This window comes from Aquamicrobium terrae (assembly GCF_040545735.1).
Lineage (GTDB): Bacteria > Pseudomonadota > Alphaproteobacteria > Rhizobiales > Rhizobiaceae > Mesorhizobium > Mesorhizobium terrae_A.
Genome location: NZ_JBEPML010000009.1, coordinates 113,051 through 169,003 on the forward strand (window position 1 = coordinate 113,051; position 55,953 = coordinate 169,003).

The 55,953-nt window shown below is 64.0% G+C and carries 57 protein-coding genes, 1 tRNA gene and 1 pseudogene (2 of these 59 only partly in view); 20 read left to right on the forward strand and 39 right to left on the reverse strand.

From position 1 onward, the window contains the following. The 5 genes from ABID37_RS14185 to ABID37_RS14205 form a co-directional block, all read right to left on the reverse strand. A protein-coding gene (locus tag ABID37_RS14185) for a glycosyltransferase family 2 protein (protein ID WP_354195813.1) crosses the window boundary here: on the reverse strand, positions 1-285 show its 5' end (the start). Its footprint begins 1,254 nt before the window's first position; 285 of the gene's 1,539 nt are visible here — the first part of the coding sequence; it begins with the start codon at positions 283-285; its stop codon lies beyond the left edge, outside the window. A 185-nt stretch (positions 286-470) separates the two neighbouring features. Then, the gene (locus ABID37_RS14190) at positions 471-1,973 is read right to left on the reverse strand and encodes an alanine/glycine:cation symporter family protein (RefSeq protein WP_354195815.1); all 1,503 of its coding nucleotides are present in this window, start codon (positions 1,971-1,973) and stop codon (positions 471-473) included. 281 nt (positions 1,974-2,254) lie between these two features. Beyond that, positions 2,255-2,944, reverse strand: coding sequence for a DnaA regulatory inactivator HdaA (gene hdaA / locus ABID37_RS14195; RefSeq protein ID WP_354195817.1), 690 nt, complete (start codon positions 2,942-2,944; stop codon positions 2,255-2,257). A gap of 20 nt (positions 2,945-2,964) precedes the next feature. Further along, positions 2,965-4,131 carry an AI-2E family transporter gene (locus ABID37_RS14200; RefSeq protein WP_354195819.1) on the reverse strand — a complete coding sequence of 389 codons (1,167 nt, stop codon included), beginning with the start codon at positions 4,129-4,131 and terminating at the stop codon, positions 2,965-2,967. Then, entirely contained in the window at positions 4,106-4,660 is a 555-nt protein-coding gene (locus ABID37_RS14205; RefSeq protein ID WP_354195821.1) for a CDP-alcohol phosphatidyltransferase family protein, read from the reverse strand. Before ABID37_RS14205 ends, ABID37_RS14200 begins: the two co-directional genes overlap by 26 nt. A gap of 179 nt (positions 4,661-4,839) precedes the next feature. Between ABID37_RS14205 and purM the strand changes: the two genes are divergently transcribed. The 3 genes from purM to ABID37_RS14220 are packed head-to-tail and all read left to right on the forward strand — an operon-like array spanning position 4,840 to position 7,149. Beyond that, on the forward strand, positions 4,840-5,904 hold the full coding sequence (purM, locus tag ABID37_RS14210) for a phosphoribosylformylglycinamidine cyclo-ligase (RefSeq protein WP_354195823.1): 1,065 nt from the start codon (positions 4,840-4,842) through the stop codon (positions 5,902-5,904). Further along, entirely contained in the window at positions 5,901-6,614 is a 714-nt protein-coding gene (gene purN, locus ABID37_RS14215) for a phosphoribosylglycinamide formyltransferase (protein ID WP_354195825.1), read from the forward strand. Before purM ends, purN begins: the two co-directional genes overlap by 4 nt. A gap of 16 nt (positions 6,615-6,630) precedes the next feature. Then, on the forward strand, positions 6,631-7,149 hold the full coding sequence (locus ABID37_RS14220; protein WP_354195827.1) for a SixA phosphatase family protein: 519 nt from the start codon (positions 6,631-6,633) through the stop codon (positions 7,147-7,149). Positions 7,150-7,153: 4 nt separating this feature from the next. On the opposite strand, the gene ABID37_RS14225 is transcribed toward ABID37_RS14220, so the two are convergent. Both ABID37_RS14225 and ABID37_RS14230 read right to left on the reverse strand, forming a co-directional pair. Further along, positions 7,154-9,031, reverse strand: a complete 1,878-nt coding sequence (locus tag ABID37_RS14225; protein WP_354195829.1) for an ABC-F family ATP-binding cassette domain-containing protein — start codon at positions 9,029-9,031, stop codon at positions 7,154-7,156. Between the two features lie 60 nt (positions 9,032-9,091). Continuing rightward, positions 9,092-9,604: a DinB family protein gene (locus ABID37_RS14230; RefSeq protein WP_354195831.1), complete on the reverse strand. Its 513-nt coding sequence runs from the start codon at positions 9,602-9,604 to the stop codon at positions 9,092-9,094. A 145-nt stretch (positions 9,605-9,749) separates the two neighbouring features. Here ABID37_RS14230 and ndk point away from each other — a divergent pair, with 145 nt between their 5' ends. Further along, positions 9,750-10,172, forward strand: a complete 423-nt coding sequence (gene ndk, locus ABID37_RS14235; protein WP_354195833.1) for a nucleoside-diphosphate kinase — start codon at positions 9,750-9,752, stop codon at positions 10,170-10,172. 75 nt (positions 10,173-10,247) lie between these two features. Here the strand turns inward: ndk and ABID37_RS14240 are convergent, their stop codons facing one another. The 6 genes from ABID37_RS14240 to ABID37_RS14265 form a co-directional block, all read right to left on the reverse strand. Beyond that, positions 10,248-11,153: a YbaY family lipoprotein gene (locus ABID37_RS14240; RefSeq protein WP_354195835.1), complete on the reverse strand. Its 906-nt coding sequence runs from the start codon at positions 11,151-11,153 to the stop codon at positions 10,248-10,250. Next, positions 11,074-11,541 (reverse strand): molybdenum cofactor biosynthesis protein MoaE, encoded by a 468-nt coding sequence (locus tag ABID37_RS14245; RefSeq protein ID WP_354195836.1) that lies wholly within the window; start codon positions 11,539-11,541, stop codon positions 11,074-11,076. The genes ABID37_RS14240 and ABID37_RS14245 overlap by 80 nt, the downstream gene beginning before the upstream one ends. 5 nt (positions 11,542-11,546) lie before the next feature. Further along, positions 11,547-11,798: a molybdopterin converting factor subunit 1 gene (moaD, locus tag ABID37_RS14250; RefSeq protein ID WP_354195838.1), complete on the reverse strand. Its 252-nt coding sequence runs from the start codon at positions 11,796-11,798 to the stop codon at positions 11,547-11,549. Positions 11,799-11,802: 4 nt separating this feature from the next. Continuing rightward, positions 11,803-12,399, reverse strand: coding sequence for a CDP-diacylglycerol--glycerol-3-phosphate 3-phosphatidyltransferase (gene pgsA, locus ABID37_RS14255; RefSeq protein WP_354195840.1), 597 nt, complete (start codon positions 12,397-12,399; stop codon positions 11,803-11,805). Between the two features lie 126 nt (positions 12,400-12,525). Continuing rightward, complete coding sequence (gene uvrC / locus ABID37_RS14260) at positions 12,526-14,553, reverse strand: excinuclease ABC subunit UvrC (protein WP_354195842.1); 2,028 nt, start codon at positions 14,551-14,553, stop codon at positions 12,526-12,528. After that, a complete protein-coding gene (locus tag ABID37_RS14265; RefSeq protein WP_354195844.1) occupies positions 14,550-15,314 on the reverse strand; it encodes an SDR family oxidoreductase in 765 nt (254 codons plus the stop codon). Before ABID37_RS14265 ends, uvrC begins: the two co-directional genes overlap by 4 nt. Positions 15,315-15,732: 418 nt before the next feature. On the opposite strand from ABID37_RS14265, the gene ABID37_RS14270 reads away from it, so the two are divergent. Next, positions 15,733-16,404, forward strand: a complete 672-nt coding sequence (locus ABID37_RS14270) for an outer membrane protein (RefSeq protein ID WP_354195846.1) — start codon at positions 15,733-15,735, stop codon at positions 16,402-16,404. Positions 16,405-16,503: 99 nt separating this feature from the next. Here ABID37_RS14270 and ABID37_RS14275 read toward each other — a convergent pair whose 3' ends face one another. The 6 genes from ABID37_RS14275 to ABID37_RS14300 form a co-directional block, all read right to left on the reverse strand. Then, positions 16,504-17,100: a glutathione S-transferase gene (locus ABID37_RS14275; RefSeq protein ID WP_354195848.1), complete on the reverse strand. Its 597-nt coding sequence runs from the start codon at positions 17,098-17,100 to the stop codon at positions 16,504-16,506. Positions 17,101-17,191: 91 nt separating this feature from the next. Beyond that, positions 17,192-17,635, reverse strand: a complete 444-nt coding sequence (locus tag ABID37_RS14280) for a hypothetical protein (RefSeq protein WP_354195850.1) — start codon at positions 17,633-17,635, stop codon at positions 17,192-17,194. Positions 17,636-17,687: 52 nt separating this feature from the next. Beyond that, complete coding sequence (locus ABID37_RS14285) at positions 17,688-18,548, reverse strand: 23S rRNA (adenine(2030)-N(6))-methyltransferase RlmJ (protein ID WP_354195852.1); 861 nt, start codon at positions 18,546-18,548, stop codon at positions 17,688-17,690. Then, complete coding sequence (locus tag ABID37_RS14290) at positions 18,545-19,150, reverse strand: hypothetical protein (protein ID WP_354195854.1); 606 nt, start codon at positions 19,148-19,150, stop codon at positions 18,545-18,547. Before ABID37_RS14290 ends, ABID37_RS14285 begins: the two co-directional genes overlap by 4 nt. A 22-nt stretch (positions 19,151-19,172) precedes the next feature. Next, positions 19,173-19,622 (reverse strand): DNA polymerase III subunit chi, encoded by a 450-nt coding sequence (locus ABID37_RS14295; protein WP_354195856.1) that lies wholly within the window; start codon positions 19,620-19,622, stop codon positions 19,173-19,175. Between the two features lie 38 nt (positions 19,623-19,660). Next, positions 19,661-21,169, reverse strand: a complete 1,509-nt coding sequence (locus tag ABID37_RS14300) for a leucyl aminopeptidase (RefSeq protein WP_354195858.1) — start codon at positions 21,167-21,169, stop codon at positions 19,661-19,663. Positions 21,170-21,489: 320 nt separating this feature from the next. Between ABID37_RS14300 and lptF the strand changes: the two genes are divergently transcribed. The 6 genes from lptF (at position 21,490) to rsmA (ending at position 29,062) form a co-directional block, all read left to right on the forward strand. Beyond that, positions 21,490-22,689 (forward strand): LPS export ABC transporter permease LptF, encoded by a 1,200-nt coding sequence (gene lptF / locus ABID37_RS14305; protein ID WP_354195860.1) that lies wholly within the window; start codon positions 21,490-21,492, stop codon positions 22,687-22,689. Next, the gene (gene lptG, locus ABID37_RS14310) at positions 22,686-23,774 is read left to right on the forward strand and encodes an LPS export ABC transporter permease LptG (protein WP_354196023.1); all 1,089 of its coding nucleotides are present in this window, start codon (positions 22,686-22,688) and stop codon (positions 23,772-23,774) included. Before lptF ends, lptG begins: the two co-directional genes overlap by 4 nt. Further along, on the forward strand, positions 23,774-26,185 hold the full coding sequence (locus ABID37_RS14315) for an LPS-assembly protein LptD (protein WP_435521567.1): 2,412 nt from the start codon (positions 23,774-23,776) through the stop codon (positions 26,183-26,185). Before lptG ends, ABID37_RS14315 begins: the two co-directional genes overlap by 1 nt. Positions 26,186-26,272: 87 nt before the next feature. After that, the gene (locus tag ABID37_RS14320; RefSeq protein WP_354195862.1) at positions 26,273-27,208 is read left to right on the forward strand and encodes a peptidylprolyl isomerase; all 936 of its coding nucleotides are present in this window, start codon (positions 26,273-26,275) and stop codon (positions 27,206-27,208) included. A gap of 1 nt (position 27,209) precedes the next feature. Then, entirely contained in the window at positions 27,210-28,238 is a 1,029-nt protein-coding gene (gene pdxA / locus ABID37_RS14325; protein ID WP_354195865.1) for a 4-hydroxythreonine-4-phosphate dehydrogenase PdxA, read from the forward strand. Further along, on the forward strand, positions 28,235-29,062 hold the full coding sequence (rsmA, locus tag ABID37_RS14330) for a 16S rRNA (adenine(1518)-N(6)/adenine(1519)-N(6))-dimethyltransferase RsmA (RefSeq protein WP_354195867.1): 828 nt from the start codon (positions 28,235-28,237) through the stop codon (positions 29,060-29,062). Before pdxA ends, rsmA begins: the two co-directional genes overlap by 4 nt. An 8-nt stretch (positions 29,063-29,070) precedes the next feature. On the opposite strand, the gene gmk is transcribed toward rsmA, so the two are convergent. The 10 genes from gmk to ABID37_RS14380 all read right to left on the reverse strand — a co-directional run bounded on the left by gmk (position 29,071) and on the right by ABID37_RS14380 (position 39,127). Beyond that, positions 29,071-29,727, reverse strand: coding sequence for a guanylate kinase (gmk, locus tag ABID37_RS14335; RefSeq protein ID WP_354195869.1), 657 nt, complete (start codon positions 29,725-29,727; stop codon positions 29,071-29,073). 3 nt (positions 29,728-29,730) lie between these two features. After that, positions 29,731-30,621, reverse strand: a complete 891-nt coding sequence (locus tag ABID37_RS14340; protein ID WP_354195871.1) for a YicC/YloC family endoribonuclease — start codon at positions 30,619-30,621, stop codon at positions 29,731-29,733. A 75-nt stretch (positions 30,622-30,696) separates the two neighbouring features. Beyond that, positions 30,697-31,908 (reverse strand): endolytic transglycosylase MltG, encoded by a 1,212-nt coding sequence (mltG, locus tag ABID37_RS14345; protein WP_354195873.1) that lies wholly within the window; start codon positions 31,906-31,908, stop codon positions 30,697-30,699. A 105-nt stretch (positions 31,909-32,013) separates the two neighbouring features. Continuing rightward, on the reverse strand, positions 32,014-33,276 hold the full coding sequence (gene fabF, locus ABID37_RS14350; RefSeq protein WP_354195875.1) for a beta-ketoacyl-ACP synthase II: 1,263 nt from the start codon (positions 33,274-33,276) through the stop codon (positions 32,014-32,016). Positions 33,277-33,303: 27 nt separating this feature from the next. Next, positions 33,304-33,540, reverse strand: a complete 237-nt coding sequence (locus ABID37_RS14355) for an acyl carrier protein (RefSeq protein ID WP_035033204.1) — start codon at positions 33,538-33,540, stop codon at positions 33,304-33,306. A 195-nt stretch (positions 33,541-33,735) separates the two neighbouring features. Next, the gene (gene fabG, locus ABID37_RS14360; RefSeq protein WP_354195877.1) at positions 33,736-34,473 is read right to left on the reverse strand and encodes a 3-oxoacyl-[acyl-carrier-protein] reductase; all 738 of its coding nucleotides are present in this window, start codon (positions 34,471-34,473) and stop codon (positions 33,736-33,738) included. Positions 34,474-34,514: 41 nt separating this feature from the next. Continuing rightward, the gene (fabD, locus tag ABID37_RS14365) at positions 34,515-35,456 is read right to left on the reverse strand and encodes an ACP S-malonyltransferase (RefSeq protein WP_354195880.1); all 942 of its coding nucleotides are present in this window, start codon (positions 35,454-35,456) and stop codon (positions 34,515-34,517) included. Between the two features lie 261 nt (positions 35,457-35,717). After that, entirely contained in the window at positions 35,718-38,174 is a 2,457-nt protein-coding gene (clpA, locus tag ABID37_RS14370) for an ATP-dependent Clp protease ATP-binding subunit ClpA (RefSeq protein ID WP_354195882.1), read from the reverse strand. A gap of 6 nt (positions 38,175-38,180) precedes the next feature. Further along, positions 38,181-38,507 carry an ATP-dependent Clp protease adapter ClpS gene (clpS, locus tag ABID37_RS14375; protein WP_354196027.1) on the reverse strand — a complete coding sequence of 109 codons (327 nt, stop codon included), beginning with the start codon at positions 38,505-38,507 and terminating at the stop codon, positions 38,181-38,183. Positions 38,508-38,794: 287 nt separating this feature from the next. Beyond that, positions 38,795-39,127 carry a phasin family protein gene (locus tag ABID37_RS14380; RefSeq protein ID WP_354195884.1) on the reverse strand — a complete coding sequence of 111 codons (333 nt, stop codon included), beginning with the start codon at positions 39,125-39,127 and terminating at the stop codon, positions 38,795-38,797. Between the two features lie 282 nt (positions 39,128-39,409). Here ABID37_RS14380 and ABID37_RS14385 point away from each other — a divergent pair, with 282 nt between their 5' ends. Beyond that, positions 39,410-40,804 (forward strand): SPOR domain-containing protein, encoded by a 1,395-nt coding sequence (locus tag ABID37_RS14385; RefSeq protein WP_354195886.1) that lies wholly within the window; start codon positions 39,410-39,412, stop codon positions 40,802-40,804. Positions 40,805-40,855: 51 nt separating this feature from the next. Next, a complete protein-coding gene (locus ABID37_RS14390; protein ID WP_354195888.1) occupies positions 40,856-41,134 on the forward strand; it encodes a hypothetical protein in 279 nt (92 codons plus the stop codon). A gap of 8 nt (positions 41,135-41,142) precedes the next feature. Here the strand turns inward: ABID37_RS14390 and ABID37_RS14395 are convergent, their stop codons facing one another. Next, positions 41,143-41,580, reverse strand: coding sequence for a DUF1489 family protein (locus ABID37_RS14395; RefSeq protein ID WP_354195890.1), 438 nt, complete (start codon positions 41,578-41,580; stop codon positions 41,143-41,145). Positions 41,581-41,667: 87 nt separating this feature from the next. Then, the gene (locus tag ABID37_RS14400) at positions 41,668-43,071 is read right to left on the reverse strand and encodes an L-serine ammonia-lyase (RefSeq protein WP_354195892.1); all 1,404 of its coding nucleotides are present in this window, start codon (positions 43,069-43,071) and stop codon (positions 41,668-41,670) included. Between the two features lie 164 nt (positions 43,072-43,235). On the opposite strand from ABID37_RS14400, the gene ABID37_RS14405 reads away from it, so the two are divergent. Continuing rightward, entirely contained in the window at positions 43,236-43,997 is a 762-nt protein-coding gene (locus ABID37_RS14405) for a DUF599 domain-containing protein (RefSeq protein ID WP_354195894.1), read from the forward strand. Here the strand turns inward: ABID37_RS14405 and ABID37_RS14410 are convergent. The 4 genes from ABID37_RS14410 to ABID37_RS14425 all read right to left on the reverse strand — a co-directional run bounded on the left by ABID37_RS14410 (position 43,946) and on the right by ABID37_RS14425 (position 47,385). After that, on the reverse strand, positions 43,946-44,746 hold the full coding sequence (locus tag ABID37_RS14410; protein WP_354195896.1) for a YdcF family protein: 801 nt from the start codon (positions 44,744-44,746) through the stop codon (positions 43,946-43,948). The two genes, ABID37_RS14405 and ABID37_RS14410, sit on opposite strands and share 52 nt — an antisense overlap. Positions 44,747-44,769: 23 nt before the next feature. Then, positions 44,770-46,251, reverse strand: coding sequence for an Asp-tRNA(Asn)/Glu-tRNA(Gln) amidotransferase subunit GatA (gene gatA / locus ABID37_RS14415; protein WP_354195898.1), 1,482 nt, complete (start codon positions 46,249-46,251; stop codon positions 44,770-44,772). 57 nt (positions 46,252-46,308) lie between these two features. After that, positions 46,309-46,596, reverse strand: a complete 288-nt coding sequence (gene gatC / locus ABID37_RS14420) for an Asp-tRNA(Asn)/Glu-tRNA(Gln) amidotransferase subunit GatC (protein ID WP_354195900.1) — start codon at positions 46,594-46,596, stop codon at positions 46,309-46,311. A gap of 81 nt (positions 46,597-46,677) precedes the next feature. Next, a complete protein-coding gene (locus tag ABID37_RS14425; protein WP_354195901.1) occupies positions 46,678-47,385 on the reverse strand; it encodes a metal-dependent hydrolase in 708 nt (235 codons plus the stop codon). Between the two features lie 172 nt (positions 47,386-47,557). Between ABID37_RS14425 and ruvX the strand changes: the two genes are divergently transcribed. Further along, a complete protein-coding gene (gene ruvX / locus ABID37_RS14430; RefSeq protein WP_354195902.1) occupies positions 47,558-48,034 on the forward strand; it encodes a Holliday junction resolvase RuvX in 477 nt (158 codons plus the stop codon). Positions 48,035-48,052: 18 nt separating this feature from the next. Here the strand turns inward: ruvX and ABID37_RS14435 are convergent. Further along, positions 48,053-48,322: pseudogene (locus ABID37_RS14435) on the reverse strand (DUF6105 family protein); the annotation flags it as partial. 199 nt (positions 48,323-48,521) lie between these two features. Further along, entirely contained in the window at positions 48,522-50,153 is a 1,632-nt protein-coding gene (locus tag ABID37_RS14440) for a DNA alkylation response protein (protein WP_354195904.1), read from the reverse strand. Between the two features lie 192 nt (positions 50,154-50,345). On the opposite strand from ABID37_RS14440, the gene ABID37_RS14445 reads away from it, so the two are divergent. From ABID37_RS14445 to dprA, 4 genes are read left to right on the forward strand one after another with little or no spacing between them, the layout of a single operon-like run. Continuing rightward, on the forward strand, positions 50,346-51,314 hold the full coding sequence (locus ABID37_RS14445; protein ID WP_354195905.1) for an aspartate carbamoyltransferase catalytic subunit: 969 nt from the start codon (positions 50,346-50,348) through the stop codon (positions 51,312-51,314). After that, the gene (locus ABID37_RS14450; RefSeq protein WP_354195907.1) at positions 51,311-52,597 is read left to right on the forward strand and encodes a dihydroorotase; all 1,287 of its coding nucleotides are present in this window, start codon (positions 51,311-51,313) and stop codon (positions 52,595-52,597) included. The genes ABID37_RS14445 and ABID37_RS14450 overlap by 4 nt, the downstream gene beginning before the upstream one ends. Positions 52,598-52,657: 60 nt before the next feature. Then, the gene (plsY, locus tag ABID37_RS14455) at positions 52,658-53,245 is read left to right on the forward strand and encodes a glycerol-3-phosphate 1-O-acyltransferase PlsY (protein ID WP_354195909.1); all 588 of its coding nucleotides are present in this window, start codon (positions 52,658-52,660) and stop codon (positions 53,243-53,245) included. After that, a complete protein-coding gene (gene dprA, locus ABID37_RS14460) occupies positions 53,242-54,366 on the forward strand; it encodes a DNA-processing protein DprA (RefSeq protein WP_354195911.1) in 1,125 nt (374 codons plus the stop codon). Before plsY ends, dprA begins: the two co-directional genes overlap by 4 nt. 52 nt (positions 54,367-54,418) lie before the next feature. Here dprA and ABID37_RS14465 read toward each other — a convergent pair. Continuing rightward, positions 54,419-54,493: transfer RNA gene (locus tag ABID37_RS14465), tRNA-Lys, on the reverse strand. Between the two features lie 318 nt (positions 54,494-54,811). Between ABID37_RS14465 and ABID37_RS14470 the strand changes: the two genes are divergently transcribed. Then, positions 54,812-55,360, forward strand: a complete 549-nt coding sequence (locus ABID37_RS14470) for a BA14K family protein (RefSeq protein WP_354195913.1) — start codon at positions 54,812-54,814, stop codon at positions 55,358-55,360. Between the two features lie 96 nt (positions 55,361-55,456). Here ABID37_RS14470 and glpK read toward each other — a convergent pair whose 3' ends face one another. Next, on the reverse strand, positions 55,457-55,953 hold the final stretch of the coding sequence (gene glpK / locus ABID37_RS14475) for a glycerol kinase GlpK (protein ID WP_354195915.1). The gene runs 1,015 nt beyond the window's last position; 497 of the gene's 1,512 nt are visible here — the last part of the coding sequence; its start codon lies beyond the right edge, outside the window — the gene reads right to left on this strand; its stop codon occupies positions 55,457-55,459.

Sequence of the window (55,953 nt, forward strand, 5' to 3'; positions counted from 1 at the left end):
AAGGAGCGCTTCAGGCTCGCCGGTTTCCAGACACTCTTTTGCAAATCGCCGATAGCGTTGAGCTTCGGAAGGCTCCGCCTGACCCGCTCGTGAATCATCGACGGCAAGACCGTAAGCATAATCGGCGTTACCAGCATGGCGCCGTTCACCGAACCGACGAATATAATACTCGTCGTATGTGGCAAAGTTCGCAACGGTGCTGTGATTGAAGCTTTTCCGAAGCGAGTAGGACAGGCGTGGTGGCAGATTGGCGTTGATTCGCTGCAAGAGGGATAGCTTCGTCACTTGATGCCCTTTCATTCCACCCGCGTGTTTAGAATAGCCGTTGGTCAGGTTTCAAGACGAGCCGACACATAAACTCGCTCAATCTTCGGCTTTGTCGCCTCGGGGTGCCCGTCTCCTCCCGCCATACAAGCGAAACGGGGTCTCGATCGAGGCCCCGTTTCTAGTTTCGAGCATGTCAGCCAGTGCTATCCGACCCGGACCGCAGCCGGCGGCGTTTCGCCGGAGGGTGCGCTTTCGCTGGCTTTCCATTCGGCCCAGCCGGGCTCACCCTTCATGAAAGCCTCGATTTCGGCACGGCTGGCTTCAAGCTTGGGATCGTGCTTCAGGTAATACCTGGTCTCGCGCACGATCAGTCCCGAGAGGATCAGCAGGCCGATCAGATTGGGGATCGCCATCAGGCCGTTCATGACGTCCGAGAAGTTCCAGACCACGCCGAGCTGCACCGTGCAGCCGAAGAACACGACCAGCGAGAACAGCACGCGGAACGGCATCACGCCGCCACGGCCGACAAGGCGCTCGACATTGCGTTCACCATAGTAGGCCCAGCCCAGAATGGTCGAATAGGCGAACAGCACCAGGCCGATGGTCACGATCCAGTGGCCCCACTGGCCAGGCAGGCCATGGCTGAAGGCCTGGCCGGTCATGATGGCCGCCGAGATCTGCTTGCCGGTTTCGGGATCGACCGAATTCCACACACCGGTGGTGATGATGACCAGGCCGGTGCAGGAAACCACGATGATGGTATCGATGAAGGTCTGCGTCATCGACACCAGCCCCTGCCGGACCGGATGGGTGGTCTGCGCCGAGGCAGCGGCGATGGCCGCCGAACCCATGCCGGATTCGTTGGAGAAGATGCCGCGAGCCACGCCATATTGAACGGCGATCATGATGGTCGAGCCGACAAAGCCGCCCACCGCCGACGAACCGCTGAAAGCCGAGGTGAAAATCTCGACAAAGGCGGCCGGAACCGAGGCGATGTTGACCATAAGGATATACAGCGCGCCCAGCACGTAGAACAGGATCATCACCGGCACCAGCCCGGCGGTGACCTTGCCGATCGACTTGATGCCGCCAACCAGCACGAGCATCGTCATTGCCGCAAGCACCGCCCCCGTCGTCCAGGTGGGAACATGGAAGCTGCGCTCCAGATTGGAGGCGATGGAGTTGCCCTGGGTCATGTTGCCGATGCCGAAGCAGGCGCAGACGGTGAAGATCGCGAAAGCCAGGGCGAGGAACTTGCCGAAACCGTTGGGGATGCCCCGCTCCAGATAATATTGCGGGCCGCCAGACTTCTCGCCGGCTGCGTCGGTCGCCCGGAAGCGAACGCCAAGGAAGGCTTCCGAATATTTCGAGGCCATGCCCAGCAGCGCCGTCACCCACATCCAGAACAGCGCGCCCGGGCCGCCGATGCCGATGGCGGTCGCCACGCCGACGATGTTGCCGGTGCCAACCGTGGCAGCCATGGCGGTGGTCAATGCCTGGAACTGGGAAATGTCGCCCTCGGCATCATCGTCCTTGCGCTTGATCAGCCCAAGTCGCAACGCAGCTCCCAGCCGCAGGAGCTGGATGCCCCTCAGGCGCACGGTCAGATAAAGACCGGTACCGAGCAGCAGCGGTATCAGCAGGTACGGCCCCCAGACAATGCTGCCTATATCTCCCAGAAACTGTTCGAGCCCATCCAAATTCATATGCAGAATCCTCCGCCTACATTCCAATTTGCGGGATGGGTCAGCAAGTTTGCCCGGCAATGTCAAGCAGCCGGAGATTGGGCCAGAACGGATTTCCACTTTCTTCACTGCCCGGAATTCGACTTTTGTACTATAGAAAAATTTCCGCGTTGGCGGTAGCGGCCCCTCCCCTTCAGGTTGTATTTCCCATAGAACTTCAAACAGCAAACAAGCCTGTCGAGGCTTCCGCTTCATATTCCTGAATGTCCGGGAAAGGCTGCCGACCGGCAGTCGCGAAAGGGTCAGAAGCCCAGTTCGCCCTGACCTTCATCCATGGCGCTGACGGCCTCGGCCGCGAGCGCACGGGTGATGCGGCTGTGCTCTTCCAGCGCCATACGGTCGAGCTTTTCGACGACACGAATGGCGGTCGCCAGCGAGCGCTCGATACGGCGTACCAGATATTGCACGACCGCAAGGTCCACTTCGATCTGGCGGTCGGCGAACAGCTTGGTGATGACGCCGGCCAGCAGCATGTCGTCCGGCTCGTGAATCTCCACGGTCGGGGCGGCCGTCAGGCGCGAAACGAGATCAGGCAGCCGCACGCCCCAGGCCGAGGGAAAGCGCCGGGCCGTCATCAGCAGATGGCTGCCATTGGCGCGCACGTGGTTGATGAGATGGAACAGGCCGTTTTCATCGATGACCGCGCCGTCGACATCGTCAAGCAGCACCGGCCGGGCGTCCAGCGAACCGACCGTCTGCGAAAGATCGTCCGCGCGCAGTGAAACCGCGCCCGAAAGGGATCGCCAGATTGCGGCCAGATGCGTCTTGCCGGCTCCCGTCGGACCGGAAAGCACCATCACCGGCGCCGGCCATTCCGGCCAGCGGTCGATCAGCGCCACCGCCTCCTCATTGGCCGGCGACACGACGAGATCGTCGCGCGAGTAGCCGGGAGCATGGCTGAAATCCAGCGGTAACTGTCGGGGCCTGTCCATTTCCTGCACCATATAAGGCGTCAGTCGTTCTTGCCGGAAGTGCCGGTGCGCGCAACCGCGGGCGCGTCTTCATCCCCGTTTCCCCGATAGAGCGGGGAGTCCAGATAGCGGGACAAGGCAAACCGCACCAGGACGGCGATGGCCGCTGCCGCCGGCACGGCAATGAGCAGGCCGACGAAGCCGAACAGGGCGCCGAAGGCGAACAGGGCGAACATCAGCCACACCGGATGCAGGCCCACGCTTTTGCCGACAAGCTTGGGCTGGAGGATGTTGCCCTCGATGAACTGGCCGACGAAGAACACGCAGGCCACCGCCACCACCATGATCCAGTCCGGCCAGAACTGCACGAAGGCGACGCCGACGGCCAGAACCAGCCCGGTCAGCGAGCCGACATAGGGAATGAAGCTGATCAGCCCGGCGAACAGGCCGATCAGGATGGCGAAGTTGAGGCCGGTTAGCGTCAGGCCGAACGCGTACATGGCGCCCAGCACCAGGCACAACGTGCCCTGCCCGCGCACGAACCCGGCCGTCGCCGTGTTGATGTCGGCAAAGATGGTCCGCACTGTCTGCACATGGTCGCGCGGCACCCAGCTATCGACCACGGTGATCATGCGATCCCAGTCGAGCAGCATGTAGAAGGCCACTACCGGCGTGACCACCAGCAGGCTGACCACGGAAACCAGCGCCATGCCGGAGCTCCAGATCGACTGGAACAGCGTCGTCAGCAGCCCAAAGCCGGAGGTCAGCAGCGAATTCAGCCCTTCCTTCAGCCCCGCCGCATCGACCCCGAAACGGCGTTCCAGCCATTCCGGGTCGAAATTGGTGACCAGCGCCTGCAAGCGGGTCATGTAGTCGGGCAGCCTTGCGGCGAAATCCGCCATCTGCGAGGCAAGGACCGGCACCAGAACCACAAGCGCAAGCACCAGCACGATGATGAATGCGAACAGGATGACGATGGTGGCCATCAGCCGCGAAAGGCCGAGCCGCTGCAAGCGGTCGGCCACCGGATCGAGGAAATAGGCCAGCGCCATGCCGGCCACGAACGGCAGCAGGATGCTGGAAAACACATAGAGGAAAGCCACCAGCACAAGGGCAGCGGCGCCCCAGAATAGCGCCTGCCGTCGCCACGCAACGGACATCTCGGCCCTGGCGGCGCCCTCATCAGTTCTGGATCGTGCCTTTGCCATTGCCGCTCATATGCTTAAGCCAGCCGAGGAGATAGGCTGCCGCCGAAGCCACGGTCAAGAGGCCCGACAGGATTATCAGGAGAAGGCGGAGGGGGCCGAAGCCCATGCCGAAGGCGAGTTCCGCCAGAACGATGCAGGCCAGCAGGATCTGAACCGCCGTGTTGACCTTGGACACCAATAGCGGCTTCATCTCGACCGGATTGCCGATGATCGTGGACAAAAGCACGGCACAGACGATCAACCCATCGCGCGACACCGCGGCAATGACCAGCCAAAGCGGCAGTTCGCCGATATAGCCCAGAACCACGAACACGCTGACCAGCAAGGTCTTGTCGGCGATGGGATCGAGATAGGCGCCGAGCTGCGAGCGCTGGTTGAACTGGCGCGCGATGAAGCCGTCCACTCCGTCCGAAACGCCGGCCACCAGGAACCCCGCGAACGCCCACTCCCAGCGTCCCTGCAGCATGGCCAGCACCACGCCAGGGACAAGCAGGAGACGCAATATGGTGATCAGGTTCGGTACGGTCACTTCGGTCTCGACATTCAACCGGCAATAGATGGATCAGCAAGGCCGGCGCGGCAAGGGAAGACAAGGTTCCGCAAGCTTGCGGCGCATGCCTTTCCCCAGTTCCATCCGCCTGCACATCTGCGCTACCTTGCGGGACAGGGCCGTTCATGCGAAGAGCCCGCCATAGCAAGGGGAAAGCGATGGCCGAACGCAAGACCGGGCTGACTTATGCCGAAGCAGGCGTCGATATCGATGCCGGCAATCTGATGGTGGAAAAGATCAAGCCGCTGGTGCGCGCCACCCGCCGGCCGGGCGCCGATGGCGAGATCGGCGGATTCGGCGGGTTGTTCGACCTCAAGGCCGCAGGCTTCACCGATCCGGTTCTGGTGGCTGCCAATGACGGCGTCGGCACCAAGCTCAAGATCGCCATCGATGCCGGCAAGCATGACACCATCGGCATCGATCTGGTCGCCATGTGCGTGAACGATCTCGTCGTGCAGGGCGCCGAACCGCTGTTCTTCCTCGATTACCTCGCCACCGGCAAGCTCGATCCGGACCAGGGCGCCGCCATCGTCGGCGGTATCGCCAAGGGCTGCCGGGAAGCCGGCTGCGCGCTGATCGGCGGCGAGACGGCGGAAATGCCGGGCATGTATCACGGCGACGACTACGACCTTGCCGGCTTCGCCGTGGGCGCGGCCGAGCGCGACCAGTTGCTGCCGACGAACGACATCGCCGAAGGCGACGTGATCCTCGGCCTTGCCTCCTCCGGCGTGCATTCCAACGGCTACTCGCTCGTGCGCCGCATCGTGACGGCGGCCGGCCTCGGCTGGAGCGACCGCGCGCCCTTCGACAAGGGCCAGACGCTGGCCGAAGCGCTGCTGGAGCCGACCCGCATCTATGTGAAGCCGGTGCTGAAGGCGATCCGCGGCACCCATGGCATCAAGGCGCTGGCCCACATCACCGGTGGCGGCTTCCCCGAAAACATTCCGCGTGTGCTGTCCAAGGACTTCTCGGCCGAACTGGACCTCGACACCATCGAGGTGCCGCCCGTCTTCTCGTGGCTGGCCGAGGCCGGCGGCGTGGAAGCCACGGAAATGATGCGCACCTTCAATTGCGGCATCGGCATGGTGATCGTGGTCGCGTCCGGGCAGGCCGCACAGGTCGCGGCCGTGCTTCAGGAAGCGGGCGAGACGGTGACGTCGATCGGCCGCATCGTACCGCGCCGCGATGCCGGCGTGATCTATCGGGGGACCATCGGCCTATGAGAACTGCACGCAAGCGCACGGTGGTGCTGATTTCCGGGCGCGGCTCGAACATGACAGCGCTGATCGAGGCGGCATCCGATCCGGACTATCCGGCGGAGATCGTCGGCGTCATCTCGGACAAGGCCGATGCCCACGGACTGCGTGTCGCCGCCGCGCGCGGCATCCCGACACAAACCATTGCCCGCAGCGACCATGCCAGCAAAGCCGACCACGACAAGGCCATCGACGCCGCGCTTGCCGGCTTCAAGGCCGATATCGTGGCGCTGGCCGGTTACATGCGCCTGCTGACCACGAGTTTCGTGGAAAAGTGGTCGGGGCGCATGATCAACATCCACCCTGCCCTGCTGCCGGCCTTCAAGGGGCTGGACACGCACAAGCGCGCGCTGGAGGCCGGCATCAAGGTGCATGGCTGCACCGTCCATTTCGTCACGCCGGAAATGGACGACGGGCCGATCATCGCACAGGCTGCCGTGCCGGTTCTGGTGGGCGACGACGAGGCCACGCTTGCCGCGCGTGTGCTCAAGGCCGAGCACCCCCTTTACGTGCTGGCGCTCAAGCTGCTGGCCGAGAACAAGGTGACCATGGCCGGCGGAAAGGTCTGCTTCGCCACCGGCAACGGACTGGTCGAGAACCCGGACACGACCCTGTTCTCGCCTGCCGACCTGCGCGACGAGGTCGACCTCGAAGCCCTGGCCCGCTTTACCCCCTGACCGGCCGGATGCGGCAATGCGCCAGCTCCTGTTGCTGCGTCACGCCAAATCGAGCTGGGACGATCCTGCGCTTGCCGATTTCGAGCGCCCTCTAGCGCCGCGCGGCAGGCAAGCCGCCCCGCTGATCGGCAGGGAAATGGCAGAGCGCGGCTGGCTTCCCGATTTCGCACTGGTATCAGCTGCAGTCCGGACACGCCAGACGTACGAACTGGTCTCCGGGCAATGGCCCGCCGGAACCTCTGCCGCGGCATTCACCGAAGCGATCTATGAAGCGGCGCCCCGCGACATTCTGGGTGAGATCCGGCAGGTTTCCGCCGATGTGCGCTGCCTGCTCGTCGTCGGCCACAATCCGGGCCTCGAAATGCTTGCCCGCGACCTTGCGGGACCGGGAACCGACCCTGCCGCCCTTGAACGCCTCAAGGCCAAGTTCCCGACCGCCGCGCTGGCCCGATTCGAGGTCGCGACGGGCTGGCCGGAGCTTTGCGCCGGCTCGGCCCGCCTCTCGGATTTCATCCGGCCGCGCGATCTGGGCTGACGCCTTACTCGGCGATGCCCTCCTCATATTCGGCCGACATTTCCAGCCAGCGCTCTTCCTGCCCGCTTAGTTGCGTGACGAGGTCGGAGCGCTCCTTGGCCAGTTTCGTGGCCTTGGCGGCGTCCTTTTCGTAAAGCGCGGGATCTCCCAATTCGTCCTCGATCAGGTCGATGCGCTTGCGCAGCCGGTCCATCAGGCCTTCAGTGGCCCTGATCTGCTTGGCCAGAGGTTCCAGCGCGGCGCGCCGCTGGGCGGCCTCGCGCCGGCGATCCGCCTTGGACGCCTTCTCCGCCTCGCGCCTGTCGCGGCGGTCCGCCGGCTGGCCCGTCACCAGCGTCTTGTAGTCGTCAAGGTCGCCGTCATAGGGATGAACCGCCCCGTCCTTGACCAGCCACAGGCGATCGGCCGTCGCTTCAAGCAGGTGGCGGTCGTGGCTGATGAGGATCACCGCGCCCGGAAAGTCGTTCAGCGCATGGATCAGCGCTTCGCGGCTGTCGATGTCGAGGTGGTTGGTCGGCTCGTCGAGAATGAACAGATTGGGGCCCTCGAAGGCGGCAAGCCCCATCAGCAGCCGCGCCTTCTCGCCGCCCGAAAGGTCCTTGGCAGCGGTGTTCATCTTCTCGGTCGAGAGGCCGAACTGGGCGACACGCGCCCGCACCTTCGATTCCGGCGCGTCCGGCATCAGCCGCCGCACATGCTCATAGGCATTCTCTTCCGGCCGCAGATCGTCGAGCTGGTGCTGGGCGAAGATCGAGGTCTTCAGGCCCGGCGCAACGGTGATCGTCCCGGTCTCCGCGGTGAGGCGCCCGGCCAGCAGCTTGGCGAAGGTGGACTTGCCGTTGCCGTTGGCGCCCAGCAGCGCGATGCGGTCATCGTTGTCGATGCGCAGGGTCATGCGCTTCAGCACCGGCTTGCCGGGTTGGTAGCCGACATCGACGCCCGACAGCGCCACGATGGGCGACGCCACGGTCTTTTGCGGCTCGGGGAAGGAGAACGGCCGCACGCTTTCGTCCAGAACCGCGCCGATCGGCTTCATGCGCTCCAGCGCCTTGATGCGCGACTGCGCCTGCCTGGCTTTGGAGGCCTTGGCGCGAAAACGGTCGATGAAGGATTGCAGGTGCTTGCGATGCGCCTCCTGCTTGGTTCGGCTCTTTTCCTGCAACTCCCGCTGCTCGGCAAGCTGGCGCTCGAACTGATCATAGCCGCCGCGCCAGAAGGTGAGCTTCTTGCCGTCGAGATGCACGATGGAATTGACGGCGCGGTTGAGCAGGTCACGGTCGTGGCTGATGAGCAGCACGGTGTGGGGATATTTCGCCACATAGGTTTCGAGCCACAGCGTGCCTTCGAGGTCGAGATAGTTGGTCGGCTCGTCCAGAAGCAGCAGATCGGGCTCCGAGAACAGCACCGCCGCCAGCGCCACGCGCATGCGCCAGCCGCCGGAGAAGGACGAGGCGGGGCGCTTCTGCGCTTCCTCGTCGAAACCCAGGCCCGACAGGATGGTGGCGGCGCGCGCTTCGGCGGAATGAGCGTCGATATCTGCCAGGCGGATATGGATTTCGGCGATGCGATGCGGATCGGTCGCCGTCTTCTCTTCCTCCAGCAGGGCTGCGCGCTCCTTGTCGGCCTTGAGCACGATATCGATCAGCGGCTCCTCGGTGCCCGGCGCCTCCTGTGCCACCTGTCCGATGCGCAGCCCCTTGGGCAGGCTGATCGATCCCGTTTCCGAAGGCATGTCGCCGGTGATGGCGCGAAACAGCGTGGTCTTGCCGGTACCGTTGCGCCCGACAAGGCCGGCCTTGGTCCCGGCCGGGAGGGTGAGCGAGGCATGGTCGAGCAGCAGGCGCCCGGCAATCCGCAGCGAAAGGTCGTTTATGATCAACATGGTCGCGCGTTTTGGCCTGCCGGCACGCCGAAGGCAAGGCCGAAAGCATGGGCCAAGCGATCAGGCGTAGGCCCTGCCCTCTTCCGTGCGCTGGAAATAGACGAGGTCCAGCACCACCGATTGCCGCCCGAGCATCGTCAGGATCGTGTGCGCCTGTCCGCGATGGTGGGTCTGGTGGTTGAAGAAATGGCCGAGCGCCGGCGAAAGCCGCTGCGAAATGGTGCGCATGTCGGTCACGGTGATGTAGGTGAAACGGCCCGCCAGGTCCTCGGCCCCCAGGTTTTCAACCCAGCCGGAAATGCGCCTGTCCTCGGCTTCGCGCGCCGCCCGCAGTTCCGGCAGGTCCTTGTGGAGGATCGTATCCAGTTGCGTGGGTGCATCGCCGTCGCCCGTAAAGCGCTTCATCCAGATACGGTCGGCGACGAGCACATGGTTGAGCGTGCCCATCATCGAGCCGAACGCGGCGCCGACATCACGGCGGAACTCGTCATCGGTGAGATCGGCCGCCGCATCATAGATGCGCGTATTGGCCCACCGGTTGTAGGCTGCAAACATCATGAAATGGCGCTTCATCCGCTTTCTCCCGCCGCTTTGCCGAAAGAGGTCTAGCGCTGCGGCTTCCCATCGCCAACCCCTGTTGCGGCCTCCCCTTGGCAATAGGCCGGGCGGCCTGTATAGAGCGCGCCACACAGCAATCCCAAAATCAGAAGGACCACCCATGGCGCTCGAACGCACCTTTTCCATGATCAAGCCGGATGCCACCCGCCGCAACCTGACCGGCGCCATCACCAAGATGCTCGAGGATGCCGGCCTGCGCGTCGTCGCTTCCCGCCGCGTGTGGATGAGCCGCCGCGAAGCCGAGGGCTTCTATGCCGTGCACAAGGAGCGCCCCTTCTTCGGCGAGTTGGTCGAATCCATGTCCTCCGGCCCGACCGTGGTGCAGGTTCTGGAAGGCGACAACGCCATCGCCAAGAACCGCGAAGTGATGGGCGCGACCAACCCGGCCGACGCCGCCGAGGGCACCATCCGCAAGACCTTCGCCCTGTCGATCGGCGAGAATTCCGTGCACGGCTCCGACGCCCCGGAAACCGCGGCGCAGGAAATCAGGTACTGGTTCTCCGACACCGAGATCGTCGGCTGAGCGAAAGCTGCCGCAACGAAAAAAGCCGGGGCATGTCCCCGGCTTTTTTATTGTCTGATCAATGCGTTATCTGCTTTATCTGGTAAAATGCAGCAATTCCTTGCCGTCTGTGTCGCTCAGCACCAGCTTGTCCTCGGCCGTAGCGTGGCTGGCGACCTTGCCCAACGCCTGGAAGAAGGCTTGCTCGGCTTCCATCCGCTTCTGCTCGCAGACCATCTGGGTCGCGCCGACCTGGCTGAAGGAAATGGCTTCGCCTTCGATCTTCACGCCGGCGAAATAGCCGTTGCACGGCCCCTTGCCGTGGGCGCGGCCATCCTGACCGAGGGTCAAGGTCGCAGGGTTTTCCGGCAAGTCGTCAAACCCGTCCATGAAGGTCAGCTTCCACTCGATGTCGTGGAGCGCATCGGTGCTTTCCTGGGCAACACGCTTCACCAGCACGGTCTGGGCCTCTGTCGTCCGCGGATCGACTTCATGGCGCGTGTCGTTGATGAACCAAAGCTGGTTGTCGACGGTGATGCGCGCCTGAAGCGCATAGGTCATGTTCGGCTTGATGACCGAATCGTCGAACTTGATTTCAAAGTGCACCGGCACCTGTCCCGAAGGCGAAATCTCCTGCTTGCCGATCACGGCCGCCGGCGCGTCGGCAAGCGACACATCCGCCAGTTCGACCGACACCACCGCATTGTCGGGCAGCGCCATGCGCTCGCGATAGGTGACCTCGCCTTTGAGCACCATCTCCGCCGCGAGAGACGGCCCGTTCATGGCCACAAGGCCGGCAACAGGCACCAGACCCAACAAAATGAGTTTTTTCAGCATCTTCTGTCCTCGTTTCGGTGTCCCACAGCGCAGCAGGATTGAGGAAAAACCATGACGCAGCGCAAAATCTGCGGTTGACCCAAGGTTATCTCTTCCAACCGGAGATTGCCAGTTCGTCGGCCTCCTTGGCCTCGACCCAATCGCCTTCGGAGCCGTCCGCGCCATGCTCCTTCTTCCAGAAAGGCGCGCGCGATTTCAGGAAATCCATGACGAAGGTGGCAGCCTCGAACGCGGCCTGCCGGTGGCTGGAGGCGGTGACGACCAGCACGATGTTGTCGCCGGGGTTCAGTTTGCCATGGCGATGAATGGCGGTGAGGCCCTGCAGTGGCCAGCAGGTGCAGGCCTCGGCGGCGATGCGCCTGATCTCGGCCTCGGCCATGCCGGGATAGTGCTCGAGTTCCAGCGCCGACAGCCGCCCGGCCTCGTCGCGGCACAGGCCGGTGAAGGTGACGACCGCACCGATGTCCTTGCGCCCCTTCGTCAACCGGGCGATCTCTTCGGCCACGTCGAAATCGGCGGCCTGGATGCGGATGTCCGGCTCGACGTCGGCCATGGCCGTCAACCGCCGGTCATCGGTGGAAACAGGGCGATCTCGCTGGCGCCGGCGATCTTCTCGCCATGGCCGACATGTTCCTGATTGATCGCCACGCGGATCACCTCGGGATGCTGCAAGGCGTTTTCATATTCCTCGCCGCGCTGCCTCAGCCATTTCAGCAGATCCGAGACGGTCACCACATCGGCCGGCAGATCGAGGTCTTCCTGCGGCTTGCCGATGCGTTCGCGCACCCAGGCGAAATAGATGAGCTTCATCGCCCTACTCGTCGACAATGTGCTTCAGGCCGGCCCTGAAGTAATCATAGCCCGTATATAGGGTCACGATGGCCGCGATCCAAAGCAGCACCAGCCCGGTCAGCGTCGTGTAGGGGAAGATCTTGTCGCCCGCCGGCCCCGCCAGCAGGAAGGCGATGGAGACCATCTGGATGGTGGTTTTCCACTTTGCGAGCTGTGTCACCGGCACGCTCACCTTCAGCGCAGCCAGATATTCGCGCAGGCCCGAAACCAGGATCTCGCGGCACAGGATGATGATGGCCGCCCACAGCGACCAGCCGGCGATGCCACCGCGGTGATCCGTATCAGCGGCAAGAAGCAGAAGGCAGGTCGCCACCAGCAGCTTATCGGCGATCGGATCGAGCATGCGGCCGATATTGGAAGTCTGCTTCCAGGCGCGGGCGAAGTAGCCGTCGAAATAGTCGGTGATGCTGGCGGCGAGGAAAACCGCCAGCGCCGACCAGCGGGCGAAGTCGCTCGATTTGAGATGCCCCTCGAGATAGAAGCACAGGACGACCAGCGGCACCGCCAATATGCGGGCATAGGTCAGCATGTTCGGCAGGTTGAAAGCTGGGCTGGCCATTTTTGAAAAGTACTCGTCGCAGGCAAATCGGATCGGATTGACCATAGTCAAATCAGAAGGCGGTCACCGGGGCAACTGTCGAAAGCCGTCAACGCGGCAAAACAATGACGATTCCGGCACTGTGGCTCAGCCATTATCGTGGAAGTGGTCATAAACCAGCCGCGCGACCCGCTCGGAAATGCCCTCTACTTCCATCAGGTCGTCCATGGCGGCGCGGCTCACCGCCTTGGCTGTGCCGAAATGGTGAAGCAATGCCCGCTTGCGCGTAGGCCCGACGCCGGCAATCTCGTCCAGCGGGTTGCGCACCATCTCCTTCTTGCGCCGCGCCCGGTGCGAACCGATGGCGAAGCGATGGGCCTCGTCGCGCAACCGCTGCACGAAATAGAGCACCGGGTCGCGCACCGGCAGAGTGAACGGGTTCCTGCCCTGTGCAAAGAAGCGCTCGCGGCCCGCCTCGCGATCCTGCCCCTTGGCGACGCCGATGGCGACGACACGATCCTCGATCCCGAGATCGGCGAGGATCTGGCGCACCGCCGTCATCTGCCCCTGCCCGCCGTCGATCAGGATGACATCCGGCCAGGCAGGAAAGCCGTGCGTATCCTCGACCTCGGCGGCGTCCTCCTCGCCATGCTCCTTGAGCAGGCGTGAGAACCGCCGCTCCATCACCTCGCGCATCATGCCGAAATCGTCGCCCGGCGTGATGGTGGTCGAGCGGATGTTGAACTTGCGGTACTGGTTCTTCACGAAGCCTTCCGGCCCGGCCACGATCATGGCGCCAACCGCATTGGTGCCCATGATGTGGGAGTTGTCGTAGACCTCGATGCGCGTCGGCGCCTTGTCGAGCCCGAAAGTGGCCGCAAAACCTTCCAGCAGCCGCGCCTGGGTGGAGGTTTCGGCAAGGCGCCGCCCCAGCGCCTCGCGCGCATTCTGCAGGGCGTGATCGGTCAGGTCCTTCTTTTCGCCGCGCGCCGGCACGGAAACGGCGATCTTGCGCCCCGCCCGCGCGCTCAGCGCCTCGGCCAGAAGTTCCCTCTCCTCGATATCGTGGGAAAGCAGGACGGCGCGCGGCGTCGGCTTGTCGTCATAGAACTGGGCAAGGAACGAGCCCAGCACCTCACCCGCCTCCAGCGCCGGGTCGGCCTTGGGGAAGTAGGCGCGGTTGCCCCAGTTCTGACCGGTGCGGAAGAAGAACACCTGGATGCAGTTCTGCCCGCCCTCCTGATGGATGGCGAAGACGTCCGCCTCCTCCACCGACTGCGGATTGATGCCCTGATGGCTCTGGACGTGGGAAAGCGCGGCAAGCCTGTCCCGGTAGATGGCGGCATGCTCGAAATCGAGATTGTCGGACGCGCGCTGCATCGCCTGCGATATCTCCTCCTTAACCTTCTGGCTGCGGCCGGAGAGGAAATCCTTCGCCTCGGCAACCAGCGCCGCATAATCCTCGTGCGAAATCTCGCCGGTACAGGGGGCGGCACAGCGCTTGATCTGGAAAAGCAGGCAGGGGCGCGTGCGATTCTCGTAGAAGGAATCGGTGCAGCTTCGAAGAAGGAAGGCCCGCTGCAACGAGTTGATGGTGCGGCCGACCGCCTGTGCCGAGGCAAAGGGGCCGTAATAATCGCCCTTTCGCGAGCGCGCACCACGGTGCTTGTAGATCCCCGGAGAGGGATGATCCGCCGTCAGCAGAATGTAGGGAAACGACTTGTCGTCCCGCATCAACACGTTAAAGCGTGGGCGCAACCTCTTGATAAGATTTGCTTCAAGAAGCAGAGCTTCTGTCTCCGTGCGGGTGACGACGAATTCCATGCGCGCCGTTTCGCGCACCATGCGGCCGATGCGGTTGGTGTGGAAACGGCCTTGCGCATACTGTGTCACGCGCTTCTTCAGGCTGCGGGCCTTGCCGACATAGAGCACATCGCCGGCCGCATTCATCATGCGGTAGACGCCGGGCGCATTTGGCAGGCGTTTGACCAGCGCCTGGATCACCTGCGCCCCGGTTTTGCTTTCACCTTCCTCGCCGTCACGATCGAGATCGATGCCGGTGAACGAAACCTCCGGCAGAGGGGCCGCCGACTCCTCCGCCACCTCTTCCAGTTCCGTGTCTGGCATGTCTTCGAGGCTGCCGCCCGGCCTTCCGTTTCGCCTCACCGCGTTCATTCCACGACACCCGCGATGTCCGGCGTCTGCCACGCCAGGTGCTGGCCGCCGTCAAGCGCGATCATCTGGCCGGTGACGGAACGCACCTGCCACAGATAGCGGATCGTGGCGCCGAATTCGGAGAGTTCCGGCCCCCTTTGCAGCAGCAGGGCATCCACCTGCTTGCGGAAATCAGCCTCGTCCTGGCGCGCATTGCGCAGCGTCGGGCCCGGGCCGATGGCATTGACGCGGATGCGCGGCGCAAGGGCCTGCGCCATGGTGCGCGTGGCGGTCCACAGGGCAGATTTGGAAAGCGTATAGGAGAAGTAGCGCGGCGAAAGCCGCCACACCCGCTGGTCGATAATGTTGACCACCAGCCCGTCGGCTCCTGCGGGCAATCCTTCCGCCATATCGCGCGCCAGGAGCACGGGCGCCTTCAGGTGGATCGAGAAATGCGCATCCCAGCCCTGCCAGTCGAAGTCGAGGACCGAATCATCCTCGAACAGCGAGGCGTTGTTGACCAGCAGCCTCACCGGCCCAAGCGCCTTCGCCACGCGTTCCATCAGGGATCCGGCTTCGCCCATGTCGGTCAGATCGCCATCGAAGACTTCCGCTGTACCGCCCTGGGCATTGATCTGCGCCGCCAGTTCGAAAGCTTCGGGCGAGGAATTGTGGCCGTGGATGGCGACGGCAAAGCCATGGGCGCACAGGTCCTCCACGATGGCGCGACCGATTCGTTTCGCCCCCCCGGTTACCAGCGCTGTTGCGGCCGCCTCGCTCATCTATCGATTCCCATTCTCGTCCATGCGGCCCGAACAAAGCCGGCGCACCTGCCCGCGATCGCCGGTCGGCGTTCAGACTCCGTTTGTGCCTACGGCAGGATTGTGGCAGAAACGCCCAAGGTTCTATCCGATTCACGGGTTCATGGAACCGTGACACGGGCAATATAGGTCCGCCAACGCCTTGCACCAAGCGCGTTTCGCCCCATAGACCGGCAGTCTCCTGACAAATCCTGTTGCATGATTGCAACGCCCTGTTTCGGCCTTATTCGTGCCGGAGAATCACCCAAATTCAGGTTCGCTTCCGCCGCATTTGCCGACGAGATTTCGGAACCGATGAGCGGCGGGATCGTTTTCCTCCCAAAACATTCCCGTTCTCACGTCAGAGAAGCCAGTGTCTGTGGCTGAAGGAGTAACGACCATGACAACCAAACTCAAATTCGCAAGGCCCGCAGCGGCAGCGCTCGGTATCATTGCCTTCGCCGCATCCGCTCCGGCATTCGCCGCCGATGTGGTGATGGAAGAGCCGCCGGCACCCGCGCCGATCGCCGAACTTCCGGTGGCTTCGTGGACTGGTCCCTATGCCGGTGTGAACCTCGGCTACGGCTTCAGCGGCCGCGTGAGGGAGCCGGGCAATTCGATCAGCACCGACGGTTTCCTCGGCGGCGCCTTTGTCGGCTACAACTACCAGATGGACAACAACTTCGTCCTCGGTGCGGAAGGCGACATCGGCTATAGCGGCGTCAAGGGCAGCAATGCCGGCGTCGAAGCCAAGGCTGGCGTCGAAGGCTCGCTGCGTGCCCGTCTCGGTTACGCGATCAGCCCCGACATCCTGCTCTATGGTACCGCCGGTGGCGCAGCCCAGAGCCTGAAGGTTACCGATCAGACGACCGGCGACCGCGACCGCAACACCATGCTCGGCTGGACTGCCGGTGCCGGTACGGACATCAAGTTCACCGACAACGTGTTCGGCCGCGTCGAGTATCGCTACACCGACTACGGCAAGGAAAGCTTCAACCTTGGCGCTGCCGGTACGGCCGACTTCGACTCGCGCGACCACCGCATCAACTTCGGTGTCGGTATGAAGTTCTGATCCAGACACCGGATCGCATGAAAAAGCCGGGGCAATCGCCCCGGCTTTTTTTGTTGGCCTTGTTCCCGGCTGCGAAACCGGTTCATGCCTTGATGCAAATCAGGACGGAAGAGAGGACTTCAGCTCAGGGAACTTCTCGTCGAAACGTGCCGCCCACCGGGTCAGGCGACCGCGACCCCGCTCCCATTGTCCGGCGAATCGCAGCGACAGGTATCCCAGCATGGCGCGAACCGCGATCTGGCCTGCCGTGATCTTCTTCGGCAGCTTCGGCGGATTGGCGTTGAGATGGTCGAGCGCCCGCGCGATCTTGCGCCACTGGCCATCGATCCACTCCTGATGCACCTTTTCCTCCGGACGCATGCGGCGCTCATAGACGATCGCCAGCGCACAATCACAGATGCCGTCCGCCAGAGCTTCCATAACCTCCGCTTCGGTGCGCCTGTCCGGATTGCGCGGGAACAGCGCGTTCTTCGATTCGCGGTTCAGATATTGGGTGATGGCGCGGCTGTCGAAGATCACGCGCCCGTCATCGAGCAACAGCGTCGGGATCTTGCCCAGCGGATTGGCGCCGATCAGTTCGGCCGGCTGGTCCGCGGTCTGGGTAAGCGCTCCCTCGATGGCAATGCCCGCATAGGCCGCCACCATGCGCACCTTGGCGCTATAGGGTGAGGCTGGGGCATAAAGCAGCTTCGGCATATTCTCTTCCAATCCTGGTTGCATGCGAACGAAAGCCTGCCCCGAGGCGTCCACCTTCGGGGCTGGAGGTCATTCCAATCTGGTCAGCGTGTTAGCGCAGAACCCGGCAATGCGCGTTGTAGACCAGCCAGCGGTCAAAGCCCGACACGCAGAATTCGACATTGTTTCCGACCGAGGCAAATCCCTGCCCCTCCTCGATCAGATACCAGATGTCGCGGTCATAGCCGTCCGAGAGCGTCACCTTCGCTCCGCAATAGTGGCGCGCGATCGGCCAGCGCTCGCTTGCGGGCTCGCTGCGGCGCAGGTGGATGCGATGGAAATCGGAAATGGCGACCTGCGGCAGGTTCGGCACGTTGCCCACCTGATGCGAGAACTTGCTGGTGATCCGGTTCAGCACCGAAGGCGTGCTGCAAACGCTGGGCACGCTCTCCTCCACATAGGGAGCAAGATCCGCCGCATGCGCAACGGGCTGCATGAGCAGCGGAGAACAGATGCCGGCAATGGCAAGAAGGGCGGACTTGGCGGCGCGGATCATTTCAACCTCTCAAGGTGATTTGGCGGCACTGTGAGGATTTCGCGAGGCGCGGTCAAGCGTCTGCCTTCTCTCCCGCAAGCCAGCGCAGGGACCATTTCGAGCCGGGTTCCAGCGCCAGCAGGCGATGAAGCTCCGGCAACAGGACCTTCAGTTCCGCCTCCAGCGTGAACGGCGGATTGACTACCACCATGCCGCTGCCGTCCAGCCGGGGAACAGAGGCCGCCGGCCGTATATCGAAGGCGATATCGAGCACGCGCGGAATCCCCGCTTCCGACAATGCGGCGTGAAAGGCCGCAACGGCCCGGCGGTCCTTGATCGGATACCACAGCGCATAGATGCCGCCCGGCCAGCGGCGATGCGCGCGCACCAGCCCGTCCACCAGCCGTTGGAACTCGCCGCCTTCCTCGAAGGGCGGGTCGACCAGCACAAGCCCGCGCTTTTCCTTCGGCGGAAGATGGCCCCCAAGCGCCAGCCAGCCATCCAGCTCGATCACCCGGGTCTGAATATCGCCTTCGAATCGGGCTTTGAGAGACGCCGCATCCCTGGGATGCAGTTCGATGGCCGTCAGCCTGTCCTGCCGGCGCAGGAGATGACGCACGATCATCGGGGAGCCGGGATAATGCACAAGATCTTCTGCGTCATTCACCGCACGAACGGCATCGAGATAAGGTGCCAGCAACGCCTGCGCCTCGGCACGGAGCTTCGTCCCGGTGACCTTGCCGATGCCATCGCGCCACTCCCCGGTCTTGCCGGCTTCCTCCGATGCCAGATCGTAGAAGCCGATGCCCGCATGGGTATCGATGACGCGGAAAGGCTTTTCCTTGCGCTTGAGATATTCGACGATGCGCGCGAGCACCGCGTGCTTCACGACATCGGCGAAGTTGCCGGCATGGTAGGCGTGACGATAATTCACGGCCCGTTCCCCCTGCCCCAGCGCGGCGGTTGGCAATTCGGGTTGTCCGGCCGGTTCCTGCGGCGCCGGAACGCCAGCACCAGTCCGACGACCCCGACTCCCATCAAGGACAGGCCGACCGGCTGCATGCGCGAATCGACCGCGCCTGACTCGCGCCGCAACACCAGTTCAACGGCCTTGATGTCGGCATCCACCACGTTGCCCCTGCTCAAGTCGAAGCGGTATGTCCCCGCATCCACGGCTTCGATCAATCCGGCATCGTCGCGGAACACACGCTCGGTGATCTGCGGGCTCTTCTGACGCGGCGTTGGGCCGGCACGGAAATCCAGCGTCTCCTCCAGCACCCTGCGGCCGTCATGCGCGGCAGTGATACCAAGCTGCGCCCTGCCGCTCTGGACGGCATGCGGGCGCCAGACGGTCAGATCGACCAGCACCCGAACGGGCGCATCGGAAGGCCGCAACGAAATTTCCGCCGGCACGAAGCGGCCCGCCTCGTAGACGCTCCATGTGCCGATTTCCGAGCCGGAGAAATTCGCAATGGCCCAGGGATAAAGACCAAGCGCGGCCCCCGCCAGCAGGACCAGCAAGAACAGGAAACGCATCACCAGCCCCGCCCGCACCACGTCATGCCTTGCGCTCCCAGCGGCGATCCGGCGTCTGCTGCCAGTACGTCACCTCGTGTCCGGCGGCCTTCATCGCCTTCCAGTGGTTGCGCGCGGCCTCGAGCTGCACCGCGTCATGGCCATCGAACAGGAACACGGCCCGTTCATAGGCCGCGAGATCGGGCGGTTCGGCCCCATCGACGAGAAAGCGGATCTGGGCGCCGTTCGCATTGTCCGTTCCGGTCGTCAGCAGGACCGGCTGCTCGCCAGGAAATGCCTCGCGATCGGTGCCATGGGCGAGGAACGAATCGTCGCGAAATGTCCACAGATGCTGGTCGAGCGCATCGCGGCGATCTTCCGAGCCGGTTTGCACGACCACCCGCCAGCCGCGCTGCAGGCTGCGCTCCAGCAGGCCGGGCAGCGCATCCTCCAGCGTCGATTCGGTCAGGTGGTAGAACAATATCTCGGTCATGGCATCGCAGTCGGTCCGGCGCGGATCAGCGGCCTTCGTTATTTCTCATAATGATCGCGCACCAGCCGGTCGAGCAGCCTGACGCCGAAACCCGAGCCCCACGAGTGGTTGACGTCTGTGGACGGCGCGCCCATGGCCGTGCCGGCGATGTCGAGATGCGCCCAGGGCACATTGTCCTTGATGAAGCGCTGCAGGAACTGCGCGGCGGAAATCGCACCGCCATAGCGGCCGCCGGTGTTTTTCATGTCGGCGTTCTTGGAATCGATGAGCTTGTCGTATTCCGGGCCGAGCGGCATGCGCCAGAGCCGCTCCTGCGTGGCGAGACCAGCCTGCGTCAGCCGGTTCGCCAGATCGTCATTGTTAGCGAACAGGCCGGCGTGATGCTGGCCCAGCGCCACCATGATGGCGCCGGTGAGCGTGGCAAGATCGATCACGGCCGTGGGCTGGAAGCGATCGCAGCAGTACCACAGCGCATCCGCCAGAACGAGCCGGCCTTCCGCGTCGGTGTTCATCACCTCGATGGTCTGCCCGGACATGGAGGTGACGATGTCGCCGGGGCGCTGCGCATAACCATCGACGGCGTTCTCCACCAGACCGACGATGCCGACCACATTGGCCTTGGCCTTGCGCGAGGCAAGCGCGTGCATGAGCCCGGTGACCGCCGCCGCGCCGCCCATGTCGCCCTTCATGTCCTCCATGCCGGACGGCGACTTCATGGAATTGCCGCCGGTATCGAAGGTCACGCCCTTGCCGACCACGGCCAGCGGCTTTGCGCCCTTGCGGCCGCCTTCCCAGCGCATGACCGCCAGGCGCGCGCCCCGCGGCGAGCCTTGCGCCACGCCCAGCAGCGCGCCCATGCCGGCCTTCTTCATCTCCTTTTCGGTCAGGATATCGACCTGCAAGCCGAGCGCTTCCATATCCTTGATGCGGGAGGCGAACTCCACCGGGCCAAGGACATTGGCCGGCTCATTGACCAGATCGCGGGCCAGGTTGACGCCGTCGACCATGGCTTTCAGGCCGGCAAATGCCTTGCGGGCGCCGGCCGGGTCCGCACACATAATCGTGATGCGGGCCGCCTTGCGGCGCGCCCCTGCGCTCTCGTCGTCCTTCTCGGACTTGCGGGTCTTGTATTTGTCGAAGGCGTAGGAGCGCAGCAATATCCCTGCCGCGACATTCGCCGCATCGGCGGCCTCGGCCGCTGCATTTGCGGGCAAGTCGAGCACGATGGTCGCGTCCTTCGCCTTCGCCGTAGCAGCCGCGATCGCGCCGCCGAGACGCAGCCATGCATGCTCGTCCAGATCGTCGGTCTTGCCGGCTCCGATGACGGTCAGCTTGTCAAGCTGCGTGCCCTGCGGTGCCAGAAGATCGAGCTTGGCCCCGAATTTGCCGGAAAAGTCCGCGATCCCCAGAACGCGCTCAAGTACGCCGGCCGGATCGATGCCGGCGACCGCCTCCCCGAAGCCGGCCTGCTCGGCAAACAGGAGGCAGGCGCTGCCCTTCGTGGGCACGGAGAACTTGGCGAAGCTTATGGCAGGGGTCGATGTCATCAAACTGTGCTTTCGGTATCGTGGAAGATCGCGAGAGTTGGTCGTTTTGCGTGTCTTGGCAAGCTATGGTGAATGCCATGGATAGCAGATCGCGCGATTCGATTGCGCATCGTCGGCCGCATTTTTAAACCATCCTTTTTCGAAACCTGTTGTTAACCATGAGCCTTCGCGCTTTTTTATCCATTCGGAACGACATTGCGCCCATGGGAAGCGCGATCCGGGCCATGGTTTCGGGTCGCGTCAGTGTGCGGGCGGCACCAGGGCCGACATCCCTCTTTGTGAGGCACGATGCCAGATAAACCGCTCGAGACGCCATCCGCATGAAGGTCATCGAACGCTATATACTGCGCCGCATGCTGCTGCTCTTTCTTGGAGCGCTGGCATGGACGCTGGCTATCGTGTGGACAACGCAGGTTCTGGCGCGCATCGATCTCGTCACCGACGGCGGCCAGTCCGCCCTCACCTTCTTCGAGGTCGCGGCCCTGATCATCCCGACAGTCATTCCCATCGTCGTTCCCTTCGCGGTGGCCGGCGCCGTCGCCCAGACGCTGTCGGGAATGAATGCCGATTCCGAACTCGTGGTCATCAACGCCGCCGGCGCATCACGCATGACCGTGGCGAAACCGGTGCTGCTCCTGGCGGTGGCGGCCAGCATATTCTGCTTCGTGATCCAGAACGGCGTCGAGCCCTATGCGCGCCAACGCAACCGCGACCTCATCGCCGAGGCGCGCGCCGATTTCCTGTCGCTGGTCATCCAGGAAGGCACCTTCCGCAAGATCGAGGACGGCCTGTTCGTCCAGGTCGGCGAGCGGCTGCCCGGCAATCGCCTGGCCGGCATTTTCGTGGCCGACAGCCGCGAGGAGGGCATCGATCTCATCTATTACGCCAAGACCGGCGCGGTGGTGGACCGGAGCGACACCAAGGCCTTGCTGATGAATGACGGCGTCGTCCAGCGCAAGGCGGTCGGCGGCGACATCTCCATCGTCCACTTCACCTCATACGCCTTCGATCTTTCGGCCTTCGATGCGGACACGGGCAGCGCGGTGCGCATGCCCAAGGACCAGACGACCACCTATCTGCTCAACCCGAACCGCAACGACGAAGTCTACAAGAAGTCGCCGCACCTCTACAAAAACGAGCTGAACAAGCGCTTTTCGGAATGGCTCTATCCCATCGCCTTCGCGCTCATCGCGCTTGCCGTGGCGGGTGATGCCAAGTCGCATCGCGAAGCACGTATCCACCCCCTGGTGACGACGATCTGCATTGCCCTGTTCGTCCGCTGGATGGGCTATTTCGCCGAGGGCCAGACAAAGACCCAGCCGCTGTTCAACTATGTGCTCTATGCCGTGCCGATCGGCATGGCGCTGGTATCGGTGTGGTGCATCAGGACGCAGCGCGCCATGGAGCTTCCGATCGGCTGGGTGGATGCGATCAACGCGTTTTCCGGCCGCGTGTCGCGCTTCCTCACGGATCTCAGGCTGCGCATTTCCAACAGCCGGATCGGCCGGGGGTCCGTCTGATGGGCTGGACGCTGGGCCGCTACTTCTTCTTCCGCTACGCGACCATCGCCACATGGTTCTTCCTGGGCATTTTCGCGCTGGTCTTCCTGATCGATTTCACGGAACTGACCAGCCGCACCGCCCGCATCCCCGGCTTCACCTACTGGATCGGCGCCACCATATCGGCCCTGCGGGTGCCGATGCTGGTGCTGCAGACGGTGCCTTTCGTCGGCCTGTTTGCGGCGATGGCGACGCTGGTTTCGCTGAACCGCAAATATGAGCTGGTGGTGGCGCGGGCGGCCGGCATCTCCGCCTGGCAATTCCTGCTGCCGGTCTGCCTTGGCGCGTTTCTTTTCGGCGTGCTCGCCGTCGTCGTGCTGAACCCTCTGGCCGCCAGCGGGCTGGTGCATTCGCAGCAGGTGGAAAATCTTCTGCGCTCCGGCAATTCGAATGCGGTCGACAGCAGTTCGGTGCCGTGGCTGCGCCAGAAGACCGCCTCCGGCGACACCATCATCGGCGCCCGCGCCATCCTCAGCCAGGGGCTGGAGATGGCCGACGCCACGTTCTTCATGCTCGACAGCGACGGCGACATATTCGAACGCAGGGATGCAAAGCGGGTGTTCCTGCGCGACGGCTATTGGGAGCTGCAAAACGTCACCGTTCGGCCATCCAACGGTCCCGGCGAGAAGAAGGATATCGACCGGGTTCCCACCGACCTGAAGCCGGAATTCGTCCAGGAACGGCTGGCGCAGCCCGAAACGATCCCATTTTTTGAGTTGCCGAAGAAAATCGAGGTTGCCCGCTCCTTCGGCCTCGGGGCAAATGCCTTCGCGATGCAATTCGATTCGCTGATCGCCCTGCCCTTCCTGCTGGTGGCCATGACGCTGATCGCCGCGACGGTGTCGATGCGCTTCGCCCGCATGGGGCAATCCGCGACGATGATTCTGGGTGGTGTTGTCGCAGGCTTTCTGCTTTATGTCGTCTCGGTTCTCGTCAAGGCGTTCGGTGTGGCGGGGTTCGTGCCCACGGTTGTGGCGGCATGGTTCCCGGTTGTCGTTGCCATGTTTTTCGGAGTAACATTCCTTTTGTATAAGGAAGATGGCTAGTGAGGGGGGCGGTTTTGCAACGCGGTCGGTTCAGCCGATTGTCGCTCCTGTGCGGCGTCAGCGGGCTTGCGTGCCTGCTGGCAAGCGGCTTGGCGACTGCTCCTGCCTTCGCGCAATCCATGGAGGATCTGGCTTCGGACGTTCCCTCCGATGCCCAGATGCTGCTGGAATCCGAGACCCTCGTCTACGATAACGATTCGCAGACCGTGACCGCCGTCGGCGGCGTGCAGATCGACTATGCCGGCAACCGGCTTGTCGCGCAGCGTGTCGAATACGACCGCAAGACGCAGCGCCTCGTCGCCAGCGGCGATGTCGAGATCATCAACAGCGACGGAACCAAGATCAATTCCGAGCACATCGACATCACCGACGACTTCGCGGACGGTTTCGTCAACGCGCTGCGCGTCGAGACTGTGGATAAGACCTATTTCGCCGCCGAAAGCGCCGAGCGCATGGGTGGCGTGCTGACCACATTCCACAACGGCGTCTACACCGCCTGCGAACCGTGCGAGGACAAGCCCGACAAGCCAGCCATCTGGCGGGTGAAATCGCAGAAGATCATCTGGAACAGCCAGAAGAAGACGATCCGCTTCCAGAACTCCAATTTCGAGTTCTTCGGCATGCCGATCGCCTATCTGCCGGTGTTCGAGATCGCCGACCCGACGGTGAAGCGCAAGAGCGGCTTCCTGTTCCCGTCGATCTCCTACAAGTCCGACCTCGGCGTCGGCGTCGGCATTCCCTATTATTTCGCCCTGTCGCCCACCTACGACCTGACGGTGAAGGGCAACTACTATTCGAAGCAAGGTTTCCTCGGCGAGGCCGAGTGGCGCCAGCGCTTCAACAACGGCCAGTACAACCTGAAGATCGCCGGCATCCGCCAGCAGGATCCCGGTGCCTTCGATGCGAACACCGAAAACAGCGGCCCTTCGGACAAGCCGAACAGATTCCGCGGCATGATGGGAACGGAAGGCCAGTTCGCGATCAATTCGCGCTGGGATTTCGGCTGGAACATCCTGCTGCAGACGGACAAGAACTTTTCCCGAACCTACGGCATCGACGGCTTCGAGGAATATGTCCATCGCTCCGAGGTCTATCTGACTGGCCTGAACGACCGGAACTACTTCGACCTGCGGGGCATGAAGTTCCAGATTCAGGAAGATATTCTCGCAACGGATTTCCGCCAGCGTGGCCGCGATGAAAAGCAGCCCTGGGTGCTGCCGTCCTTCGATTACGCCTATATTCCCGACACGCCGTTGGCTGGCGGACAGCTTTCGTTCAACGTCAACGCACGCGCGCTTAGTCGTGATCGCATCGATCAGACTTTCAACACTCCGTATGTTCCCGGGTCTGGTGTCCAGCGTGTCCGCGGCATCGAGGGTGAAAGCGGTCGCCTGACGGCCGAAGCGGAATGGAAGCGGTCCTTCGTCACCGATGGCGGCATGGTTTTCACTCCGCTGCTCGCTTTCCAGGCTGACGGCAACTACGTCAATGCATCCTCAGGATCACTTGCAGCCATCAACGAGATGGCAAACAACCGCGGCACGACAGACGATATGCGCTCGTCCTTCTTCCGGGGCATGGCGACGCTGGGCCTCGAATGGCGCTGGCCGATCCTGTTCTCGGCCACGGGTTCGTCACATGTGCTGGAGCCGATGGCGCAGCTTTTCGTGCGCCCCAACGAATCCTACGTCGGCGGGCTCGCGGTTCCCAACGAGGACGCGCAAAGCTTCGTCTTCGACGCCTCGACCCTGTTCGAGCGCGACAAGTTCTCCGGCTACGACCGCATTGAAGGCGGCACCCGCGCCAATGTCGGCTTCCGCTATGTCAGCAGCTACGACAATGGCTGGACGACGAACGCCATGTTCGGCCAGTCCTACCACCTGAATGGCGAGAACTCCTTCGCAGCTCCCGACCTCGTCAATGTCGGCGCCAATTCCGGCCTTGAGACAGACCGCTCCGACTATGTCGGCCTGGTTGGCCTGAGCAGCCCGAACGGCATTTCCGCCTCGCTCAGCGGCCGCTTCGACGAGCAGACCTTCGAGGTTCGCCGCTCGGAAGTGAAGCTCGGCTACTCCGGCAGCCCGATTTCCTTGTCGGCACGCTATGCCTTCATCCAGGCACAGCCGGATTATGGCTTCACCGAGGATCGTCATGAAGTGTCCTTCGGCGGCTCGGCCCAGTTCGCGGAAAACTGGCGTGTCTTCGGGTCCGGCACCTATGACCTCGAAAAGAACGTCATGGTCAGGAACGGCATCGGCTTCGGCTATGCCGACGAGTGCTTCACCTACCTGATGACCTATTCGCAGACGCGAGACCGTGACGACAAGGAAGTGTCGCAAAGCATCGGCTTCAACATTTCCTTCCGTACGCTTGGCGACTTCGGTTCCGCGACAAGCAACTTCATCCAGTAACGGATATGGCGCTCGACACGGTTTTGCCGCATAACGCGGGCAGAAACGTCTTTTCCAAGTTATCACCCGACGTGAACTGAAAGCTGGATGCCTGGAATGAGGAAATACTTCCTGTCAGCGAGCCTTGCGCTGTTCGTCGCGGCAACGGCCGTTTCGGCGGTGGCTGTCCCGACCCCGGCTGCGGCCGCCGAGATCAAGTATGTCGTCAACAACGTGCCGATCACCACGACCGACATCCAGCACCGCAACGCTTTCTTCCGCCTCCAGCGGCGCAAGGGCGACGCGGGCAACGAAATGATCGAGCAGACCCTGCGCCTTGCCGAGGCCCAGCGCCTGGGCATCCGCATCAGCGACAAGCAGGTCAACGACGCCTATGCGCGCTTTGCCTCCAGCAACAAGATGCAGGTTGCCCAGCTCGATTCCATCCTGGCGCAGGCCGGCGTCACCAAGCAGCATTTCAAGGATTTCATCCGCTCGCAAATGGCGTGGAACCAGGCGATCGGGGCGCGCTACCGGGCCGAACAGTCGAGCACCGGCCTCTCCAGCCAGCAGGAAGCGGTGCGCAACATGCTGAAGAAGGGCGGCAGCAAGCCTTCCGCCACAGAATACATGCTCCAGCAGGTGATCTTCGTCATTCCCCCGGCCGAACGCAAATCGACGCTGGGCAAGCGCAAGCGCGAGGCGGAGGCGCTGCGCGCGCGCTTCAACGGTTGCGCCAACACGCATCAGTTCGCCAAGGGCCTGCTTGACGTGACCGTGCGCGACCTCGGCCGTATCCTTGCACCTCAACTGCCCCCGGAATGGGCCGACCAGATCAAGAAGACCAAGGCCGGCGGCGCCACCGGCGTGCGCGAAACGGATCGCGGCGTGGAATTCATCGGCGTGTGCAGCGCCCGCGAGGTCTCCGACGACCGGGTGGCGCAGCTTGTCCTTCAGGAAGAGAACGCCAATACCGATGCCGACGAACTCGGCAAGAAATACATGGAAGAGCTGAAGAAGAAAGCCAACATCGTTCGGCGCTGAGATGCATAGCCAAGGCGCTCCGCTTGCCCTCAGCATCGGCGATCCGTCCGGCATAGGCCCGGAAATCGCCATGGCCGCCTGGCAGCGGCGGCATGAAGCCAGCCTTCCGCCCTTTTATATGCTTGCTGATCCGGCACTCGTCACCGCGCGCGCCCGGTTGCTCGGCGAGGATATTCCCCTTGCAGAGGTGAACCCGGCACAGGCCGTGGCGAGCTTTTCCGATGTCTTGCCCATTGTTCCGCTTGAGAATCGTTTCATCGACACGCCCGGCCGGCCCGACAAGGCCAACGCCGCCGGTATTGTCGAGGCCATCGACCGTGCGGTGGCGGATTGTTTTTCGGGCGCCGCCGCTGCAGTGGTGACCTGTCCCATCGCCAAGAAGCCGCTTTACGATGCCGGCTTCAGCTTTCCCGGACATACCGAGTATCTCGCCCATCTCGCTTCCGGGCGCGCGGGCAGAGCCGTCATGCCGGTCATGATGCTGGCCGGCCCGGAATTGCGGACGGTGCCTGTCACCATCCATATCGCGCTCGCCGAGGTGCCGAAGGCGCTGACCACCGAACTTGTCGTCGAGACGGCCCGCATCACCGCCGCGGACCTGCGCGACCGTTTCGGATTGGCCGATCCGAGGCTCGCCATTTCAGGGTTGAACCCGCATGCCGGCGAGGATGGCGCAATGGGTACCGAGGACCGCGATATCGTCGCGCCCGCCATCTCGACCTTGCGGGCAGAAGGGATCAACGCCTTCGGCCCGCTGCCGGCCGACACCATGTTCCATGCCAGCGCCCGGGCCCGCTACGATGTCGCGCTGTGCATGTATCATGACCAGGCCCTTATCCCCGCCAAGGCGCTCGCCTTCGACGACGCGGTGAATGTGACGCTCGGCTTGCCCTTCATCCGTACGTCGCCGGACCATGGCACCGCCTTCGACATAGCGGGCAAGGGGATTGCGCGCCCGGACAGCCTCATCGCGGCGCTCAAGCTTGCGGGCCGAATGGCGCTCACCGGCAGAACGGCGGAAACCGCTTGAGCTTCGACGGTCTGCCCCCGCTGCGCGACGTCATCGACCGCCATGAATTGCGGGCGAAGAAGGCGCTCGGGCAGAATTTCCTGCTCGACCTCAACCTGACCGGCAAGATCGCCCGCGCCGCCGGCGATCTGACGCATGCAACCGTCATCGAGGTCGGCCCCGGGCCGGGAGGGCTGACGCGCGCCCTGCTTGCCCATGGCGCCAAGCGTGTCATCGCCATCGAGAAGGACGAGCGTTGCCTGGCCGCGCTCGACGAGATTTCCCGGCACTATCCCGGCCGCCTGCAGGTGGTGCCGGGCGATGCGCTGAAGACCGATTTCGCGCAGCTCGCCAGCACCGGCGAGCCGGTCAGGATCGCCGCCAACCTGCCTTACAATGTCGGCACCGAATTGCTGGTGCGCTGGCTCACGGTCAGGCAATGGCCGCCCTTCTACCAGTCGATGACGCTGATGTTCCAGCGCGAGGTCGCGCAGCGCATCGTGGCGGAGCCGGGCAGCGAGGCCTATGGCCGGCTGGGCGTTCTGGCCGGCTGGCGCACGCAGGCGCGCATAGCCTTCGACGTGCCGCCGCAGGCCTTCACGCCGCCGCCCAAAGTCACCTCGTCCGTGGTGCATGTGGTGCCGCGTGAAGAGCCCCTGCCTGCCGATGTCGGAAAGCTCGGAAAGCTGACCGAAGCGGCCTTCGGCCAGCGCCGCAAGATGCTGCGCCAGAGCTTGAAAGGACTGGGCGGCGAGAGACTTCTGGAAAGCGTCGGCATCGACCCGACGCGCAGGGCCGAGACGCTCAGCGTCGAAGAGTTCGTCCGCCTCGCCAACGCAACCTGAGAGCGGCCTCAGGCGACGGCTTCGTCCATCAGCCCGGAAACGAAATCGAACAGGCCCGGACGGCGGTCGCGGCGCAGGCGTTCGGCCGTGACGATCGATACCACCTCGGTGAAGGCACGGTCGAGGTCGTCATTGACGACGACGAAATCATATTCCGTCCAGTGCTCGATCTCGTCACGGGCGTTGTTCAGGCGGGTCTCGATCACCGCTTCCTGATCTTCGGCACGGCGCATCAGTCGCGCCTTCAGCTCGGTCATGGACGGCGGCAGGATGAAGATCGAAACGATGTCGCCCCGCATCTTCTCGCGCAATTGCTGGGCACCCTGCCAGTCGATGTCGAACAGCATGTCGCGCCCTTCGGCCATGGCCTTTTCGGCGGGACCACGCGGCGTGGCGTAGAAATTGCCGTGCACTTCGGCCCATTCCAGCAGCTCGTCATTGTCGCGCAGGATCTCGAACTCGCGGCGGCTTCGGAAATGATAGTGGCGGCCGTCGATTTCGCTGCCCCGGCGCGGGCGCGTGGTGACGCTGACGGAGAGTTCGAACTGGTTGTCGCTTTCCAGCAGATTGCGCGCAATCGTCGACTTGCCCGCGCCGGAGGGCGAGGACAGGACCAGCATCAAACCCCGGCGACGGATTTGGGAACCGACATCTTTTGGCGGCATCTGCTACTCCAGATTCTGAACCTGCTCGCGGAACTGATCGACGACGGCCTTCAGGTCAAGCCCGATGGCGGTGATCGAGGCGGCGTTCGATTTAGAGCATAAGGTATTCGATTCGCGATTGAATTCCTGCGCAAGAAAGTCGAGCTTGCGGCCGACCGCTCCACCCGTGGCCAGCAAGGCACGCCCCGAGGCCACATGGGTCTTCAGCCGGTCGATCTCCTCGCGGATATCGGCCTTGGTGGCAAGGAAGGCGGCTTCCTGATGGAGCCGTGTTTCATCCAGTTCCCCGCCGGCGTCGAGCAAAAGCTTCACCTGCTCCGCCAGCCGCTCCCGAATGGCCGTCACCTCGCGGGACGGGTCGGCTTCGGCCCGCAAAGTCAGTTCCTCGATCCTGTCCAGATGGCCGAGAAGAAGGCTGCCCAGCGCTCCTCCCTCATCGAGCCGCGCCTGCTCCAGTTGTGCAAGCGCTGCTTCGAGCGCCTGCTGGATGGAGGAATCGAGTGCGGCGCGCATTTCCGGTGTTTCCACCACCTCCGGGATTTCCAGAACGCCGCGAAGAGCAAGCAGGCCGTCGGCACTGGGCGGGGCCACGCCGAACTGCTCCTGCAGACGCTGCGCCAGCCCGGCAACGTCCCTGAGGAAGGCTTCGTTGACCACAGGCTGCGCCAGCGTCCCGGCCGGCCGGGTCACGGTCAGCGTCGCCTGAAAGCTGCCGCGCGCGAAGCGCTTCTGGATCGACTGGCGTACCGGCAGTTCCAGCCTGTCGAAACCGGGCGGCAGGCGCAGCCGCACCTCGGCGCTCTTGCCGTTGACCGATTTCAGTTCCCAGGCGATGGCCGCCCCTTCGTGTTCGGCCGCCACCCGGGCAAATCCCGTCATGCTTTGCAGGGTCATATGATCCTCCCCCGGCCCGCCATCGGAAATCCCCGGCACACCCGTTCTGCCCGGAAACCGGCACGGCCTTCCGTTCTACTGTGTGGAGCTGGGTGCGGCCGCGTCACCGCTTGCATCGGTGCCGGTTTGCCCGGGAGCAGCCTTGGCCGCCTCTTCCGCCTGCTTGCGCTGCCAGGCGCGATAGCGGGCGACGTTGTCGTTGTGCTCTTTCAACGTCGTCGCAAAAGCGTGGCCGCCGGTGCCATCCGCCACGAAGTAGAGTTCCTCGGTTCGGGAGGGGTTGGCGACAGCCTCAAGCGAAGCGCGACCGGGATTGGCGATCGGCGTCGGGGGCAGACCGTTGATCGTGTACGTGTTGTAAGGTGTCGGCTTCTCGATGTCGGACTGGTAGATCGGCCGGTCGCTCGGCTTTCCCTTGCCGCCGAACAGGCCGTAGATGATCGTGGGGTCCGATTGCAGGCGCATGCCCTTGCGCAGCCGGTTCAGGAACACCGCGGCGATGCGCGAGCGCTCATCACCGCGCGAAGTCTCCTTCTCCACGATGGAGGCAAGCGTGACGAACTCGTTCTCATCGGCCAGCGGCAGGTCGGAAACGCGGCGAGCCCAGATCTCGGTGACCATCGCCTTCTGGTCGGCCAACAGCTTGTCGACCATCTGCTGGCGGGTGGCGCCACGGGTAAAGCGCAGCGTATCGGTGGCGATGCTGCCCTCGGGCGGCAGGTCCTTCGGCATGTCGCCGCTCAACGCCTCGTGCGCGGCAATACGGTCGAACGCCTGATGCACGGTCAGGCCCTCGGGAATGGTGAGCGCATAGGTCACCGACTTGCCGCTCTTCAGCAATTCCATGATGTCGCGCATGGACGCATGCGGCTTGATTTCGTACTCGCCGGCCTTCAGCGCCTGGTCGTTGTCATAGGCGCGCACGCCAAGACGGAAGATTCGCGAATCACTGATCAGGCCGCGGCGCTCGAGCTGCTCCGCGATCTGCGCCACGCCGGTGCTGGGCTTGACCAGGAAGGTTTCGCCCGTTGCCGACGGGCCAGGCTCCACGAACGCCTTCTTGCCGAAATAGACGGCAAGGCCCGCGCCCACCATCACCAGCAGGATCAGCGAGAGCATGAAATTCATGAAGACGATGATCTGGCTGCGGGAACGACGCGACCGCTTGGCCGGCGGCGGCGTTCCCTTTTCCGGGCGCAGTGCTTCGTTTGCCGTCTTCGGCACAATGGGACCGCCCGGCGGTACCGGGCGCTGGCCGAACTCGTTGCCCCCAGGATTGGTGTTCATGGCACCCCGATCTGATGTCGTATCGATTCCCCTCCGGCAGAGTAGGAGCGAATATGGCAAAATTCGCGGCGCCCGGCACGACCGGACGCCGTACGCGACGGCTTGTCAGCCATTAAAGCGCTGGAAGATCAGCGAAGCGTTGGTGCCGCCGAAGCCGAAGGAATTGGACAGCGCCACGTCGATCTGGCGCTGGCGCGGCTTGTTCGGCACGAGATCGATCGCGGTCTCGCGTTCGGGATTGTCCAGATTGATCGTCGCCGGCGCGATGTTGTCGCGGATGGCGAGGATGGAGAAGATCGCTTCCGCCGCGCCGGCGGCGCCAAGCAGGTGGCCGATCGACGACTTGGTCGACGACATCGAAATCTTCGACGCCGCATCACCGACCAGGCGCTCGACGGCGCCGAGCTCGATCGTGTCGGCCATGGTCGAAGTGCCATGGGCATTGATGTAGTCGATGTCGGACGGCTTGAGATTGGCGCGCTTCAACGCCGCGGTCATGCAGCGGAAAGCACCGTCGCCATCCTCGGAAGGGGCAGTGATATGGTAGGCATCGCCGGTGAGGCCATAGCCGGTCACTTCGGCGTAGATGTGCGCGCCGCGGGCCTTGGCGTGTTCCAGTTCCTCCAGAACCACGACGCCGGCACCCTCGCCCATGACGAAGCCGTCGCGGTCGCGGTCATAGGGCCGCGATGCCTTTTCGGGCGTGTCGTTGCGCTCGGTGGAAAGCGCGCGGCAGGCAGCAAAGCCGGCCAGTGAAAGCCGTGTCACCGGGGCCTCGGCGCCGCCAGCCAGCATCACGTCCGCATCGCCCCACATGATCAGCCGCGCCGCATCGCCGATGGCGTGCGCGCCGGTCGAGCACGCCGTCACGACTGCGTGATTGGGACCCTTGAGGCCGTGGCGGATGGAAACCTGGCCCGAGACCAGATTGATGATCTGGCCGGGAATGAAGAAGGGGCTGATGCGGCGCGGGCCACGCTCCTTGAGCGTGAGGGCGTTTTCGGCAATGCCCTCGATGCCGCCGATACCCGAACCGATGAGGACGCCGGAGGCGCAACGCTCCTCCTCCGTCTTCGGCTCCCACCCGGAATCCCTGATCGCTTCGTCGGCGGCAGCAATCCCGTACAGGATGAACTCGCCGATCTTGCGCAGTTCCTTGGCTTCGAGCACGGCCTCCGGGTTGAAGGTGCCGTTCGTCCCGTCGCCACGGGGAATGACGTGGGCGATCTTGCAGGCAAGATCGTCCACCTCGAACTCGGTCACACGGCGTGCTGCGCTGCGGCCGGACAGAAGCTCCTTCCATCCGTGCTCGTAACCCATACCGAAAGGCGAAAGCAGGCCGAGACCCGTAACGACAACGCGCCGCATGTCAGAAATCATGTCCGCCGGAAGAGATCAGGCGGAAGCCTTGTCGATGAACTTGACGGCGTCACCGACGGTCAGGATGGTCTCGGCGGCATCATCGGGGATCTCGACGCCGAATTCTTCCTCGAATGCCATGACGAGCTCGACCGTGTCGAGGCTGTCTGCGCCCAGATCGTCGATAAAGCTGGCCTGCTCGGTCACCTTGTCGGCGTCGACGCCGAGATGCTCGATAACGATCTTCTTGACGCGCTCTGCGGTGTCACTCATTTGGGCATCCTCGTCTTCAGGTTAGGTCTGTCTTCGTTAGCGGTCGCAATGCCGCTAATCAAGTTGAAAAGATGGTCCTGCAACAAACGCTACAAAGCAGGCCGCTTCCGGCGAGAGCCTTGGAATTGCGGGCCGCATTACACGAAAATTCCCGCGCGTCCAAGGCGAAAAGCCGACTATACCTAGATCATCGACCTAGATCATCGCCATGCCGCCATTCACATGAATGGTCTGGCCGGTCACATAGGCGGCTTCGTTCGAGGCGAGATAGGCGACCGCGGCGGCGACTTCGTCGCCGGTGCCCATGCGCCTGGCCGGAATGGCCGCCATGATGGTTTCCTTCTGCTTGTCGTTGAGCTTGTCGGTCATGGCCGATTCGATGAAGCCCGGCGCCACGCAGTTGACGGTGATGTTGCGGGTGGCGATCTCCTGCGCCAGCGACTTGGAGAAGCCGATGATGCCGGCCTTGGAGGCGCAGTAGTTCGCCTGGCCCGGATTGCCGGTCACGCCCACGACGGAGCTGATGTTGATGATGCGGCCGTGGCGGCGGCGCATCATCGGATGCGTCAGTTCCCGCGTCAGCCGGAACACGGCCGACAGGTTGACGTTGATGACGTCGTCCCAGTCGGCGTCGCTCATGCGCACGAACAGGCCGTCGCGGGTGATGCCGGCATTGTTGACGAGGATGTCCACGCCTTCGAGCTCGGCTTCCGCCTTCTGGCCGAGTGCCTTGACCTCGCCGGCATCCGACAGGTTGGCCGGAAACAGCTTCACCCGCTCGCCAAGTTCGCCGGCCAGCGTCTCGAGCTTTTCAACGCGCGTGCCGTGCAGGCCGACGATGGCGCCATTCGCATGAAGCACGCGGGCGATGGCCTCGCCTATTCCGCCGGTCGCGCCCGTCACCAGCGCCTTGCGGCCAGTCAGATCAAACATTTCTGCCTCCTTCAACGCCCCACAAGGCGGCTTGTCCGAAATCAGCCGAGAGCGGCGAGTGCCGCATCCACATCGGCCGGCGTTCCGACGGAACTGACAGCGATATCGCGATTTATACGGCGCGCAAGCCCGGAGAGCACCTTTCCAGCGCCAATTTCATAAAGCGTGGTGACGCCGTTGGCGCCGAACCACTCGACCGTCTCGCGCCAGCGCACGCGGCCCGTCACCTGCTCCACCAGCCGGCTGGTGATCAGCTCGGGATCGGTCGCCGGCTCCACGGACACGTTCGAAACCACGGGCACCACCGGAGCATTGCGCTGCACGCCGGCCAGCGCCTCGCGCATGGCGTCCGCCGCCGGCGCCATCAAGGCGCTGTGGAAGGGTGCGGAAACCTGCAGCATCAGCGCCCGCTTGGCGCCCTTTTCGGTGCACAGCGCCGCCGCCCGCTCGACCGCAGCCTTGCTGCCCGAGATGACGAGCTGACCGCCGCCATTGTCGTTGGCGATCTGGCAGACCTCACCTTGCGCGGCTTCGGCGCAGGCGGCGTCCACGTCCGCCTGTTCGAGACCGATGATGGCAGCCATGGCGCCCTCGCCCGGCGGAACCGCCGCCTGCATGGCGTTGCCGCGAATGCGCAACAGCCGCGCCGCATCGGCAATCGAGACGAAACCGGCCGCAGCAAGCGCCGAGTATTCGCCGAGCGAATGGCCGGCGACATAGGCGACCTTGTCCTTCAGGGAGAAGCCCCGCGCTTCCAGTGCGCGCATGGCAGCCAGCGACACCGCCATCAGCGCCGGCTGGGCGTTGGCGGTGAGGGTCAGCGTCTCTTCCGGCCCCTCGAAGATCAGGGTGGAAAGCTTCTCGCCAAGCGCCTCGTCGACTTCCTCGAACACCCGGCGCGCCTCCGGATAGGCATCGGCCAATTCCTTGCCCATGCCCACGGTTTGACTTCCCTGCCCCGGAAAGGTGAATGCGATTGCCATGATCCGCCTCGGTTAGCGCCTGGAACAGGCGGCAGTCAGGCCGGAATCGCCTGGAGCCGCGCATGCGAAAAAATCAAAACGGTGACCGGCATTCGTCGGAATGCGCGCCGCTCTGCCCCCGCGTGTCGCGCATTGAGGCCCGCCAAGTCAAGTCCGGCCCATACATTATGAGGCCGGAACATCGGTCATGATGTTCCGGCCTCATCGATGATCGGGCTGGCCAATCGCGCCGCGGTTGCCCGAAGCGGGCATGGAGTGCCGCTACTTGCGGGGTAGCTGGGGCACCAGGCTGCGCTTGCCTCCTTCCCTGGATTTCGGCTGGGCCTTCGGAGGCGAGGCCTTCTTGGCCACGGTCTTCCTGGCGGCGGGTTTGCGGGCTTTCGGCCGCTCCTCCGGCTCCTTCTTCGGCTGCACCTTCGCTTCGTCGGGCACGGTTTCCAGCTTCAGGCCGGTTTCCCCGGTTTCCTTCTTCTCGACGGTCACCCGCACCGTGCCGCCCTTCTTGAGCTTGCCGAACAGCACTTCCTCGGCCAGCGGCTTCTTGATGTGCTCCTGGATGACGCGGCCGAGCGGACGGGCGCCCATCTTTTCGTCATAGCCCTTGTCGGCCAGCCACGCGACCGCCTCCTCCGACAGGTCGAAGGTGACGCCACGCTCGGAAAGCTGGGCTTCGAGCTGCATGACGAACTTCTGCACCACCTGATGGATGACCGGCACCGGCAGCGAGCCGAACGGGATGATCGCATCGAGACGGTTGCGGAACTCCGGCGTGAACAGCCGGTTGATGGCCTCCATGTCGTCGCCTTCGCGCTTCGACGAGCCGAAGCCGATGGCCGCCCTGGCGAGATCCTGTGCGCCCGCATTCGTGGTCATGATAAGGATCACGTTGCGGAAGTCGATCTGCTTGCCGTTGTGGTCGGTCAGCTTGCCGTGATCCATCACCTGCAACAGGATGTTGAACAGGTCCGGATGCGCCTTCTCGATCTCGTCCAGCAAAAGCACGCAGTGCGGATGCTGGTCGACGCCGTCGGTGAGCAGGCCGCCCTGGTCGAAGCCGACATAGCCGGGAGGCGCGCCGATCAACCGCGAAACGGTGTGGCGTTCCATATATTCCGACATGTCGAAGCGCAGCAATTCGACGCCGAGCGACGCAGCAAGCTGCTTCGCCACCTCGGTCTTGCCGACGCCGGTAGGACCTGAGAACAGATAGGAACCGATCGGCTTGTCGGGCTCGCGCAGGCCCGCGCGGGCCAGCTTGATGGCCGAGCTGAGCGCGGTGATGGCGGTGTCCTGGCCATAGACCACGCGCTTCAACTCGTTCTCGAGACCGGCCAGCACCTTCTCGTCATCGGCGGACACCGTCTTGGGCGGGATGCGCGCCATGGTGGCGATGGTGGCCTCGATTTCCCGGATGCCGATGGTCTTCTTGCGCTTGTTCTCCGGCACCAGCATCTGCGAGGCGCCGGTCTCGTCGATCACGTCGATCGCCTTGTCCGGCAGCTTGCGGTCGCTGATGTAGCGGGCCGACAGTTCCACCGCGCCCTTGATGGCGTCGTTGGTGTACTTGACCTTGTGGAACTCCTCGAAATAGGGCTTCAGCCCCTTCATGATCTCGATGGCGTCCTCGACCGTCGGTTCGTTGACATCGATCTTCTGGAACCGGCGCACAAGTGCCCTGTCCTTCTCGAAGAACTGGCGGAATTCCTTGTAAGTCGTTGATCCAATGCAACGAATTGCACCAGAGGAAAGCGCCGGCTTCAGCAGGTTGGACGCATCCATGGCCCCGCCGGACGTCGCCCCGGCACCGATCACGGTATGGATCTCGTCGATGAACAGGACCGCGCCCGGATAGTCCTCAAGCTCCTTGACGACCTGCTTCAGACGCTCCTCGAAGTCGCCGCGATAGCGGGTGCCGGCCAGCAGCGTGCCCATGTCGAGCGCGAAGATGGTGGCATCGGCCAGGACTTCCGGCACGTCGCCCTCGACGATGCGCTTTGCCAGTCCCTCGGCGATGGCCGTCTTGCCGACGCCGGGATCGCCCACATAGAGCGGGTTGTTCTTGGAGCGGCGGCACAGCACCTGGATAGTGCGGTTGATCTCGGCCGCCCGGCCGATCAGCGGATCGATCTTGCCGGCACGGGCCTTCGCATTGAGGTTGACGCAATAGGCGGTGAGCGCGTCCTGCGCCTTCTTCTTGCCGTCCTCGTGCTGCTCGCCGGGGCCGCCGCCGGGCTGCTCGTCCTCGGCACCGCGCGGGGTGCGGGATTCCGAGGCGCCGGGACGCTTGGCGATGCCGTGGGAAATGTAGTTGACCGCGTCGTAACGGGTCATCTGCTGTTCCTGCAGGAAATAGGCGGCATGGCTCTCGCGCTCGGCGAAGATGGCGACGAGCACATTGGCGCCCGACACTTCCTCGCGGCCGGACGATTGCACATGGATCACCGCACGCTGGATGACGCGCTGAAAGCCGGCGGTCGGCTTCGAATCCTCGTCATAGCCGGTGATCAGGTTGTCGAGTTCGGTGTCGATATAGTTCATCACCGTCTGCCGCAACTCATCGAGGTCGACGTTGCATGCACGCATTACCGCGGCCGCCTCGGCGTCGTCGATCAGTGCCAACAGCAGGTGTTCCAGGGTCGCATATTCATGATGACGCTCATTGGCGATCGTCAGCGCCTGGTGAAGTGCCTTTTCCAAGCCTTGGGAGAAAGCTGGCATGTTACCTCACTTCTTCTCCATCACGCATTGCAGCGGATGCTGATTTTGTCGGGCGAAATCCATGACCTGAGATACTTTGGTCTCGGCCACCTCGAATGTGTAAACGCCACATTCTCCCACACCGTGGTTGTGCACATGGAGCATGATACGCGTGGCCGCCTCCCGGTCCTTCTGGAAGAAACGCTCCAGAACGTGGACGACGAACTCCATCGGCGTGTAGTCGTCGTTGAGAATGAGCACGCGATAAAGATTGGGACGCTTGGTCTTCGTCTGGGTGCGCGTGATGACGGCCGTGCCGCGGCCGCCGCCATTGCCGCCTTGATCCTTCTGCATTCGCGCCGCATTTGCCACGGCAACCAGACTGCCAGTCACTTTTATCCCTGCCTCTCGATCCAGCCCCAGGGCCAGTCCCCGGGCCAGCCCCATTGAGCAAATCGACATGTAGGTCGTTCTTGTCGAATTTTAAGCCCTTCTGTGTCCCTGACAATACGGTCGTAAGACCAATAATGCGTCAACGCCAAATAACGTTTCCGCCAGCCGCTCCCAAAAGCAAAAACCCGGCTGCGCGGGAACGCAGCCGGGTTCTGGCCGGATAGGCCGGCAAAAGAATGTCGGGAACCTTAGCGGGCCTTGGCGACGATGCCTTCGAACGGCTTGTAGGCTTCCTTGGCGAGTTCCGAATAGAGGTCGCCGAACTTCGTCGCCTCGGCCACGAAGGACTCGTAGGCCTGCTTGACGTAGTCGGTCTGGATGCCGAGCGCGTCCTCGAACGACTTGGCCGAAAGCAGCTTCTCGAAAGTGGCGCTGCCGGCTTCGAGGCTCTTCTTGGTGTATTCGCTGGCCTCGACGGCGATTGCCTGCGCGCCCTTGGACAGGGAGGCAATGCTCTTGAGACCCGAATCGGCAAATTCCTTGCCGTACTTGCTGAACTCTTCGTAGGTGGTATCGGACATGTGCTGTCCTCCTTCGTGGATCCAAATGGCCGGACGCAAAACCGGATGCCGGCACTTGTGCAATGCCGTATAAATATTGTGCGATGCACAAAATGTCAATCGCGAGGTTGTCGGCCGGCAATTGCTAAGAAACCCATAAAATTTGCCTCGACTGTGCCGGAATTGGTGAACGCGGCGGTTACCATAAACGGATTGGTAACGGTGGGTGGATAGGCTCGGAAAAATCAGGCTGGGATAGGACCTTTGCCATCCCTACCGCAATGAAACCCAAAGGAAGTAACAGTGCGTAAGGCGTTCTCCGGTATCGTTTCCCTTTCCGCGCGTTCTTTCCGGGCAGTGGCCACCGTTGCGGCAACGGCCGCCTTTCTCGTCGGAGCCACGGCGGCATCGCAGGCAGCGGCCAAGGATGCCGCCATCGTCATCGATGCCAATACCGGCAAGGCGCTCTATTCCTCCAATGCCAATGCGCGGCGCTATCCGGCGTCCCTCACCAAGATGATGACGCTCTACCTGACCTTCGAGGCGCTTTCGAAGGGCAAGATAGCCAAGTCGACGCAGGTTCGCTTCTCCGCCAATGCGGCGGCGGAGCCTCCGACCAAGCTGGGTGTTCGCAAGGGCGGCTCCATCACCGTCGAAACGGCCATCCTGTCGATGGTCACGAAGTCCGCCAACGATTCATCGACCGCGCTTGCCGAACTGCTCGGCGGCAGCGAGGCGAATTTCGCCAAGATGATGACGGCGAAAGCGCGCTCGCTGGGCATGTCCAACACGGTGTTCCGCAACGCCCACGGCCTGCCCAATCCGGGCCAGTTCACCACCGCGCGGGACATGGCCACGCTCGGCATCGCGCTGCGCGAGCATTACCCGCAATATTATGACTATTTCGCGCAGCGCTCCTTCATGTACGGGCGCCAGCGCATCAACGGCCACAACCGTCTGCTCGGCCGCATCAAGGGCGTGGACGGCATCAAGACCGGCTATACGCGCGCCTCCGGCTTCAACCTCGTCTCCTCGGTGGCGGTGGACGGACGCAAGCTCGTCGCCGTCGTCATGGGCGGCAAGTCCGGCGCCAGCCGCGACAACGAGATGGCGCGTCTGATCAACGCCTACCTGCCCAAGGCCTCGCGGCGGGGCGGCGGCGCCCTCATCGCCAGGACGGACAACGACAGCGCCTCGCAGGCGATCGCCAAGGTCGTGCTGCCCAAGCATGATGCCCCGACGCCGGACGCCAAGCCGGGCACGGTCGAAGCCATCGTCGCCAGCGCGGCGCCGGTCGCCGCCAGCGCGGCACCGGTTCCGTCTCGGGCGCCGACGCCCAAGCTGGCGGTCGGCGCCGACTCGGCCGAGCCTGCAGACATTCCGTTCGCCCAGGCCTATGCCGGCCCGGAACCGTCGCAGCAGATCGACCCGGTCAACACCGCATCCCTGCCCACTGGCTGGGTGGTTCAGGTGGCGTCGTCGCCGAGCAAATCGGAAGCGGAAGCCGCTCTCGGCAAGACCGCCACCCAGGCGCGCGCCATCCTCGCCAGCGCCTCGGGCTACACCGTTCCGTTCAGGAAAGGCGGCGTGACCTATTTCCGCGCCCGCTTCGGCGGCTTCGAGACGCAGACCGCCGCGCTCAAGGCGTGCAGCGCCCTGAAGAAGCAGCGCATCGAATGCTTCGCCGTGCAGCAGTAGCAGCGCGGCGAACGACTCCCGGAAGAGTTCAGTGTCGAAGGAGTTTCAGTCGTGATCGGAGAACAGCAGGTTGCCGGCTTCATCAACCCGCTTCGCCAGCAGAAGGACCCGGCCAGTGACATCGGAACGCAGGCCCTCTATCAGGCCGCGACGCGACTGAAGAACATCCGCCCCGGCAACTCCCGTTTCAAGACCAAGGATCTTGTGGGGCTGCTTCTCAGCCACGGCGCGCGCACCTGGCGCAACACCCAGCCGGTGGTGCAGATACGCCTCAAGGCCTTCGCGCCGAACGGCCAGCCGGCCATCAGGCTGAAATTCCAAAACCGCTGAATCCCGGCTTAAAGAAGCCCCAGTTCGGCCAGTTCCTGGCGCAGCTTGGGCGGCATTTCCGCCATCCCCGCCCTGCCCTTGCCGAGGTCGGCGGGGGCATCTTCCGCCTTCAGATAGCGCCAGCCCTGAAACGGCCGGCGCGGCTGCCAGTCGGTGCGGACGATCACCGGATCGAGGATGAGCCGGCACCGCCCAATCCCCTGGTCGTCGGTGAAGGGCCGTATCTCGGTGATGAGCTGGCGGCACTGCACATTGCCCTTGATCACCCAGTAAAGCGAGCCGCCATCGGTGATCTCCGGGCCCCGGGCCGGCACCATGCGCGTGGTGTGCCAGTGCTCGACCGGCTCGCCATTGCGGCGGCGCTCGGCCAGTTTCTGGGCGACCCACGCCTCAAGTTCCTCGACGCTGTCGCAGCCGACGCACAGTTTGAGAATGTTCAATGCCATGGCGAGAAACTAGCGTCTGGCCGTTTCGCGTTCAACGCGACATCGTGTTCTGCATCAGCGGGTTTTCCACAGGGGCCGGCTTGTGGATCAACACTCCACAACATTGACGGCGAGACCGCCAAGGCTCGTCTCCTTGTAACGCTCGTTCATGTCGGCGCCGGTCTGGCGCATCGTCTCGATGGCGGCATCCAGCGGCACGAAGTGCTTGCCGTCGCCCTTGATGGCCAGCGAAGCCGCCGTCACCGCCTTGACCGCACCGAGCGCGTTGCGCTCGATGCACGGCACCTGCACAAGCCCGGCGACCGGATCGCAGGTCATGCCAAGGTGATGCTCCAGCGCGATCTCGGCTGCGTTCTCGACCTGCTCCGGCGTTCCGCCCATCACCGCACACAGGCCGGCGGCGGCCATGGCGGAAGCGGAGCCCACCTCGCCCTGGCAGCCGACCTCCGCACCGGAGATGGAAGCGTTGGTCTTGATAATGCCGCCGATGGCGGCAGCGGTCAGCAGGAAATCCCGGATCGAGGCCGGGTCGGCCTCGGGATGGAAATGCAGCCAATAGCGCAGCACCGCCGGCAAGGTCCCGGCCGCGCCATTGGTGGGCGCGGTGACCACACGGCCGCCGGCGGCGTTTTCCTCGTTGACCGCCATGGCGTAGATCGACAGCCAGTCATTGGCGAGCAGCGGATTGGGCCTGTTGCGGCTCCACTCCTCCTGCAACTTCTCATGAAGCTGGCGCGCGCGGCGGCGCACCTTGAGCCCGCCCGGCATGATGCCTTCCTGCGACAGGCCGCGATCGATGCAGCCCTTCATCGCCCCCCAGATTTCGTCGAGTCCGGCATCGAGCTTCTCGCGCGACATATGGGTTTCTTCGTTGATCCGCTTCATCTCGGCGATGGACAGCCCGCTCTTGGCGGCCATGGCCAGCATCTCGACGGCGTTCTTGAAAGGATAGGGCACCTTCTTGCCTTCGGTGGTGATCGAACCGCGCTGCTTCATGCGCTGCAGTTCCTCGTCCGAAACGACGAAACCGCCGCCGATGGAGTAGTAGATGCGCTTCAGGAGCAGCCTATCGCCCGCATCATAGGCGTAGAAGGCCATGCCGTTGGCGTGGCCGGTGAGCGGCGTCTTCTTGTCGAGGACGAGATCGCGCGCCGGATCGAACCGATAGGCGGGATGACCGGGCGGGGAAACCCGTTTCTCGGCGGCAACCTTGTCGACAATGGCATCGGCCTTGTCCGGATCGACCTTGACCGGCACCAGACCGGTGAAGCCGAGGATGACCGCGCGGTCGCTGCCATGGCCGACACCCGTATAGGCCAGCGAACCATGCAGGCTGGCCCCGACCCGATCCACCTTCGCGTCTGCGGGGCGCGGCCAGTCGTCCGACAGGATTTCCGACAAGAACCGCGCCGCAGCCGTCATCGGCCCCATCGTATGGGAACTCGACGGCCCGATACCGATCTTGAACAGGTCGAAAACCGAAAGAAACAACGCCCGCTACCTCCCGAGGCCAACCAACGCATCTTTGCGCCCGACGCCTATATAGTGGTTCCAGCGATGGTTTTCCGCACTTTTCCATAGGGCCACACCCAATTCATGGATGTGACCGACCTCGCCTGCTCCTTGCGCGACATCACGTGTGATAGAAGGGGAACATGGGCGATTCCTTCCATCTCTCCACGGCCGATTTCGCCGCGCTGGGCTTCTTCCTGCTGGCGTGGGGCCTGCACACGCTCGCCTCGGACGGGCGGATATTTCATCGTCCGTCCCTCACCACGGCCATGAGCCGCCAGCGCGAAATCTGGATGGAGCGCATGGCCGAACGCGAGATCCGTATCGTCGACACGGCGATCATGAGTGGGCTTCAGCAGGGCACGGCCTTCTTCGCCTCAAGCGCGCTGATCGCCATCGGCGGCTGCTTCGCCCTGCTTGGCGCTTCGGATCAGGTGGTCGGCGTGCTTGCCGACCTGCATCTGCAAGGCACGGCCACCCGCACGGCATTCCAGCTCAAGGTCGTCGGGCTGGTCATCATCCTGGCGTTCGCCTTCTTCAAGTTCGGCTGGTCCTACCGGCTGTTCAACTACTGCTCGATCCTGATCGGGGCGGTGCCGGTGGCCTATGGCGAGCAGGCGCATAACCCGGTCACACGCGCGGCTGTCCAGCGTGCAGCGAAGATGAACAAGCTCGCCGGCAAGCATTTCAATTCCGGTCTGCGCGCCGTCTTCTTTTCCATAGGCTATCTGGGCTGGTTTGTCGGTCCGATCGCCTTCGTGCTCTCCAGCGCGCTGCTGACGGTGGTGCTGCTGCGCCGGCAGTTCTTCTCGAATGCACGCGCGGCGGTTCTGGCGGCAGACGAGGAAACGGGTCAATCAGCCGGTCCCGGCAGCGGCGAATCGATCCGGCCGGACAGCCAGTAGGCGAGAAGGCCGATCCATTCGCGCATCGCGACGGTCAGGTTCTGCAACGAATCCGCCACATTGTCCTGGGTCAGGCCGACATGTTCGTTGCCGGCGGTGCGATAATCGGCCGGCCACGGCACCACATCGAAGCCGGCCTTGCGAAACAGGGCGACCGAGCGCGGCATGTGGAAGGCCGACGTTACCAGCAGCCAGGTTTCTCCTGCCTTCGAATCAACCATTTCGCGTGTGAAAACAGCGTTTTCATAGGTATTGCGCGAGCGGTTCTCCAGCACCAGCCGGCCGGGCTCGACGCCGAGCGCCGTCAGCAGGCGCGGGGCGGTGTCGCCATCGCCCTCGCCTTCCAGCATCAGGCTGCCGCTTCCGCCGGTCACCACCACGCGCGCCTGCGGGTAGCGCCGCGCCAGCACGGCAGCCTCGACGAAGCGGTCGCCGCTGGAATTCAGCTCATAGCCGCCGCGAACGAGGTTCACGCCGCCCTCGAAGCCGCCGCCGAGGACGATGATGCCGGCAACCTGTGCAGGCGCAGGATCGGGCCGCGCGAAACGATCCTCAAGCGGATGCAGGAGCAGCGCGCCGGTAGACGTCCATGCGCCGATGGCGAGGATCAGGAAGGCGCAGAACGACAGCAAGAGCGACAGGCGACGCCAGCCGGCGATGGCCAGCAAAATGCCCGCCACTATCAGCAGCCCGATCAGGTTGACCGGCTGGGCGACGAACCAGAACAGCTTGGAGAGATAGAAAAACACGGCCTATCTCTCCATCTGGAAGCCTACCACCACTTCTCGGGCTGGAAGGTGCCGGCGGCCTGCTCGACGGCGTGCGCGGTGCGGAACAGGGTTTCCTCGTCGAACGGGCGGCCAATGAGCTGCAAGCCGAGCGGCAGCCCTCGATCGTTGAGCCCCGCCGGAACGGCGATGCCGGGAAGGCCGGCCATGTTCACCGTTACGGTGAAGATGTCGTTGAGGTACATCTTCACCGGATCGCTCGCCATGTCCTGATCGGCAATGCCGAAGGGAGCCGATGGCGTTGCCGGGGTCAGGATGACGTCGACGCCGGCCGCGAATGCGTCCTCGAAATCCTTCTTGATCAGCGTGCGCACCTTCTGCGCCTGCAGGTAATAGGCGTCGTAATAGCCTGCCGACAGCACATAGGTGCCGATCATGATGCGGCGCTTGACCTCGTCGCCGAAGCCGGCGGCGCGGGTCTTCTCGTACATCTCGACGATGTCCCTGCCGGGCACGCGCAGGCCATAGCGCACGCCGTCATAACGGGCGAGGTTCGAGGAAGCCTCGGCCGGCGAGATGATGTAGTAGGTCGGCAGCGCGTATCTGGTGTGCGGCAGCGAGATGTCGACGATCTCGGCGCCCGCTTCCTTCAACCAGGCGATGCCCTGCTGCCACAGCGCCTCGACTTCCTGCGGCATGCCCTCGACACGGTATTCCTTCGGGATGCCGACCTTCAGGCCCTTCACCGACTGGCCGAGCGCGGCTTCGTAGTCCGGCACCGGACGGTCGACCGACGTCGTGTCCTTGGCGTCGACCGAGGCCATCGACTTCAGCAGGATGGCGGCATCGCGCACGTCGCGCGCGATCGGCCCGGCCTGATCGAGCGAAGACGCATAGGCGACGATGCCCCAGCGCGAGCAGCGGCCATAGGTCGGCTTGATGCCGACGGTGCCGGTGAACGCGGCCGGCTGGCGGATGGAGCCGCCGGTATCGGTGGCCGTCGCGCCGGCGCACAGGAAGGCCGAAACGGCGGCGGCGGAGCCGCCCGAGGAGCCGCCGGGAACGAGATCGGCGTTCGATCCCTTCGCTCGCCACGGGTTCTTCACCGGGCCGTAATAGGAGGTCTCGTTGGAGGAGCCCATGGCGAACTCATCCATGTTGAGCTTGCCGAGCATCACCGCGCCGTCCGCCCACAGATTGGCAGTCACCGTCGATTCATAATGCGGCTTGAAGCCATCCAGCACATGGCTGCATGCCTGCGTGTGCACGCCTTCGGTGGCGAACAGGTCCTTGATGCCGAGCGGAATGCCCTCCAGCGCTCCCGCCTGCCCCGAGGCAAGCCGCGCATCGGATGCCTTGGCCATGTCGCGCGCCTTGTCGTGGGTGACGGCGACATAGGCATTCAGGGCCGGATTGGCCGCGTCGATGGCGGCAAGATAGGCGTCCGTGAGTTCCACGGCAGAAATTTCCTTGCCGCGCAGCTTCTCGCGCGCCTGCGAAATCGTCAGTCTGGTCAGATCGGTCATCGAAATAGCTTCTTCTGGAAAACCTGGCAGGAAAGGTATGACACGCGGCGTATACCGCTATTCGACAACCTTCGGCACAAGGAAGAAATTCTCCTCCGTGGCGGGCGCGTTGGCGACGATGTCGGCGGCCTTGTTGCCGTCGGTGACCTCGTCCCCGCGCTTCTTCATCTCCATCGGGATGACCGAGGTCATCGGCTCGACGCCGGTGACATCGACCTCGCCCAGTTGCTCGACGAAGCCCAGTATGGAATTGAGCTTGCCGGTCATGGCCGCCGCCTCCTCCTCGCTCACCGCAATGCGTGCAAGGCGCGCGACGCGCTTGACCGTCTGTAGATCGACCGACATGTGAAAGCCTGCTTCAAAGCCTGTTTGGAACCTGCCTGCGCTATAGCGGTGCAGGCAGGCAGGTGCAACATCAACCGCCGATCAGATCTCGATCGGCTCGCCGATCTTCGGCAGCGCAATCTTCACGCCGGCGCCTTCCATACCCTCCACGAACTTGTCGGGCGTCTGGTCGATCAGCGGGAAGGTGCCGAAATGGCAGGGGACCACCGTCTCGAAATTGAAGAAGCGCCGGCAGGCAAGGGCGGCCACCGCGCCACCCATGGTGAAGCGGTCGCCCACCGGCACGATGCCGACCTTCGGCTCGTGCAGTTCATTGATCAGCGCCATGTCGGAGAAGATATCGGTGTCGCCCATGTGGTAGAGCGTCGGCGCGTCCGGGAAATGCAGCACCAGCCCGCCCGGATTGCCGAGATAGGTGTTGCCGCCCCCTTCCCCGGAAGCCGAGGACGAATGCAGCGCCTGCACGAATGTGGTGGTGAAGCCCCCGCAATCGACGGTGCCGCCGATGTTGCCGGGATTGATCCTGGCATCGCTGACGCCCTTGCCGACCAGATACATGCAGATCTCGAAATTGGCGACCAGCATGGCGCCCGACTTCTTGAGGATTTCGGCCGCGCCGCTGATGTGATCGTCATGGCCGTGTGTCAGCAGAACGTGCGTGACGCCCTCGGCCGGCTCCTCCCAGCCGCCCTGCCACACCGGATTGCCGATCAGATAGGGATCGATGAGGATCCTGGCATCACCGGTCTCGATGCGGAATGCGGAATGGCCGTACCAGATCAGTTTCATGTCGCGCGTCCTCGATTTTTTCCCTAAAGCGCGTGGCGATCTTCCAGATTCGCTCCTTACGCTTTAAGTTGTTGTTTTTACGCATGTCGTTATCCCGAAACCGGTTTCCACTTTCGGGCGACATGCTTCTCGCAAGGATAGAAGCCTGAAAAGGCATGTCAAAGGAAAGCCGGTGCAGAACGTCATCGAGGTGGAAGAACTGGCTGAACGTCTCAGGCCGGGCCGGACCGTGGCCGGGATCGATCTCGGCGACAAGACCATCGGCGTTGCCGTTTCGGATGCCGGCCTGTCCTTCGCCCATCCCCGTCCCGTCATCATGCGCAAGAAGTTCACGCAGGACGCCACCGCCCTGCTCGCCCTTCTGGCGAAGGAGAATGTCGGCGCCATCGCCATCGGCCTGCCGGTCAACATGGACGGGACGCATGGACCCCGCGCCCAGAAGTCGCGTGCCTTCGTGCGCAACATGGCGCCTCTGACCGACCTGCCGTTCCTGTTCTGGGATGAGCGCCTATCGACCGTGGCTGCCGAGCGCACCCTGATCGAAATGGACTTCTCGCGCGCCAAGCGCAGCGGGAAGATCGATTCGGCCGCCGCTTCCTTCATCCTGCAAGGCGTTCTCGACCGGTTGCGCCGGCTGCGCGCCGGCTGATTCCGTCTCCAGGCCGCGCTTCTTCCTCACCCAGGCCGCGATTTCGCGCCGCCGCCGGAACGCCCAGAAGGCAAGCAGAAGGCCGGTGTCGATGATGCAGGCCCGGGCCACCAGCCCCGGAATGACGGCCGGATCGATACCCAGGGTTTCGCCGTAAAGCTGGAACACGAAATCGTGCAACTGCCGGCTCAGCATCACATAGCCGAAATTGATGTCGTTCAGGGACAGGAAGAACCAGCCCCAGAACAGGATAAGCGGAGCGGCCCACAGCGCGAATATATAGCGCATCAGCGGAAGCCCCCCACCTTGCAGGCGGTGCCGGTTGTTTCCGGTCTTCTCATCGGCACGCCCCGGCGACCCCGCTGGTTAACGACTTGCTAACCATAAATGTGACGCCGACCGGCATGCATCGCAACGGATTCCGTTAACTATGGTTAACGACCGCAGCAATAGGCTGCTTCTCGGGGTTCTCACGCCTCGGGAAGGATCAGCTTGCCTGTGGATAGAGCGTGTCGACGATCAGCCGTGCATCATGCCGCGAATCGAGCAGGCCGTAGGTCGTGCGCCATTGCCCGGCCAGACGCGTTTCCACGAAGGCGTCGGCAATGCGCCCTGCCCCGAGCCGGCGCAGTTCGGCTGCCGCCGCGGCAAGTGCAAGCTGTTCGGTGAGGATGCGGGCCGAGCCCTCGTCGCTCGATGCCACCTGCATGGCGGCCTTGAGCACGCCGACCGTGCCGTGGCCGCTGGCGCCGAGGTCGCGGTCGATGCCGGCCAGCACCTCGTCGAACAGGCCCGGTCCTCGGCCAAGCACGCGCAGCACGTCGAGCGCCATGACGTTGCCGGAGCCTTCCCAGATCGCATTGACCGGAGCCTCGCGATAGTAGCGGGCCAGCGGCGCCTCCTCGACATAGCCATTGCCGCCCAGACACTCCATCGCTTCATAGAGCAGCGCCGGCGCGAGCTTGCAGACCCAGTATTTTACCACCGGGGTCATCGCACGGGCGAAGGCTGCCTCGCCGCGATCACCGGCCGCCTCGTCGAAGGACCGCGCCAGCCGGAACGAAAGCGCGGTCGCCGCCGCCACGTCGAGCGCCATGTCGGCCAGCACGCGCTGCATCAGCGGCTGGTCGAACAGCTTCTTGCCGAAAACCTGGCGATGACGGGAATGATGCACCGCCTCGGCAAGGCCGGCGCGCATGAGAGCCGCCGACGCGATGGCGCAATCGAGCCGTGTCAGCGTCACCATGTCCATGATGGTGCGCACGCCCGCCCCGGGCTCGCCCACCATCTCGCCGATGGCATTTTCGAACTCCACCTCGGACGAGGCGTTGGAGCGGTTGCCGAGCTTGTCCTTCAGCCGCTGGAAGCGGAAGCCGTTGCCGCTGCCGTCGCCCAGAATGCGCGGCACCAGGAAGCAGGACAGCCCTTCCGTTGCCTGCGCCAGAACCAGAAAAGCATCCGACATCGGCGCCGACATGAACCATTTGTGGCCGGTCAGCCGGAAGAACCCCGTCGAGCCGGCCCGCTCGGCCCGGGTGATGTTGGCGCGCACATCGGTGCCGCCCTGCTTCTCGGTCATGCCCATGCCGAGGGTAAGGCCCGTTTTCTCGACCGGCGGCTTCTGCGTCTGGTCATATTTGCGGGTGGTGACGCGCGGTGCCCATTCGCGGAAAATCTTCGGGCTGCCCATCAACGCCGCCAGCGAGGCGCTGGTCATGGTGATCGGGCACAGATGGCCGACCTCGAGTTGGGCCGTTAGGTAGAAGCGCGCGGCCCGCACCTGATGGCGGCGACCGATCTCGGCATCGCCGTTTTCCCAGATGGACGAATGCAGGCCATTGGCCACGGAACGGCGCATCAGCGCATGGTAGGCCGGATGGTATTCGACCAGATCGATGCGCCGGCCTTGCCGGTCATGGGTGCGTAGGCGCGGCGTCTCGGTATTGGCCAGGCGCGCGAGGTCCTGCGCCTCATGCGTCAGCACGAAGCGGCCGAGCCCGTCGAGGTCGCGGCGCACGGGTTCGGAAAACTGCTCGGCAAGCTGGATCAGCAGCGGATCGCCTCTCCAGGCGTTGGCGCCGGTGAGCGGCGGCGGCTGGTTCGTCACGTCGTCTGTCACGCAATGTCCCTGTATGTCTTGGCGGCTTGAATCTTGGGCGGCTTGTATCTTGGCGGCCTGTCGAATCCGCAACAGTGGCGGCTTTATAGCCCATGGCCGCATATGCGGCGATGAAAATAGGGGAAGATGGCCCGCGAATGCAAAGCTGGCGCTTGCGGCGCACCCCGCCTCGCCCTATAGCAGCGCCCTGAGATGACCAAAACAGACGCGCCCCTGCCGCTCTTTCCCCACCGCCATCTGCTTGGCATAAGGGATCTTTCTCCACCCGACATTGAAATCCTGCTCGACCGCGCCGACCGCGCCGTCTCCATCTCGCGGCAATCCGAGAAGAAGACGTCCACGCTGCGCGGGCGCACGCAGATCAACCTGTTCTTCGAGGCCTCGACCCGGACGCAATCGTCCTTCGAGCTGGCCGGAAAGCGCCTCGGCGCCGATGTCATGAACATGTCGGTGGCCAGTTCTTCAGTGAAGAAGGGCGAGACGCTGATCGACACGGCCATGACGCTCAACGCCATGCGCCCCGACATCCTCATCATCCGCCACCAGTCGGCGGGCGCGGCCGCACTTCTGGCCCAGAAGGTCGGCTGCTCGGTGGTGAATGCCGGCGACGGCACGCATGAGCACCCGACGCAGGCGCTGCTCGACGCGCTGACCATACGCCGCGCCAAGGGACGGCTGGCCGGGCTCGTGGTGGCGATCTGCGGCGACATCCTGCATTCGCGCGTCGCCCGCTCCAACATCATCCTGCTCAACGCGCTCGGCGCGCAGGTCCGGGTGGTCGCCCCCTCGACGCTGATGCCGTCGGGGATCGAGCAGATGAGCGTCAACGTCTTCCGCAACATGGAGGAAGGGCTGAAGGGTGCCGATGTGGTCATGATGCTGCGCCTGCAGCGCGAGCGCATGGCCGGCAGCTTCGTGCCCTCGGTGCGCGAATATTTCCGTTATTTCGGCCTCGATGCCGAGAAGCTGAAGGCGGCGAAGGAGGATGCGCTGGTCATGCATCCCGGCCCGATGAACCGGGGCGTCGAGATCGCATCGGAGATCGCCGACGGACCGCAAAGCGTGATCCAGGAACAGGTGGAAATGGGCGTTGCCGTGCGCATGGCGGTGATGGAGGCGCTGCTCGACCCGCGCCGCAATCCGGAAGGGCGCAGCGCATGACGACCACGATCTTCAGCCACGCCCGCATCGTCGATCCTTCGCGCGGGCTGGACGAAACCGGCAGCGTCGTCATCCGGAACGGCAAGATCGCCGCGGCCGGCAAGGACGCGCTGAACCAGGGCGCGCCGGAAGGCGCCACCGTCATCGACTGCACGGGCAAGGCGATCATTCCCGGGCTGGTCGACAGCCGCGTGTTCATCGGCGAACCGGGGGGCGAGTATCGCGAGACGATCGCCTCGGCCAGCCAGGCAGCCGCCGCCGGCGGCGTCACCTCCGTCGTCATGATGCCCGATACCGATCCGGCCATCGACAATGTCGCATTGGTGGAGTTCGTGTTGCGCACCGCGCGCGACACGGCCTGCGTCAATGTCTTCCCGGCCGCCGCCATCACCAAGGGCCTCGAAGGCCGGGAGATGACCGAATTCGGGCTGCTGCGCGAAGCCGGCGCGGTCGCCTTCACCGACGGGCGCCATACCATCGCCAATTCGCTGGTGATGCGGCGCGCGCTGACCTATGCCCGCGATTTCGGCGCGACCGTCGTTCACGAGACCCTGGATGCCGACCTCGCCTCCTCCGGCGTCATGAACGAAGGGCTCTATGCGAGCTGGCTCGGCCTTTCCGGCATTCCGCGCGAGGCAGAGACGATCCCGCTGGAACGCGACTTGGCGCTGGCCCGCCTGACGCGCGGCAATTACCACGCCGCCAAGATATCGACGGGAATGGCCGCCGACGCCATCCGCCGCGCCAAGGGCGACGGCGCCAATGTGGGCGCCGGCGTGGCGATCTACAATCTGGCGCTCAACGAGCACGATGTCGGCGAATACCGCACTTTCTTCCGGCTCACGCCGCCGCTGCGCGCCGAGGACGATCGTCTCGCCATGATCGAGGCGCTGAAGGACGGCACGGTCGACCTGATCGTCTCCTCGCACGATCCGCAGGATGTCGACACAAAGCGCCTGCCCTTTTCCGATGCCGCCGCCGGCGCCATCGGGCTGGAGACGCTGCTCGCCGTGGCGCTTCGCCTTCATCACAACGGGGAGGTTCCGCTTATCCGCATCGTGGAAGCGCTCTCCACCGCCCCTGCCCGCCTCTTCGGACTGCCGGGCGGCCGGCTTGCGCCCGGCGCACCGGCGGACCTCGCCGTGGTCGACCTCGACGAGCCGTGGGTGGTGAACGAGGCCGGCATCCGCTCCCGCTCCAAGAACACCTGCTTCGAGGGCGCCCGGTTGCAAGGCAGGGTCTTGCAAACCATGGTCGGCGGCCACACAGTGTTCGGGGCATAAAGCAGTTCCAGCAAAAGTGCGAACCGGTTTTGCGTCCGGAACCGGCCAGCAGGGGGAAGCATGACCTTCACGACCGTCGCAGCGTTGATCTTCGGCTATCTGCTGGGGTCGATCCCCTTCGGCCTGCTGTTGACGCGTGCCGCCGGGCTCGGCGACGTGCGTTCCATCGGCTCCGGCAACATCGGCGCGACCAACGTGCTGCGCACCGGCAACAGGAAGCTCGCCGCGGCGACCCTGGTGCTCGATGCGCTGAAAGGCACGGCGGCCGTCCTGCTTGCCGGCCGCTATGCACCCGAGCTGGCGCCATGGGCCGCCTTCGGCGCGTTCCTCGGCCATCTGTTTCCTGTCTGGCTCGGCTTCAAGGGCGGCAAGGGCGTGGCCACCTATCTCGGCGTGCTGATCGGGCTTGCCTGGCAGGTGGCGCTGATCTTCGCCGCCGTCTGGCTGCTGGTCGCCATCCTGTTCCGCTATTCGTCGCTGGCGGCACTGTGCGCCGCGATCGCCGTGCCGGTCGCGCTTTGGTTCCTCTCCACGCCGCAGATAGCGGGGCTGTTCGCGCTGATGAGCGTCATCCTCTTCGTCAAGCATCGCGCCAATATCCAGCGCCTGGGCGCCGGTACAGAAGGCAGGATCGGGGCCAAGGGGTGAGCCAGCCGTCCCTCCGGCTGAGCGACCGGCAGCGGCTGGCCTGGCTGCGGCTGATCCGGACGCCCAATGTCGGGCCGGCTTCCTTCCGCGATCTGATCAACCGCTTCGGCTCGGCCCAGACGGCGCTCGAGATGTTGCCGGAACTTGTGCAGTCAGCCGGTTCGCGCAGACCGCTGCGCATTCCCGCCGAATCGGAAATCATCCGGGAAATGGACCATGCGGCGCGCATCGGCGCGCGATTCGTATGCATCGGCGAGCCGGACTATCCGCCGCTGCTGAAACGAATCGAGCACCCGCCGCCGGTCCTGGCTGTCCTGGGGGACGGGCCTGTCCTGCGTCTTTCCGCCGTTTCGGTCGTCGGCGCCCGCAATGCTTCCGTTGCCGGTACGAGACTGGCGGCCGCGCTGTCCATGCAGATCGGGCAGGCCGGCTATGCCATCGTGTCCGGCCTGGCGCGTGGCATCGATACCGCCGCCCACCGCGGCAGCATCGCCACCGGCACCATCGGCGTTCTGGCCGGCGGGCTCGACAAGCCCTACCCGCCGGAAAACGAAACGCTATGCCGCGAGATCGTCGACCGTGGTGGCGCCATCGTTTCGGAAATGCCGTTCGGTTGGCAGCCGCGGGCGCAGGACTTTCCACGGCGCAACCGCATCGTGGCCGGCATGGCGCTCGGTCTGCTGGTGGTCGAAGCGGCGAAACGCTCCGGCTCCCTGATCACCGCCAGGCTCGCCGGGGAAATGGGCCGCCTGGTCTTTGCTGTGCCCGGTTCCCCACTCGATCCGCGCGCCGGCGGCACCAACGGCCTGCTCAAGGATGGTGCGACCCTGACGACCGAGGCAAACGACGTGCTCGATGCCATCGCGCCGTTAGGCGGCACCTCCCGCACGATCGAACTGCCGCTTGAGGAACCGGCCGACCTGTCCGCCGCCGCCACACCTCACGAAGATCAACGCCTGCTGGTGGTGAACGCCCTCGGGCCGACGCCCGTCGAGGTCGACGAGATCATCCGCCACACTGCGCTGAACCCGGCCCAGGTGCAGATGATCCTTCTGGAACTCGACCTGGCCGGGCGCCTCGAACGCCACGCCGGGGGACATGTGTCGCTGCTGGCCACCTAGCGGAAATTGCTGCGGGGACACGGCGCGTTCTCCCCTCATTTCAGCCGTTCGATGGTGAGCCGGGAGGGGATCGAACCCTCGACCACATGATTAAAAGTCACGTGCTCTACCGCTGAGCTACCGGCCCATCACTGCGGTGCGGGCATTTTGTACGAGGCTGTCGGCATGTGCCGGAAGCCTGCCCGCCAACGGTCTTTCCGACCGCGTTTCGCAGAGTTGCCCGCCGCGAATTGGGCCGGAACATAGGGAGCGCCGCGGGGCCGGTCAACCGGAAAAAGCGCCTCTTCGCGGCCTTTCCCGCCTGATCAGCCCGCTCGGTAAAAACGGGACGGGGTGACAGCCGGACGCCAGCTCATGCCAGGCTGAATCTCGTTTCGGAGGGAACAATTTCGCCTTAAAGCTGTTCTACCCGCAAAGGGACGCCATCGCAGTTCAGGAGAACATGATGAAACGCATTGTTGCAGGCCTGCTCGCATCGGCCCTCTCGCTGTCGTTCATGGCAGCGGATATAGCTGTGGCCAATGCGGCACCGACCTATATCGCGCCTATTGCACCGGCGACGCAACCCTTAGCCGCTGATGTGCAACAGGTCGACCATCGCCCCGGCCATCGCATCATCAGACGCGACCACCGTGGGGTTGACAGGCGCGACTTCCGGCGCATAGACCGGCGCGATTTCCGGGACCGCCGCGATTTCCGGCGCGATTTCCGTCGTGATCGCAACGTGTATTGGCGAGGTCACCGGGGTTACCGCGACTATCGCCCCGGCTATCGCCGGCATGGCGACTACTGGTTCCCGCTCGCGGCCTTTGCTGCCGGCGCGATCATAAGCGGCGCCATCGCCAACAGCGCTCCGCCGCCGCCCCCTGTCTACAGCGGCGGGAATTCACATGTGAGCTGGTGCTACAACCGCTATCGCAGCTATCGCGCGTCGGACAACACGTTCCAGCCCTATAATGGGCCGCGCCGCCAGTGTGTCTCGCCGTACTACTGAGGCAGGCACAAGACAGAAGAAAGCCCGCGAATCTCGCGGGCTTTCTTTTTATTTCAATGCGTTGCGAACATCACCTGATTGTCCGGGTGAACGACATCAGCGGCGGATTGAAGTCGACTGGGTCGTCAGGGTGCGCTGTACGGCGTCCCGCCATCCCTTCAGGCTTGCCGCACGGGTCGCCTTGTCCATCTCCGGGGTAAAACGCCGGTCCAGCGCCCAACCCTTGGCGAACTCCTTCATCGCAGGCCATACGCCGACCTTCGAACCAGCCAACCATGCGGCACCCAGAGCAGTCGTCTCCAGAATGGTCGGGCGATCCACCGGCGCGTCAAGGATGTCGGCCAGCCGCTGCATGGTCCAGTCCGACGCCACCATACCGCCATCGACCCTCAGCACCGTGTCGGCGCCGTTCGCCCTCCAGTCCCTGTGCATGGCGTCGAGCAGATCGCGGGTCTGGTAGGCGACCGATTCGAGCGCCGCGCGTGCGAACTCGGCCGGGCCGGTGTTGCGGGTCAGACCGTAGATCGCCCCCCTCGCCTCCGCGTCCCAATGCGGCGCGCCGAGCCCGACGAAGGCCGGCACCAGATAAACGG

Excerpts from the sequence above, each read along its gene's own strand:
- fabG (WP_354195877.1), bottom strand. The coding sequence starts at position 34,473 with ATGTTTGATCTGACTGGCCGCAAGGCGCTGGTGACGGGCGCGACCGGC.
- gatA (WP_354195898.1), bottom strand. The coding sequence starts at position 46,251 with ATGACCGATCTGACCAGACTGACGATTTCGCAGGCGCGCGAGAAGCTG.
- ABID37_RS14240 (WP_354195835.1), bottom strand. The coding sequence starts at position 11,153 with ATGGCGCGGACGGCTCCGAAGGCGATTGGGTCGAGGCCAAGGAGGCCG.
- ABID37_RS14280 (WP_354195850.1), bottom strand. The coding sequence starts at position 17,635 with ATGATCCGCGCCGCCAAGTCCGCCCTTCTTGCCATTGCCGGCATCTGT.
- ABID37_RS14380 (WP_354195884.1), bottom strand. The coding sequence starts at position 39,127 with ATGTCCGATACCACCTACGAAGAGTTCAGCAAGTACGGCAAGGAATTT.
- ABID37_RS14425 (WP_354195901.1), bottom strand. The coding sequence starts at position 47,385 with ATGAAACTGATCTGGTACGGCCATTCCGCATTCCGCATCGAGACCGGT.
- ABID37_RS14265 (WP_354195844.1), bottom strand. The coding sequence starts at position 15,314 with ATGAGCGAGGCGGCCGCAACAGCGCTGGTAACCGGGGGGGCGAAACGA.
- ABID37_RS14245 (WP_354195836.1), bottom strand. The coding sequence starts at position 11,541 with ATGGCCGACGTCGAGCCGGACATCCGCATCCAGGCCGCCGATTTCGAC.
- ABID37_RS14225 (WP_354195829.1), bottom strand. The coding sequence starts at position 9,031 with ATGTTGATCATAAACGACCTTTCGCTGCGGATTGCCGGGCGCCTGCTG.
- clpA (WP_354195882.1), bottom strand. The coding sequence starts at position 38,174 with ATGCCAGCTTTCTCCCAAGGCTTGGAAAAGGCACTTCACCAGGCGCTG.
- ABID37_RS14295 (WP_354195856.1), bottom strand. The coding sequence starts at position 19,622 with ATGACCGAGATATTGTTCTACCACCTGACCGAATCGACGCTGGAGGAT.
- ABID37_RS14190 (WP_354195815.1), bottom strand. The coding sequence starts at position 1,973 with ATGAATTTGGATGGGCTCGAACAGTTTCTGGGAGATATAGGCAGCATT.
- ABID37_RS14290 (WP_354195854.1), bottom strand. The coding sequence starts at position 19,150 with ATGCGTTTCCTGTTCTTGCTGGTCCTGCTGGCGGGGGCCGCGCTTGGT.
- ABID37_RS14230 (WP_354195831.1), bottom strand. The coding sequence starts at position 9,604 with ATGAAGCGCCATTTCATGATGTTTGCAGCCTACAACCGGTGGGCCAAT.
- ABID37_RS14220 (WP_354195827.1), top strand. The coding sequence starts at position 6,631 with ATGCGCCAGCTCCTGTTGCTGCGTCACGCCAAATCGAGCTGGGACGAT.
- ABID37_RS14320 (WP_354195862.1), top strand. The coding sequence starts at position 26,273 with ATGCCTGGAATGAGGAAATACTTCCTGTCAGCGAGCCTTGCGCTGTTC.
- gatC (WP_354195900.1), bottom strand. The coding sequence starts at position 46,596 with ATGTCGGTCGATCTACAGACGGTCAAGCGCGTCGCGCGCCTTGCACGC.
- ABID37_RS14470 (WP_354195913.1), top strand. The coding sequence starts at position 54,812 with ATGAAACGCATTGTTGCAGGCCTGCTCGCATCGGCCCTCTCGCTGTCG.
- purM (WP_354195823.1), top strand. The coding sequence starts at position 4,840 with ATGGCCGAACGCAAGACCGGGCTGACTTATGCCGAAGCAGGCGTCGAT.
- fabF (WP_354195875.1), bottom strand. The coding sequence starts at position 33,276 with ATGCGGCGCGTTGTCGTTACGGGTCTCGGCCTGCTTTCGCCTTTCGGT.
- moaD (WP_354195838.1), bottom strand. The coding sequence starts at position 11,798 with ATGAAGCTCATCTATTTCGCCTGGGTGCGCGAACGCATCGGCAAGCCG.
- pgsA (WP_354195840.1), bottom strand. The coding sequence starts at position 12,399 with ATGGCCAGCCCAGCTTTCAACCTGCCGAACATGCTGACCTATGCCCGC.
- ABID37_RS14395 (WP_354195890.1), bottom strand. The coding sequence starts at position 41,580 with ATGGCATTGAACATTCTCAAACTGTGCGTCGGCTGCGACAGCGTCGAG.
- ndk (WP_354195833.1), top strand. The coding sequence starts at position 9,750 with ATGGCGCTCGAACGCACCTTTTCCATGATCAAGCCGGATGCCACCCGC.
- ABID37_RS14445 (WP_354195905.1), top strand. The coding sequence starts at position 50,346 with ATGACCAAAACAGACGCGCCCCTGCCGCTCTTTCCCCACCGCCATCTG.
- ABID37_RS14275 (WP_354195848.1), bottom strand. The coding sequence starts at position 17,100 with ATGCCGAAGCTGCTTTATGCCCCAGCCTCACCCTATAGCGCCAAGGTG.
- ABID37_RS14405 (WP_354195894.1), top strand. The coding sequence starts at position 43,236 with ATGGGCGATTCCTTCCATCTCTCCACGGCCGATTTCGCCGCGCTGGGC.
- gmk (WP_354195869.1), bottom strand. The coding sequence starts at position 29,727 with ATGCCGCCAAAAGATGTCGGTTCCCAAATCCGTCGCCGGGGTTTGATG.
- ABID37_RS14340 (WP_354195871.1), bottom strand. The coding sequence starts at position 30,621 with ATGACCCTGCAAAGCATGACGGGATTTGCCCGGGTGGCGGCCGAACAC.
- ABID37_RS14270 (WP_354195846.1), top strand. The coding sequence starts at position 15,733 with ATGACAACCAAACTCAAATTCGCAAGGCCCGCAGCGGCAGCGCTCGGT.
- purN (WP_354195825.1), top strand. The coding sequence starts at position 5,901 with ATGAGAACTGCACGCAAGCGCACGGTGGTGCTGATTTCCGGGCGCGGC.
- ABID37_RS14300 (WP_354195858.1), bottom strand. The coding sequence starts at position 21,169 with ATGACATCGACCCCTGCCATAAGCTTCGCCAAGTTCTCCGTGCCCACG.
- pdxA (WP_354195865.1), top strand. The coding sequence starts at position 27,210 with ATGCATAGCCAAGGCGCTCCGCTTGCCCTCAGCATCGGCGATCCGTCC.
- hdaA (WP_354195817.1), bottom strand. The coding sequence starts at position 2,944 with ATGGACAGGCCCCGACAGTTACCGCTGGATTTCAGCCATGCTCCCGGC.
- mltG (WP_354195873.1), bottom strand. The coding sequence starts at position 31,908 with ATGAACACCAATCCTGGGGGCAACGAGTTCGGCCAGCGCCCGGTACCG.
- ABID37_RS14355 (WP_035033204.1), bottom strand. The coding sequence starts at position 33,540 with ATGAGTGACACCGCAGAGCGCGTCAAGAAGATCGTTATCGAGCATCTC.
- ABID37_RS14200 (WP_354195819.1), bottom strand. The coding sequence starts at position 4,131 with ATGGCAAAGGCACGATCCAGAACTGATGAGGGCGCCGCCAGGGCCGAG.
- plsY (WP_354195909.1), top strand. The coding sequence starts at position 52,658 with ATGACCTTCACGACCGTCGCAGCGTTGATCTTCGGCTATCTGCTGGGG.
- lptF (WP_354195860.1), top strand. The coding sequence starts at position 21,490 with ATGAAGGTCATCGAACGCTATATACTGCGCCGCATGCTGCTGCTCTTT.
- uvrC (WP_354195842.1), bottom strand. The coding sequence starts at position 14,553 with ATGAACGCGGTGAGGCGAAACGGAAGGCCGGGCGGCAGCCTCGAAGAC.
- ABID37_RS14450 (WP_354195907.1), top strand. The coding sequence starts at position 51,311 with ATGACGACCACGATCTTCAGCCACGCCCGCATCGTCGATCCTTCGCGC.
- fabD (WP_354195880.1), bottom strand. The coding sequence starts at position 35,456 with ATGGCAATCGCATTCACCTTTCCGGGGCAGGGAAGTCAAACCGTGGGC.
- clpS (WP_354196027.1), bottom strand. The coding sequence starts at position 38,507 with ATGCAGAAGGATCAAGGCGGCAATGGCGGCGGCCGCGGCACGGCCGTC.